The organism is Yersinia kristensenii (assembly GCF_900460525.1).
Classification (GTDB): Bacteria; Pseudomonadota; Gammaproteobacteria; order Enterobacterales; family Enterobacteriaceae; genus Yersinia; species Yersinia kristensenii.
Genome location: NZ_UHIY01000001.1, coordinates 115,344 through 173,014, shown reverse-complemented (window position 1 = coordinate 173,014; position 57,671 = coordinate 115,344). Strand labels below are relative to the sequence as shown.

Genomic DNA, 57,671 nt, shown 5'->3' with positions numbered 1-57,671 from the left:
TGCTTTTCTTTTTAGCAAATGACGTTTTATTCTGCCGTTGGCAGCTTAGGTTGCCAGTCAATGGGTTGCTGACCATGCTGCTGCAATAGTTGGTTAGCTTGTGAAAAGTGTTTACAGCCAAGAAAGCCACGATGTGCGGAGAGGGGGGATGGGTGTGGAGCTTTCAAAATAAAATGGCGCTGGGTATCAATGATTCGACCCTTTTTCTGCGCATGCGCTCCCCACAGCATAAAAATCACACCATCACGATGTTCATTCAGCGCCGCAATGACTTTATCGGTAAAGGTTTCCCAGCCAAGGTTGGCGTGAGAGTGTGCGTTACCTGCTTCGACCGTCAGCACAGTATTGAGTAGCAATACACCTTGCTCAGCCCAGCTTTGTAAAAAACCATGGTTAGGGCGCTGGAAGCCGGGAATATCAGTGGCGAGCTCTTTGTAGATGTTGACCAAAGAGGGCGGTGCGGGTACGCCGGGTAAGACGGAAAATGAGAGTCCATGAGCCTGATTAGGGCCGTGGTATGGGTCTTGGCCCAAAATAACGACTTTGACCTGATTCAATTCAGTCAGGCGAAAGGCATTAAAGACATCTTTTTGTGGCGGGTAGATGATTTTGCCAGCACTGCGTTCTGCTGCTACATAGGCCAGCGTATCTTTAAAGTAAGGTTGCTCTTTTTCGTGGCCGATCACATCGTGCCAGCTAAGGGAGGCGGGCATAATCACTCTCCTTGGTTTCTCTAATATATTGATATGCGCTAGCTTACCGTTTCAAACCTGTGAGTGAAACTGTTAAACCAGCGTCTGTGATGTGATGATGTTTTTTTGACCTTTTTATGCAAAAAATGTTGAAAATTCACAAAAAAAATTGCTGTAAGTCAGATTGATAAAATTGATATAAAACATAAATTTGCCTATGACATGATTGCCACGTGGGTTAAAAGATTGATTTATGTCAAAGAAATGCAGTGGTTTGACTGGTATACAGAACAATAAGACAACAATGGTTTTACCAAATAACCAAGATAGTTTTTTCCCCTTGGAATTTATAGCCGTATTACGGAGGCCCCAAATGATTACTGGTATTCAAATTACTAAAGCTAACAATGAAGCCTTGCTGAACTCTTTCTGGCTGTTAGATGATGAAAAATCTGAATTGCGCTGTGTTTGCGCTAAAGCTGGTTACGCCGAAGATCAAATCGTTCCGGCCAGTGAGTTAGGCCAGATCGAATATCGTGAAGTTCCGCTGGAAGTTCAGCCAACTGTACGTGTTGAAGGTGGTCAGCATTTGAACGTCAACGTTCTGCGCCGCGAAACACTGGAAGATGCAGTCAAACATCCAGAGAAATATCCTCAGTTGACGATTCGTGTATCCGGTTATGCTGTACGTTTCAACGCACTGACACCAGAACAACAGCGTGATGTGATTACTCGTACTTTCACTGAAAGTCTGTAATTCTTGTCATAGCAATTAATTTTCTAAACATTAAGTTTTAGAATGTAAAGGGAGCCTCTCGGCTCCCTTTTTTGTTCCTGTGATTTATTGGTCGGGAAGTTAGACTGTGATCACAATATTCAACTTATATAAATAAATCTTATCAAATCTATTTAAGAACTCATCCGACGTGTCGATAGATAAAGCTATTGAGCCTAACTCAATATTGGAATTATCTATGACAAGGAGTTGGCATGAGCATATCTGTCAGTTTGGCCAGACCTGTTCCATTAGCAGGATTGATGAGCCAAGCAAACCCATTGGAACAGGTCAATATCCCAGAGAAGAGTGGGGGGTTGGTTCAAAGAGAATCCACGATATCCCCCACCACTCAGGCGGGTCATGAGCTGTATTACAGCATGCTCGCTAATCTTAGCTTGCCACGTAGTCACGAAGCCTCTGCCGGGAGTAATAATGTTCCTATCATAAGCGGGCAAGGATCACAGTCAGCTGACTATTCATTAGCATTGCTCGCTAAAGATGTTTACGCTCCTGTTGCTGGAAGTCTGAGCGGATTTACACGTTTGAGTGACAATGCGTTACTCTCCGCAGGTATTGATCCAGCCAGTTTATCTGATAGCGCCTCTGGTTTTCAGGCCGGAATTTACAGTGATAATCAGCAGTATGTTCTCTCTTTCGCCGGGACGAATGATATTCAGGATTGGTTAAGTAATATTCGGCAAGCGACGGGTTATGAGGATATTCAATATAATCAGGCGGTTGCTTTGGGGAAAACAGCCAAAATGGCATTTGGTGATGCATTAGTGATTACCGGGCATTCATTAGGCGGTGGACTGGCAACTACAGCGGCATTAGCCAGCGGGACTTTTGCTGTGACGTTTAATGCCGCAGGTGTTTCCGACCATACATTAAATCGCTTGGGGTTAAATCCTGCTCAGGCGCGACAGTCCGCGGAGAATGGTGGTGTGCGGCGCTATAGTGAGCAATATGACCTACTGACAGATACTCAAGAGTCTACCTCGCTTATTCCTGATGCTATTGGCCATAAAATTACCTTGGTAAATAGCGATAAGCTCTCTGGGGTGAATGATTGGTTGCCCCATAAGCACCTCGAACGTCGCCTTGCGGCACATGGTATTGATAAAGTACTCAGTTCCATGAGTGAACAAAAACCTTGGGAGCGGCAGTATGCCTGAATCGACACTGACAATGAGAGTGAAACGCCATTTGCGTTACGCTATCTACGGTGTTTTGATGCCATTAATCAGTTTTGAGGGGCAGGCAATGACAGAGATTAATATTGCTTTTACTGATCCATCAGTCATACCGATTGCAGATGCGATTGTTCACGGAGATGTGGATCAGATCCATCAGTTAGCCAATAAAACGCTGTTGCAACAGCAAGGTAAACAGAACGTGACGCTAATGCAGTGGGCCATCCTTAATCAACAACCCGAAAGTCTGGCGGCATTAGTGCGAGAGCATGCCGATCCATTTCAGCCGGGAATGCAGGGAAATACCGCATGGCATACTGCTGCCAGTATACAAGGTGCGCATTACATGCAGATTCTACTTGAAAGCAATATTCGGCCTGATGCCCGAAATAGTGTGACACTCGCGACGCCTTTGGCTACAGCAATTATGGCCGGGCGCGAGATCCAAGTGATCCTGTTGTTGGTTGCTGGTGTTGATCCTAATATTGCCGATCGTATGGGGGATACGCCGCTGCATCTGGCGGGTAAAAGTAATGCACCGGATTTAGCATTACGTTTGTTAAAAGCAGGGGCTGATCCTGAAGTGCGTAATAAGCAGGGGGCGACATTTCAACAGTATTTAGCGATGACACCGCTGAATATCCAAAGCGCCGAAATGCAGCAAAAACATCAGCAATTGAATGCCTGGCTTCGAGGTAAAAAACTTGCAGAGGTTTATCAGCAATAGCGTTTAATTTGCTCGTTTGGGTTGAAATACAAAAATGACACTCCAACGAAAAACGTAGTTCTGTAGCGTTCATCTAGTTGATAAACAATAAAAAAGCCGCTGTTGATAAGCGGCTTTTTTGTCAGGGTGCGAGTTAACCCGCACTCTTAGTTTCTGGTTTGTCTTTTGGCTTACGGCGCTTACCCACATTTTTAGCGTCGCGATGACGAACTTTAACTTTTGCTTTCTCTTTACCGGCTTCTTTTAGCTCTTTACGCTTCGCTAAAACCTTTTTAGATGGTTTTCCGGTGCTTTTTTCACTCGGTGCTTTGCTGGTTGGCCGCAGTTCATCAATCACACGTGGCTTCAGTGGCTCTTTCAGATAACGGCCAATTCTGCCTAGCAATAGGTGGTCATGCGCTTCAACCAGTGAAATAGCGACACCTTTACGCCCTGCACGGCCAGTACGACCAATGCGGTGAAGATAGACGTCAGCGGTTAGCGGCAGATCGAAGTTGAATACATGGCTGATATCGTCGATATCCAAGCCGCGTGAAGCAATATCAGTCGCCACCAGAACATTAACCCGGCCATCACTTAAACGAATCACGGCTTCGGTGCGCTTGGCCTGTACCATTTCGCCCTCAAGGAACCAGGCGTTAATTCCGGCTTCACGTAACCAACTGACCAATTGGTGCACTTTTTCACGGGTACGCACGAAAATAATGGATTTCTGTACTTCCGGTTGCTTAAGTAAATGCACCAGCAAGGCCGTTTTGTGTTCAATATCGTCAGCGCGGTAATACCATTGCTGAATTTTTTTACGTTCGCGGCGTGATGGGTCAGCTTCCAGTTCTACCGGCTCAGTCAGGATACGCTCTGCAAACTCACGAATAGCTTCCCCTTCCAATGTGGCCGAGAAGAGTAAGGTTTGCTTGCGCCAGCGGGTTTCTGCCGAGATAGTTTCAATATCTTGGGCGAAGCCCATATCAAGCATACGGTCAGCTTCGTCCAGAATCAGGGTTTCTACTGCCCGACAGTCAAAGTTTTCTTCTTTGATGTATTGCAGCAAGCGGCCAGTTGTCGCTACCACAATATCCTGATTTTCACTAAAGACTTCCGCGTGATTCATATAAGCCACACCACCGGTAATCGTCGCGATATCCAGTTGGGTATGCTTAGCCAGTTCACGGGCTTGATCCGCAACCTGCATCGCCAATTCACGGGTTGGCGTCAGGATCAAAATTCGTGGTGGGCCAGATTTTTTGCGTGGGAAATCCAGCAAATGCTGCAAGGCTGGCAGCAAAAAGGCGGCAGTTTTGCCCGTACCTGTGGGCGCCGAACCCAATACATCACGCCCATCCATAGCGGGGGGAATAGCCGCAGCTTGAATGGCAGTCGGGCGCTCATAGCCTTTGTCGCGCAGTGCGTCAATGAGGCGTTCATCGAGATCGAGTTCGGAAAAAGTGGTTACAGTCATGGTCTTCCTCTACTTGGGGCGCCGATTATAGACGGGTTAGCCGAATTCTTCACCTGTTTAAGCGGTAATGATGTCTTTTCCCTGCAATCATATTGTCCTATGCTACGCCGGTTGTAGATTTAGGTGACTAATATGAGCGAGCAATTGAAAAAAAAACCGGCGTTGCGTGGTGGTGGCTTCACGTTTAAACAATTCTTTGTGGCACATGATCGCTGCGCGATGAAAGTGGGCACAGATGGTGTCCTACTGGGTGCCTGGGTACCGGTAGAAAACGCGCGCAAAGTGCTGGATATTGGCTGCGGCAGCGGGCTTATTGCTTTGATGATAGCCCAGCGCTCGGCATCAGAAGTCATCATTGACGGTGTAGAGCTGGAGCCCGAGGCGGCGCAGCAAGCCATCAGCAACGTGGCGCAATCGCCGTGGGCGGATCGGGTTCGTATTTATGAGCAAGATGTACACCAGTTCGCTGAAAACCATCTTCATCAATATGACCTGATTGTCAGTAATCCACCTTATTTTGCTCCGGCGGTTGCTTGTCGCGATGAAGCTAGAGATACCGCACGTTACACCGGATCTTTAACTCACGATGCTTTACTAAATTGCGCTGAGAAGCTTATCACAGAGGAGGGTATCTTTTGTGTGGTTTTGCCCCACGATTTAGGTGTCGAGCTCAGCCGTCTTGCAGTACAACAAAATTGGTTTATCCGTTGTCAGGTTGATATCAGAGATCGTCCCGGTAAACCATTACATCGCATGTTGTTGATGTTATCACTTCAATCCGGCGAAACTGAATTCCAGCAATTGGATTTGCGTCAATCGGAAGGTGTCTATTCACCGGAGTTCTGCGCGTTAATCAGCGAGTTTTATTTAAACTATTAGCAAGTTGCCAAAGCCGTGGAAATGGTGCTAGAGGGCGCGATATTTTATATTCGCAAAAAATATCGCGCCCTTAAATGCATTACGGATGGAGAATCGTGGGTTTTGGATTGTCAATTTGTTCAGGATAGTCAAGAGTATAGTGCAACCCTCTGCTCTCTTTCCGCTCCATGGCGCAACGCACAATTAACTCGGCAACTTGTACCAGATTGCGTAATTCCAGCAAATTATTCGAGATACGGAAATTGGCGTAATATTCATCAATTTCCTGCTGCAATGTATTAATCCGGCGCAGGGCACGTTCTAAGCGTTTAGTCGTCCGCACAATGCCGACGTAGTCCCACATAAATAAGCGTAATTCATGCCAGTTATGTTGAATGACAACGCGTTCATCGGAGTTATCAACACGACTTTCATCCCAATCAGGTAAATGCGGGGCCAGCTTGGCTGTCGGCAGGCGCAAAAGAATATCTTCAGCAGCTGACCAGCCATAGACCAGGCATTCGAGTAACGAATTGGACGCCATGCGGTTAGCGCCATGTAAGCCGGTATAACTGACTTCGCCAATCGCATATAACCCATCCAAATCGGTGCGCCCGTGTTGATCGACCATCACACCGCCGCAGGTATAATGTGCGGCTGGGACGATTGGAATGGCTTCTTTGGTTAGGTCGATCCCCAAAGACAGCAGTTTTTCGTAGATCATCGGGAAATGTTGTATGACGAAATCAGTGGGTTTATGGCTGATATCGAGGTACATACAATCAGCACCAAGGCGTTTCATTTCGTGGTCAATGGCGCGCGCGACGATATCGCGTGGTGCGAGCTCGCCTCGTGGGTCAAAATCGAGCATGAAACGGCTACCATCAGGGCGTTTAAGGTAAGCGCCCTCACCACGTAAGGCTTCGGTCAGTAAAAAGTTGCGAGCTTGTGGATGAAACAGGCAAGTAGGATGAAATTGGTTAAATTCCAAATTAGCGACCCGACAGCCGGCACGCCATGCCATGGCAATTCCATCGCCAGAGGAAATATCTGGATTAGTGGTGTATTGATAAACTTTAGCGGCGCCACCTGTTGCTAATACAACGGCCTTGGCCCGAAAAGTTTCAACTTTCTCTAACTCGCGGTTCCAGATATAAGCGCCAACGACGCGTTTTGTCCCCGATAAACCAATTTTATTGGACGTGATAAGGTCGACTGCGTTACAGCGCTCTTTGACTAAAATATTCGGATGGGCGCTTGCTTTGCCCACCAGGGTGGTCTCTACTTCTTTACCTGTAGCATCCGCGGTATGTAATATACGCCGATGGCTGTGGCCGCCCTCGCGGGTAAGGTGATAACGTTCTTCGCCGCTGGCATTAGTCTCGGTATCAAAAAGGACACCTTGGTCAATCAGCCATTGCACACAAGAGCGTGCATTGCTGGCGATAAACTCGACGGCTTCTTTGTCGCAAAGCCCCGCGCCGGCAATGAGAGTGTCATCAACATGTGAATCGATGCTGTCAGTTTCATCAAAAACGGCAGCAATGCCTCCCTGAGCATAAAAAGTGGCGCCTTCATTCAGTGGGCCTTTGCTCAGAACTGTGACTTTACAATGTGGTGCAAGACGCAAAGCCAATGACAAACCGGCAGCGCCACTCCCGATGATCAATACATCGCTAACGTGTTCAGATGATGATGGCATATCGTATGATGTGTGCAGAAGAAGAGTGAAATTCATGTTAGCCTATCTGCCAGAGCAAAAGCTATGGCTATAAGATGTCTAAACAATATTCAGACAAATAATCTGGCAACATGGAACTTTGCAAATTTTATAAACTACAAGCGTGTGCTTGCTCAGGAAAATAAATATATGGCTGGCAGTACTACTTTTAGCGTGGGGATAGATTTCGGGAGAGTTCACCTCGGATGAGCGAGCAGTTAACGGATCAAATGCTGGTTGAACGGGTCCAGAAAGGTGATCAGCAATCGTTCAATTTACTGGTAATTCGATACCAGCATAAGGTTGCGAGCCTCGTATCCCGATACGTGCCTCAGGGTGATGTTCCTGATGTAGTTCAAGAATCTTTTATTAAGGCCTATCGCGCCCTAGAGTCGTTTCGTGGCGACAGTGCCTTCTATACTTGGCTTTACCGTATCGCTGTTAATACAGCAAAAAACTATTTAGTCGCTCAGGGGCGGCGCCCGCCATCCAGTGATGTAGATGCAAATGATGCTGAAAATTACGAAAATGCGGGTGCATTGAAAGAAATATCGAACCCTGAGAACTTAATGTTGTCTGAAGAATTGAGGCAGATAGTTTTTAAAACCATAGAGTCACTTCCTGAAGATCTCCGGATGGCGATTACACTCAGGGAGTTAGATGGTCTAAGCTATGAAGAGATAGCCGTCATTATGGACTGTCCGGTGGGTACTGTTCGTTCCCGTATCTTCCGTGCCAGAGAGGCTATCGATAACAAAGTTCAGCCGCTGATTCAGCGATAAGCGGACACACAAAGGGTATTTGGCATGCAGAAAGAAAAGCTTTCCGCTCTGATGGACGGAGAAACTCTTGATAGTGAGCTGATGGGTTCTTTATCGAAAGATAAAGCATTACAGCAAAGCTGGCAGAGCTATCATTTAATCCGTGATACCCTGCGGGGGGACGTTGGTGAAGTCTTGCATCTGGATATCGCCAGTCGTGTCGCAGAGGCGCTCAAAAATGAGCCAGCTCGTTTTGTTCCTATTGCTGTGCCTGAATCTCAGCCACAACCACATGTTTGGCAGAAAATGCCTTTCTGGCAAAAAGTTCGCCCATGGGCCAGCCAGATTACCCAAGTTGGGGTTGCTGCGTGTGTTTCTCTCGCCGTCATTGTAGGCGTTCAGCAATATAACCAACCCGCATCTGGTAATTTACAGCCAGAAGCTCCTGCTTTTAATACGTTACCGATGATGGGTAAAGCTTCGCCTGTCAGTTTTGGTGTGCCTGCTGATGGTTCTTTCGGGACGAGTCAACAGCATCAGGTTCAAGAGCAACGTCGTCGTGTGAATATGATGACGCAGTTGCAAGATTTTGAATTACAGCGCCGTTTGCCACAAACTGAGTTGTCGCAGGTGCCTTCAGCATCAACACAAGCCGCTATTCAGGTCCCTGGAACTCAGTCCTTAGGAATGCAGCAGCAGTAATGAAGCAACTTTGGTTTTCCGTCTGTTTAATGGCGGGCAGCCTGTTCATGCCAACAATTGCTTCGGCGGATACCACGCCGATAGCAATGTTGCAGGACATGAGCGCTGCCAGCCAATCGCTCAATTATGAGCTATCGTACATAAACGTTAACAAGCAAGGGATTGATTCTCTTCGCTATCGTCATGCCATTCTAGATAAAAAAACGTTAGCACAATTGCTGCGTATGGATGGACCGCGTACTGAGATCATACAACGTGGTGATGAAATAAGTTATTTCGAGCCAGGATTTGACTCTTTCACGTTGAGTGGTGAGCATATTATTGATGCTTTGCCTTCTGTTGTATTCCCCGATTTTGAAAAATTATCAAAGCATTATAACTATATTGCACTCGGCCGTGCGCGTGTCGCTGATAGACCATGCCAGGTTATCAGGGTGGTTGCCCGTGACAGTACGAGATACAGTTATATTATTTGGATGGATGAGACAACAAAACTTCCTATGCGGGTAGACTTGTTAGATCGCGATGGTGAAACACTTGAGCAGTTTCGGGTGATTTCTTTTGCTGTTGGCGAGCCTATTCAGGAAATTCTGCGGGGAGTATTAAAACTGTCCTTACCGCCATTGCTTGCTTTACCAGCAAAAACCAAGGTGGATTTTACCTGGGCTCCGCGTTGGTTGCCGGAGGGGGTGACAGAGGTTTCCCATAGTCGCCGCACATTGCCTAATATGGATACACCCACTGAATCACGACTCTATTCCGATGGTCTGTTTAGTTTTTCTGTGAATGTGAACCCTGCGGGTAAAGATGCGCCTTCCGAACAGTCACTGCGCCAAGGGCGACGTACTGTCCATACTGAAACTCGTAATAATGTAGAAATCACCGTAGTGGGTGAGTTACCTCCATCAACGGCAAAACGTATTGCCGATAGTGTGGTTCTGGAGTCGGCTAAATGATGAAAGAATGGGCAACAGTTATCTCATGGAAGAATGGGGTGGCACTTTTACGTTGCGAACCACATTCGGGGTGTGGGAGTTGTAATGCACGTTCAGGGTGTGGTAGTCATTTATTGAATGAATTGGGGCCAGAATCTGAGCATCAATTAAAAATAGCGATTTCACAACCACTCGAGCCTGGGCAAAAAGTTGAGGTTGGTATCAGTGAAGGCAGCTTATTGCGTTCTGCTGCTTTGGTTTATTTGACCCCATTAGTCGGTTTAATAATGGGGGGCACTTTGTTTCAAGCTTTATTTTTCACTGATGCTTTTACGGCGCTTGGTGCTATTTTAGGGGCGGGGTTGGGCTTTTTATTGGCCCGGACAGTGGCTATTAAGATTGAAGGGAAAAATGATTATCAACCTACTGTCTTACAGATTGGTTTACCGCCAACCGCTATGCGTATTCATCAAGAGTAATTCTTCGCTACTTATTAGCCATAATAGGCGGGTATTCTGTTTTGTATCATGTGCTCCAGTAAGGCAATAAAAAGATCTGCACTGATAAGTGATGAGTAATCTATCGAAAATAGTATGTTACCTTTCGCATCAAATAATCTTATCTTGTCATGACGTGCTTCACGTAACGTTTCGATGCGTAATATATCCTCAATGTTAATCGTACCTTTTTTTGTGACTAATGAGTGTGCACTGAGTGACAGAGGGATCGTATCTATCTGAATTTTTTTCATCTTATGGATATTAGATGGGCGTAGTCTTGACCAGCGCTCATTCTTTCGCACTATATCGAATACGATTGTTTTACCTCGTGATAATGTATTTAAGCTTATTAAACCGACCTGCATAATTTGCTGATGAATTATCGTATTTATGAGGGGGTATGCATTGGTTATATTATTATTAATAATATTCCAAGATTTGTTTTTTGATGTGCGGAATGCCATGGTATTAATTTTACCATTAGGATCTATTCCTGTGTGATATTTATAAATATATTCTATTTTGTTAAATGAGATAAAATAAACACTCCCATTGTCATGATTAAAAACACGAATGCCTTTTTCATAAAGAAAGTAGGTGAATATTGGATTATTGTATAAACCCGAATGAATTAATAGACTTAATGATATACCGGCAATAGCAACACATAGCATTGAAAGAATTGAGGGTGTTGAAAAGATAGACGTAGTAATTGATAAGCTAATTATTACAAAGCTCAATCCTAATATAAACACTATTATGCCAATAGTTAATTTTGAGTTTTTACTTCTTAACTCATGGCGGCTAAGTATTTTTCCTTCGTCGATCATAATATACTCCTTTCAGCCGCCAAGTAGATATTTCACTTGGTTATTATTGAATTACATTAATACATTAGGCTTTTTATCAAGAGGGTAAATGAGCATTTTCCTAAAGTGATTTAATAAAGATTTATAGAATAGAAGGGTATGAGTTGTTGAGCCAGTATGGCATCTTGGCTATAACAGCCAATGGAGAGGCGCTGATACATTTTAACAGCATAAATGAGGTAACAAGCTAAGTGTGATGCCTTTCACGAGGCTGACTTACAGTGTAAGATGCGTGCATATTTATGTGGGTAGTTTTGGGTTTGAGTCCATCGCTGTGTCCACCAATAATTAATTAAAGACAACGACTAGAGAAAAATTCATATAAATGAAGCACATAAGAAACTTTTCTATTATTGCCCATATTGACCACGGTAAATCGACACTGTCGGACCGTATTATTCAGATTTGTGGCGGTTTATCTGAGCGAGAAATGGCCGCTCAAGTACTGGATTCTATGGATCTGGAGCGTGAGCGTGGTATTACCATCAAGGCACAGAGTGTGACACTTGATTACCACGCAAAAGATGGTCAAACCTATCAACTTAATTTTATCGATACTCCCGGCCACGTTGACTTCTCTTATGAAGTTTCCCGCTCCTTGGCGGCTTGTGAAGGGGCTTTATTGGTCGTTGACGCAGGGCAGGGTGTTGAAGCGCAAACGCTGGCAAACTGCTATACGGCGATGGAAATGAATCTGGAAGTTGTTCCAGTTCTGAACAAAATTGACTTGCCTGCGGCAGACCCAGAGCGCGTTGCTGAAGAAATTGAAGACATCGTCGGTATTGATGCGACTGATGCAGTGCGTTGCTCAGCAAAAACCGGTGTAGGTGTTCCTGATATTCTTGAGCGACTGGTGCGCGATATTCCGCCGCCTCAGGGCGATCCGGATGGCCCATTACAGGCACTGATTATTGACTCCTGGTTTGATAACTATCTGGGTGTCGTATCATTAATCCGTATCAAGAATGGTTCGTTGCGTAAAGGCGATAAAGTTAAGGTTATGAGTACTGGCCAGAGCTACAACGCTGACCGGTTGGGTATCTTTACACCAAAACGTGTTGATCGTGACGTACTGAACTGTGGCGAAGTAGGTTGGCTGGTCTGTGCGATAAAAGACATTCTGGGTGCGCCGGTCGGTGATACGCTGACATTGGCCCGTAACCCGGCTGAAAAATCATTACCTGGTTTTAAGAAAGTCAAACCACAGGTTTATGCGGGTCTGTTCCCGATTAGCTCTGATGACTATGAAGCTTTCCGCGATGCATTAGGCAAGTTGAGCCTTAATGATGCCTCTTTGTTCTATGAGCCAGAAAGTTCTACAGCACTGGGTTTTGGTTTCCGCTGTGGTTTCCTGGGCTTACTGCATATGGAAATCATTCAGGAACGTTTGGAGCGTGAGTACGATCTGGAACTTATCACTACAGCACCCACGGTGGTGTATGAAGTGATTACAACTGCTCAGGAAACGGTTTATGTCGATAGCCCTTCCAAGCTGCCAGCCTTGAATAACATTGAGGAACTACGCGAACCTATTGCTGAATGTCATATGCTGTTGCCACAGGAATACTTGGGTAACGTCATTACATTGTGTATTGAAAAGCGCGGTATGCAGACCAACATGGTTTACCACGGTAACCAAGTGGCGCTGACGTACGAAATACCGATGGCTGAAGTGGTGCTCGATTTCTTTGACCGCCTGAAATCCACATCTCGCGGTTATGCATCATTAGATTACAATTTTAAACGCTTCCAGACTTCCGACATGGTGCGTGTTGATGTATTAATCAACAATGAGCGAGTCGATGCGCTGGCACTCATTACTCACCGTGATAATGCGCAGTACCGCGGCCGTGATCTGGTTGAGAAAATGAAGGAACTGATTCCGCGTCAGCAATTTGATATTGCGATTCAGGCGGCTATAGGCAACCACATCATTGCTCGCTCGACTGTGAAACAGTTACGGAAAAACGTATTGGCGAAGTGTTATGGCGGCGATGTGAGTCGTAAGAAGAAACTTCTGCAGAAACAGAAAGATGGTAAAAAACGTATGAAGCAGGTCGGTAACGTTGAATTACCGCAAGAAGCTTTCCTGGCTATTCTGCATGTCGGAAAAGACAGTAAATAAGGAGTTTTGATGGCTAACATGTTTGCCTTGATTTTAGCGATAGCTACGTTGGTAACCGGGGTTATTTGGTGCTTCGAGCGGTTTAAATGGGGGCCGGCCCGTCAGGCAAAAGTTGCGGCTGTTAACGCCCAAACTGCGGCTATCAAGGCGCAAACCGGGAGTGCGGTAGATAACAAGACTCTCGCACCGGCTGCACGACAGCCTGGTTGGATTGAGACTTGTGCTTCAGTCTTCCCGGTGTTAGCTCTGGTATTTATCGTGCGCTCGTTTATTTACGAGCCCTTCCAGATCCCCTCTGGCTCGATGATGCCCACATTACTGATCGGTGATTTCATTCTGGTAGAGAAGTTTGCTTACGGAATTAAAGACCCTATTACGCAAACTACGCTAATCCCTACAGGGCACCCGAAACGTGGCGATGTCGCCGTGTTTAAATATCCGCTAGACCCTCGTTTGGATTATATCAAGCGGGTGGTGGGTTTGCCGGGAGATCGGGTCAGTTATAATCCAATCAGTAAAGAAGTAACGGTTCAACCTGCTTGTAATACCGGGACTTCTTGTGACAGTGCGTTGCCAATTACTTACAGTGCATCAGAACCAAGCGATTTCGTACAAACATTCCGTTATAGCGGTAATGGTGAGGCCTCTGCTGGATTCTTCCAAATTCCATTAAATCAGGCGGTGCCGGATGGTGGTGTACGCCTGCGTGAGCGGACTGAAACCCTCGGCCCGGTTGCCCACCAGATCCTCACTGTGCCTGGCCGCCAAGAGCAAGTTGGGGCTTATTATCAGCAACCTAATCAGCCGTTAGGCGTGTGGGTTGTGCCGGAAGGTCACTACTTTATGATGGGTGATAACCGGGATAATAGTGCCGATAGCCGCTATTGGGGTTTTGTGCCAGAACGTAATCTGGTAGGTAAAGCCACGGCTATTTGGATGAGTTTTGAAAAGCAAGAAGGTGAATGGCCAACGGGTGTGCGTTTAAGTCGTATTGGTGGAATACATTAATCTATATTGAGTCATTGAAGTGACGGCGGGGGATAAACACGCTGTCACTTCAAGTTCGCAGGGCATTTAAACGCAGCATTATATTTCCACTCGTTGTAGAATAACCTTTCGAGCGCTAACAGTTGGCTCTTTTATGGGAGCCACTGCAAACGAAACAGTTTTGTTTTGGTAATATTGGCTGATCAGACCTGTTCCGTATGCTGTAGTTTTTGACGCATTCTTGATCTATTGGTAACTCATGAACCCCATCGTAATAAATAGGCTACAGCGGAAGCTGGGCTACACTTTTCAACAGCAGGAGCTCTTGCTGCAAGCACTGACTCATCGTAGCGCCAGTAGCAAACATAATGAGCGTTTGGAGTTCCTGGGTGACTCTATATTAAGTTTCGTTATTGCCAATGAGCTGTATCACCGTTTTCCCCGTGTTGATGAAGGGGATATGAGTCGGATGCGAGCGACATTGGTCAGAGGCAATACGCTAGCCGAAATGGCCCGTGAGTTTGACCTTGGTGAATGTTTACGCCTTGGCCCGGGTGAATTGAAAAGTGGCGGTTTCCGCCGTGAATCAATTTTGGCAGATACGGTCGAAGCTTTAATCGGCGGTATATTCTTAGACAGCGATATTCATACGGTTGGACGGCTGATTCTCGACTGGTATCGCAGTCGGTTAGACGAAATCAGCCCTGGTGATAAGCAGAAAGATCCAAAAACGCGCTTGCAAGAATATTTGCAGGGCCGTCATCTGCCATTACCCTCTTATCTGGTTGTGCAGGTTCGCGGTGAAGCACATGACCAGGAATTTACTATCCACTGTCAGGTGAGTGGCTTGAATGAACCGGTAATAGGCACCGGCTCAAGTCGCCGTAAAGCTGAGCAGGCGGCAGCGGAAGCAGCGCTGATAAAGTTGGAGCTTGAATGAGCGAAGTAGAAAAAACGTATTGTGGTTTTATTGCAATTGTAGGCCGCCCGAATGTGGGTAAATCTACCTTGCTGAATGAATTGCTGGGGCAGAAAATCTCCATCACTTCACGTAAACCGCAAACTACACGTCACCGTATTATGGGGATCCATACTGAAGGGCCTTATCAGGCCATTTATGTTGATACCCCAGGGCTGCATATTGAAGAAAAACGTGCGATTAACCGTTTAATGAATCGTGCGGCAAGCAGCTCTCTCGGTGATGTGGAATTAGTGATTTTTGTCGTTGAAGGCACTAACTGGACTGCCGACGATGAAATGGTGGTGAACAAACTGCGCAGTTTGCAGTGTCCAGTATTATTGGCCATCAACAAAGTCGATAACGTTACAGATAAAACTAAACTGTTACCGCATATCCAGTTCTTAAGCCAGCAGATGAATTTCCTGGACGTTGTTCCTATCTCTGCTGAGAAAGGGATGAATGTGGACACCATCGCCAGTATTGTGCGCAAGCATATGCCAGAAGCGGTGCATCACTTCCCGGAAGATTACATCACTGACCGTTCCCAGCGTTTTATGGCGTCAGAAATTATTCGTGAAAAGCTGATGCGCTTCTTAGGCGAGGAATTACCTTACTCGGTGACAGTTGAAATTGAACAGTTTGTACCAAATGAACGTGGTGGCTATAACATCCATGGGCTAATTTTAGTCGAGCGCGAAGGCCAGAAGAAAATGGTCATCGGTAATAAAGGCTCAAAAATCAAGACCATCGGTATCGAAGCCCGCCAGGACATGGAACAAATGTTCGAAGCTAAAGTCCATCTTGAGCTGTGGGTGAAAGTGAAATCAGGCTGGGCAGATGACGAACGTGCATTGCGCAGCTTAGGCTATACCGACGACCTGAAATAAGGCTCGCCGATGGAAGGTTGGCAACGCGCATTTGTCCTGCATGGGCGACCTTACAGTGAAACCAGTTTAATGCTGGATTTATTCACTGAAGGGGAGGGTCGCATGCGGGTGTTGGCTAAAGGTGCGCGGGGTCGCCGTTCCAATCTAAAGGGCTGCTTGCAGCCCTTTACGCCATTACTGGTTCGTTGGACTGGCCGTGGTGAAGTCAAAACATTGCGCAGTGCCGAGCCGGTTTCGCTGGCTCTTCCATTGACCGGTTCAATGTTGTACAGCGGCTTATATGTCAATGAGCTGCTCGCGCGCGTCCTTGAACACCAAACCAATTACTCCGCTCTATTCTTCGACTATCTGCATTGTTTACAATCATTGGCTGGTAGCGATGGCTCCCCTGAATATGCTTTACGCCAGTTTGAATTGGCAATATTGGCCCATCTTGGTTATGGCGTTGATTTCCTTCATTGCGCGGGCAGTGGCCAGCCGGTGTCTGACAGCATGACTTACCGCTACCGTGAGGAAAAAGGATTTATTGCCAGTTTAGTGGTTGATCACTACAGTTTTACTGGCCGCCAATTATTGGCTTTGGCTAACCGTGAGTTTCCTGATGCTGATACGTTACGCGCAGCCAAGCGTTTTACCCGCATTGCTCTGAAACCTTACTTGGGGGGTAAGCCGTTAAAAAGTCGCGAACTGTTCCGCCAATTTGTGATTAAACCGCCAGCAGAACCCTTGCCTTAGTCCCTGCAACCCACTGTTTACACTGCCGTTCATCAACTTTCCTTTACTGTGCCTATCCGCTGCCCGCTGACTCGGTGTAAACTGCCAGACACTTATGCGTTTATTGGCAAGCATTCTTACATGCTTATTAATCTATCAAAGATGCATCCATATCTGGAGGGCTGTCATGGCTGATTTGTTGCTGGGCGTTAATATTGATCACATCGCGACATTACGAAATGCACGTGGAACTATTTACCCCGACCCTGTTCAGGCAGCGTTTATTGCAGAACAAGCCGGTGCTGACGGTATTACTGTCCATTTACGCGAAGATCGTCGCCATATCACGGATCGGGACGTGCGTATTTTGCGCCAAACCATCCAGACTCGTATGAATTTGGAAATGGCCGTTACTGATGAAATGGTTGACATCGCTTGTGAGATAAAACCCCACTTTTGCTGTTTGGTACCGGAAAAACGGCAAGAAGTCACCACCGAAGGTGGGTTGGATGTCGCTGGTCAGGTTGATAAAATGACCATCGCAGTGAGTCGTTTATCCGACGCAGGGATTTTGATTTCACTGTTTATTGATGCTGATATGCGCCAGATTGATGCTGCTGTGGCTGTCGGGGCACCTTACATTGAAATTCATACTGGTGCTTATGCTGATGCTTCTTCAGATTTGGCCCGTCAGGCTGAATTAATGCGGATCGCCAAAGCGGCGACCTATGCCGCCAGTAAAGGATTGAAAGTTAACGCGGGTCACGGCCTGACTTATCATAACGTTCAACCTATCGCCGCCTTGCCAGAGATGCATGAGCTAAATATTGGTCATGCAATCATTGGCCAGGCCGTTATGTCAGGGCTTGCTGCTGCTGTTACCGATATGAAAGTATTAATGCGAGAAGCGCGTCGGTAATGGCTATTCTTGGATTAGGTACTGATATTGTTGAAATTTCTCGGATAGAAGCCGTAGTTGAACGCAGTGGTGATAAGCTGGCACTGCGTATTCTCAGCCCATCGGAATGGCAACATTATCAGCAGCACCAACAGCCAATCCGTTTTTTGGCCAAACGCTTCGCCGTTAAAGAAGCTGCCGCTAAAGCATTTGGCACCGGTATCCGTAATGGTTTGGCATTTAACCAGTTCGAAGTCGTTAACGATGCATTGGGTAAACCAACGCTACGTTTGCATCAACGTGCAGCAGAGTTAGCGGCTGAACTTGGGGTCAAGTCTTTGCATGTGACCTTGGCAGATGAGCGGCGTTATGCCTGTGCAACTGTGATTATCGAAAGCTAAAACTCGTTATTGCCACCAAGACGCAATGAGTGGGAATGAAAGGGCGTGTATGAAAATACCGCCCTTTTTTGTTTTGATTTTATCCAATTGTCACTCCTCATTCCCATACTTCTCTCTTATTCCCCATCTGAAATCTGTGTACTTTTTTCCCCTCCGCCGGGTGAAAACTCACCGAAATAAATCTTAATTTTGCGATCTGCACAACAAGTTGGTTAACCAATACTTCATTTGGTCGCCCAATTAGTGGTACTTGTAATACCAAATTGTTGGGCCTTATAGACAATTTACTCAAATGAGTACGAAATTAAAACAGAAATGGCAGTATGACAGCGATTTTCGATCAACAAAAAATCACTAGATTTGGCCTGACCAATATAAAAATCGTGATACTAGAAAAAATTTGATGTTTCATAACTGGGGAAAATAAAAGATGGAATGGATTAATATCCTATGGGTGGTATTGGGTATTGGCTTAATGCTAGTGCTGAATATACGCTATCAGATCAACTCAATGATTGCATTGCTGTTGGCGGCTCTGTTAGTGGGTACTCTCGCTGGGATGGATCTGCTCAAACTTCTGCATACTATTAAAGCGGGGTTTGGTGGGACACTCGGTGAACTGGCAATAATTGTCGTATTTGGTGCAGTGATCGGCAAGTTGATGGTCGACTCCGGTGCTGCCCATCAGATAGCTCAAACACTATTACGCCGATTTGGGCTGAAGTATGTTGAGTTTGCGGTCATCATCATTGGCCTAATCTTTGGTTTGGCGATGTTCTATGAAGTTGCCTTTATCATTTTGGCACCACTGATCATTGCTATTGCTGTTGAAGCTAAGATCCCATTCCTCAAGCTAGCCATCCCGGCTGTAGCTGCCGCGACCACTGCGCATTCCCTTTTCCCACCACAGCCAGGACCAGTTGCACTGGTGAGTGCCTATGGTGCTGATATGGGGATGGTTTATATCTATGGGATTTTGGTTGCCATTCCTTCTGTTATTTGTGCGGGTCTGATTTTACCGAAGTTTCTCGGTAACTTGGAACGCCCAATTCCAACTTTCCTGAAAGCAGAAAATCCACTGGATGAGAATAACCTGCCGTCGTTCAGTACCTCGATTCTGGTGCCGTTAATCCCTGCTTTCATTATGATTTTTACCACCATTGCCAACATCTGGCTGGTGAAAGGGACGACGACGTACACCATCTTGAACTTCCTGGGTTCATCACCTATTGCCATGTTTATCGCCATGCTGGTTGCTTTTGTTTTATTCGGCACCGGGCGTGGTCATAAAATGGAATGGGTCATGCACTCATTTGAAGGGGCAGTAAAAGGCATTGCCATGGTCATCTTGATCATCGGTGCGGGCGGGGCGTTAAAGCAGGTCATCATTGATACCGGCATTGGCGATACCATTGGTATGTTGATGTCCGCGGGCGGTGTGTCGCCTTACATCATGGCCTGGCTGATTACTGTGCTTATCCGCTTGTCAACCGGGCAGGGGGTGGTGTCGGCGATGACTGCCGCAGGTATTATTGGTGCCGCAGTTATGGACCCAGTAACGCATACTATTACCTCAGTCGATCCGGCACTGTTGGTACTGGCAACGGCGGCAGGTTCTAATACCTTCACTCATATTAATGATGCTTCATTCTGGCTGTTTAAAGGGTATTTTGATCTATCGATTAAAGACACTTTGAAAACTTGGGGCTTGCTGGAGCTAACCAACTCAGTGGTTGGCTTGGCGATGGTGCTGCTGATCAGCCTGTTTATTTAATGCGGATTTGAATTGATTTTATTATCAGTGCTTCAATGGAGGCACTGATAATTTACTTCATAAGAAAGTCATATATCCTATAAACGATCGGCGTGATGCAATTGGACAAACTTGTCCCACAGCTGTTCGTTAGTTTCTACCCAAGCGGGATCGATAGAAATCGTATTATCGATAGGGCAGACCAACTGACACGTTGGCGTTTCGTAATGACCGACGCATTCTGTACAGCGCATCGGGTCAATTTGATAAATGTCTACACCCATGGAAATTGCCTCGTTAGGGCATTCCGGCTCGCACATGTCGCAATTTATACATTTACGAGTGATCAACAGGGCCATGATTCCTCTTACCTTAGGTCGGGGATGCTTAACAGCGGGGATTATACCCCTCTGGTATCCTTAGACCAGTTTTTTCACCAGTGCCGCACTGTGCTTAATATGCTCTTGAGCACTTTCAAGGTCTTGCTGGATCATCGCCATAAATAGCAGGTCGGTCAGCGCGTATTGGGCAGTGCTCGATGAAATAGCTGCGCTGCGAATGGCCGGCTCTTCCGAGATAGTATACAAACAATGGTCAGCCCGCTGCTGCAAGCTATTAGGGGTAAAACTGGTCAGTGCCAGCACTTTAGCACCACAACGTTGTGCTTCTTCTGCCGCCAGATTAAGCTCACGACGCTCGCCGCTAAAGGAGATAGCCAGCAGTAAATCTCGAGTATCCAAGGTTTGCACCGCAGCCAGTTGTGCATGCATATCAGTTTCAGATACCGCCATAACACCTATTTTCAATAGCTTATGTGCAAGGTCTTTCGCCACTAAGCCAGAGGCCCCCAGACCGGTCAAAATAATCCTTCGCGCCGCCCGTAGCATCGCCAGTGCCTCTGCTAAGCGCTGTTCACTATTGATATCCAAAGTCGCGCGTAGCGCGGCAACTTTTTCGGCCAATAACTTTTCGCCCACCGTTTTTAAACTGTCAGTGCTCAAAATTTGGTTGTGAAGAGTGACGGCCAGCGCGGGAGTGGCCACAATCTCACTCAATGCGAGTTTAAGTGCTGGGAAACCTTTATAGCCTAATTTTTGTGCGAATTTAACCACCGCAGATTGGCTAACGCCAGTTTGTTGTGCCAGCTTTTGTGAACTGAGGTGGCGTGCCAACTCGGGATTAGTCAGCAGGAAATCGGCTAACTTACGATCATTTTGTGCCAGCGTTGGATAGAGCTGACGAATGCGAAGAAGACTACTCATAAATCAGTTCCTGAATATGGGAAGTTATTCTGCCAAGTTGGTTAATAATACCCATAAATAATAAAATCAAAGGTTAAGTGCTGGAGCATAACACCCTTTTTTTGTGAAAGTCGGGTGAATGGGACAAGAAAACACGCACTTTCATCTATTTTCAATTACAACTAAGTCATTATGAATAAAAAATCCAATGAGGAAAAAATCATGAATTTGGGTGCTTTGATTTCTGAAAGTCGCAATCCGGCCACGATGGATTTGGATAAGCTCTCCACTTTGGAGATGCTCACTCGCATTAATGATGAAGACCGTAAAGTGCCGCAGGCGATTCGTTTGGTGATACCCAACATTGCTCACGCGGTAGATTTAGCAGCGAAAGCTTTACAGGCCGGAGGGCGCTTGATCTATCTGGGGGCCGGTACCAGCGGGCGGCTTGGCGTTTTAGATGCCTCGGAATGCCCGCCGACCTTTGGTGTGCCGCATGGTATGGTCATCGGTTTAATTGCTGGTGGCCCCGGCGCGTTACTCAAAGCGGTAGAGGGGGCTGAGGATGATATGTCACTCGGCGAGCGCGATTTGCAAAATTTACAGTTGACCGCGGTGGATATGGTGGTCGGGCTGGCCGCCTCGGGCCGCACTCCCTATGTCATTGGCGCGCTACGTTATGCCCGCCAGCTTGGCTGCCCCACTGCGGCTATTTCCTGTAATCCCGATTCCCCTATCGCGCAAGAAGCGCTGGTCGCTATTTCGCCCGTCGTCGGGCCAGAAGCCCTGACCGGCTCTACTCGCATGAAATCGGGTACGGCGCAAAAACTGGTGCTAAATATGTTATCTACTGGCGCGATGGTGAAGCTTGGCAAGGTCTATCAAAATCTGATGGTGGATGTAAAAGCGACCAATGTGAAATTAGTCGATCGCGCGTGCCGCATTGTGGTTGAAGCTACCGGAGCCAGCCGCGCTGAGGCGGAAAGTGCCTTGTCGCAAACTGAATTCGAAGTCAAACCGGCCATTTTGATGATTTTAAAAGGTGTCAGTGCGGAGCAAGCTCATCAGGATTTACAGCGACATAATGGATATTTACGTGCCGCATTGTAAGGCTGGCTGTCACTGGCCCGCAGCGGTCAGTACAATGATACTGTATTGAACTGCACGAGTAGATTTCTATTGACTGGATTTATGGGATTTCAATGACAAATGTTTTTAGCGCCGAGCAAAATGACACAATGGCCGAGCCGCCCGCGGAAAATGTCAAACGGGTTGTCTTCTTTGATTTAGATGGCACGTTGCATCAACAGGATATGTTTGGCAGCTTTTTGCGTTTTCTGCTGCGCCATTTGCCACTGAATATATTGTTGGTGATTCCATTACTGCCGGTTATTGGATTGGGGTTATTGGTTGGCGGGCGTTGTGCTCGTTGGCCAATCAGTTTATTGCTGTGGGCGCTCACTTTTGGCCGGCCGGAAGCGCAGTTGAAGGATCTGGAACTGCGCTTTGTGAAGGAATTCCGCCAAAAAGTGACTGAATTTCCGGTGGTGATGATGCGCTTGCGCCAATATCTGCAGAGCACCGATGCCCAGGTGTGGCTGATTACCGGCTCACCGCAACGGCTGGTCGAGCAGGTTTATCACGATTCAGACTTTATTCACCATTTACGGCTGGTGGGGAGCCGTATGGCACGACGCAATGGCGGGTGGGTGTTGCCACTGCGCTGTTTAGGGCCAGAAAAAGTGGTGCAATTAGAACAGCGCTTGGGGTCGCCACTGAAACTCTACAGCGGTTACAGTGACAGTAAGCAAGATAACCCGCTGTTGCATTTTTGCGAACACCGCTGGCGGGTCAGTAAAACTGGCGAATTACAACAGTTAGAATGAGTCGTAGTTGAAATAACATACAGTTGTAATAGGCTTCAGTGGGGGTAAAAGCCCACTGAAGTTATTCGCCACATTGCTCTAATGAGTCACATCATTTTCATGATGGCCTAGCCGCCAGATCCGCTCAGCATGCCGGCCTAGCAGCCACAAACTGATGCCGAGCAACAGGAAGAAAATAGTTTTCGGCATGGTATCCCAGAAAAACTCAAAGAAACGGGTATACAAGTTGATGGCCAAAAATGTCAGGCCAAAGCCGCGTAGCATGGCATCATCGCGCTTTAACCCCAGCCAGATTGCCGCAGCGGCTGCGAGAGCAAATAAGATACTCCAATGGAGCAGTTCAATCTGGCGTAGTTGATACCAATGATCGATATCGCCGTAATTGCCAAAAATAGACAATAACCACAGGGCAATAAACAGATAAAGCAGCCCCATGGCCTGCGAAACCCGATCCAGCCGACGTGCCGCCAACTGCGGTTGTAATGTCAATGCACTGGCGCACAGCAGCAAACCAAAGGCAATAAAGCGGGTTGGATAGTTCATTCCCAGCCAGTAAGCGCCCCAACCGGACATATAGCCGGTTTCTGCACCAAACGCATTGCCCAGTGACAGCAAGGCAAACAGCCACACCAGTGGTGAGCGGCCAAACCAGCCGACCGCAGCGTAAATCAGGGTGCCGAGCAACAATAATACCGAGATGCGGCCACTGCCGTTATCCAGCCATTCGCCAAGCTGGCCGATAGCCGCAGCAGTAAAAATGACACCGAGGAACAGCACGGCCTCATTACTATAGATTTTGCTGGCATCTTGTCGGCGGCGGTAAAACCCCCAGCCATAAAAGGCCGCGGCTAAGACGCCAGTGACCGCGACTCGCACTGGAGGATCAAAGCGGAAAAATTGGCTAATCCAGGCTAATAGAAAAGTATCAGCCATCAGACTGCCAATCGCGATGACCAGTGAGGCCAGTGCGGCAAGGAAGGCGTAACCTGCCAACCTGCGCCAGTCAAAAGGTTGAACATCAATGTTTGCCAACAAACGCTGATGTTCTTCTTCAGGAATAACTCCTTCTTTGGCCCATCCATCAAGGGTTTTACGCACAATTACCGCGCTCTTCTTGTTGAGCTTCATGTTTCTGGCTTCCATATAGTTGCATATCATTTATATCAGGAATGATTCTTACCTTATCGGAACATTAACTGATCATGATGTATTGAGCTATTTTATAGTGAATTTAGTGGCGATAGTGATTGCTGTGTATAATGCACGCCGCAAAAAGTGCCAAAGGGGTTAATGTGTCTACTGATAATAATTCGCATTCTGAATGTGATTCGCCAATTGAATACAGTGATGAGTATTGGATGCAGCGGGCATTAGTATTGGCGCTACGCGCGCAAGCAGAAGGCGAAGTGCCGGTGGGCGCAATACTGGTGCTGGATAATCAGGTGATTGGTGAGGGCTGGAACCGCTCTATTGGTGATAACGACCCAACAGCACATGCTGAAATTATGGCGCTGCGCCAAGGCGGGCAAGCGGTGCAGAATTATCGTCTAATAGACGCGACTTTGTATGTCACTCTGGAGCCATGCGTGATGTGTGCGGGTGCTATGGTACACAGCCGGATTCGCCGGCTGGTCTATGGCGCTAATGATCTGAAAACCGGTGCGGCGGGATCTCTGGTAGATATTTTACGCCATCCTGGAATGAATCATCAGATTGAGATAACCGCGGGTGTGCTGGCTGATGCTTGCTCCCACCAATTGAGCGCGTTTTTCCGCCTGCGGCGCGAACAGCAAAAAGCACTGAAACTCGCGCAGCGGGAAAATCCTGAACCGCGCGAGATGTAAGTAAAAATAAGTAAGATTAATGATAGCTCAGCGAGTGAAAGGGCGACCGTACCTAGGGGCGCTCCGGCGACTTCGTCGCTACGACCCCAACGACACGTTTCCCCTCCATGATTGGCAATCTAAAAGAGTTGGCAACAATGGCGTCGGGAATCTGAAAGAAGTGCTAATTATTGATTGACCAGCCGGGCCCGACGACTGGATAAGCTTTACCTAATTCGGCTTCAATCGCGGCGTGCTGCGCGGCTTTTTTCTCTCTTTCCTGCAAGTATCCCTCCAGACTGACCTGATAGCGGCGGATGTTTTCGACGTAGTTATAGGCCTCGTGACCCCGCGCATAGCCATAAGTGGTGCTCGGGTAGTAGCGTTTTTGGCTCAACATGGGTAGCCGCATTTTTACGTCTACCCAACTGTCTGGGTTACCATTTTGTTTTTTGGTCAGTTTGCGGGCATCAAGCATATGACCATAACCCATATTATATGAAGCCAACGCAAACCAAATTCGCTCATCTTCTGGAATGGTCTCTGGCACTTTTTGCATCAGCCGTTGCAAGTAAACCGAACCACCTTTGATACTCTCTTCGGGATCAACCCGGTCTTTTACTCCCAAGCTACTGGCGGTGGCCCGCGTGAGCATCATTAGGCCGCGCACCCCGGTGGGGGAGGTCGCTTGTGGATTCCAATGGGATTCTTGATAGGCGATCGCTGCCAGTAATTTCCAGTCAATTTCACCGGCATGCTTTTCAAATAAGGGCTGGAAAGAGGGCAGCACATTATCAATGGAGGAGAGGAATGTTTTGGTATCGACATAATCAAAACTGCCGACATGGCCGAGATATTTTTCCTCCAGACGCGCCAAACTGCCGTCTTCTACCATCTCACTGTAGAAATCGAGCATTGCCGCATACAGGCTATCATCACGACTCTGTTGGAAATACCAAGTCACTGGCTCTTCATCCGTAACGTCAAAAGCCACTGCCAATTGTGGGTGAATGCGTTGCAGCAGCGCAATAGTGACAGAATCGCCGAGAGTATAGTCGAGCTTGCCCTCTGCGACTTGCTCCAGTAATTCTTTGCCGGAGCGATCAACTGACGACCCCCAGTTAAGATCCGGATATTTAGTCTGTTTAAGTTGTTTCAAGGTGGTCATATGGGCTGAGCCGGAGGCCACAATCAGTTGGCCTTTCAGGTCGCTGAATGATTTTGGGCGCGGAGCACCCAACCGGTAGACTAATTGTTGCGACACGGAATAATAGGCAGGGCCAGTGCGCGCCCGGTTAAGACGTTCGCGGTTATAAATTAGCCCGGCAGCAATGAGGTCGGCATCGTCACTATCTAAAGCATCAAACAGATCATTGATATTATGATGCGGGGTCATCACCAGCTTAACCCCCAGATAGTCAGCAAAACGTTGTGTCAGCTCATAGTCGAGACCGGAAGGGCCATCTTTTCCGGTTGAGTAGATCAAGGGTGAACTTATAGTGCTAACTCGCAGTTCACCACGGGCTTTTATTCGGTCCAGTTGCCCTTCTTGTCCATTGCGCCACGGAATATTGGGCCACAGCGCGAGGGCCAGAAGTAAGGCAATGATACCGATGACAAAGTAATTTAATTTTATGCGCGTCAAATAGTTATCTCTCGGCAGCGCTCTTTATATGTGTATTTTGAAGCGTAAATCGACATGGTTAAATCCCCAGTAGAGCGGCATTTTGCGCAATAATTCGTCAGTGTGCAACTTTATTGCGAGCTTATTGATCCGGTATTCAATGTATATCTCTAACAAAAATTTCTGACGCAATTATGAATAATAGCGACGCAAACGGTTTCGTCGGCGGCTCAGATTCACTATAATGGCGCGCGTTTTCCCCTGTTTTGCGCCAATGCATGCTGCGCCCAATGAAGTGCTGTCCCAGTCGCTTCGAAGAGAGAGAAACTTAGATTATGGAAATACTGCGTGGTTCGCCCGCTTTGTCGGCTTTTCGAATTACCAAACTGCTGTCCCGTTGCCAGGATGCTCATCTGCCGGTAGATGATATCTATGCCGAATACGTTCACTTTGCCGATGTCAGCGCTCCCTTGAGTGCTGACGAACACGCCAGACTCCAGCGGCTGCTTAAATATGGGCCATCTCTCCCCGAACATGCGCCAGAAGGGCGTTTATTATTAGTGACACCAAGGCCGGGGACAATTTCTCCGTGGTCTTCCAAAGCAACTGATATTGCACATAATTGTGCACTGCCACAGGTTCTGCGCCTGGAGCGCGGTCTGGCTTTCTATATACAAGGCCCGAACCTGACTGAAAGCCAATGGCAGCAATTGTCAGCATTGCTGCATGACCGCATGATGGAAACGGTTTTCACCGATTTGCAGCAAGCCGAGCAACTGTTCTCTCATCATCAGCCCGCTCCGGTACAACGGGTGGATATTTTGACGCAGGGCCGTAGTGCACTGGATCAGGCCAATATTAAATTGGGTCTGGCACTGGCTCCGGATGAAATTGATTATCTGTTGGCCGCGTTTACTGGCCTTGGGCGCAACCCGACAGATATCGAGCTGTATATGTTTGCTCAGGCCAACTCTGAGCATTGCCGCCATAAGATTTTTAATGCGGATTGGAAAATTGACGGTGTTGATCAGCCTAAATCGTTGTTTAAGATGATCAAAAACACCTTTGAGCATACCCCGGATTACGTGTTGTCGGCCTATAAAGACAATGCTGCGGTGATGGAAGGTTCTTCGGTCGGGCGCTTCTTTGCCGCGCCAGAAAATGGCGTTTATGGCTACCATCAGGAAGAGGCGCATATCCTGATGAAAGTTGAAACTCACAACCACCCGACGGCAATTTCACCATGGCCGGGCGCGGCGACTGGCTCGGGTGGAGAAATCCGTGATGAGGGGGCCACCGGGCGCGGCGCTAAACCGAAAGCGGGTTTGGTGGGTTTCTCTGTTTCTAACTTGCGTATCCCCGGTTTTGAACAGCCGTGGGAAGAGAATTTCGGTAAACCCGATCGCATTGTGACCGCGCTGGATATCATGACCGAAGGCCCATTGGGCGGTGCGGCGTTTAACAATGAATTTGGTCGCCCAGCGCTGTTGGGCTACTTCCGTACCTATGAAGAGCGCGTAAACAGCCATAACGGCACCGAGCTACGTGGCTATCATAAGCCGATCATGCTGGCGGGCGGGATTGGCAATATCCGTGCGAATCACGTGCAGAAAGGCGAAATCACCGTGGGTGCTAAGCTGGTGGTGCTCGGTGGCCCAGCAATGAATATCGGTTTGGGCGGCGGTGCGGCGTCTTCCATGGCCTCTGGCCAATCTGATGCGGATCTGGATTTTGCTTCGGTACAGCGCGATAACCCGGAGATGGAACGCCGTTGTCAGGAGGTGATCGACCGCTGCTGGCAGTTGGGCGACCACAACCCCATCCTGTTTATTCATGACGTCGGTGCCGGTGGTTTGTCCAACGCGATGCCAGAATTGGTCAGTGACGGTGGCCGTGGCGGCCGTTTTGAGTTGCGTGACATTCTAAACGACGAGCCGGGTATGAGCCCGCTGGAAGTGTGGTGTAACGAATCTCAGGAGCGCTATGTCATGGCCATTGCCCCAGCGCAGATGGCACAATTTGATGAGATTTGCCGTCGTGAACGTGCGCCATATGCGGTTATCGGTGAAGCGACCGAAGAAAAGCATCTGACCCTGAATGACCGTCATTTCGATAATCAACCCATTGATATGCCGTTGGATGTGCTGTTAGGTAAAACGCCGAAAATGTTGCGTGATGTTACCCGCCTGCAAGCGCAGGGAGAGGCTCTGCAGCGGGCTGAAATCAGCATTGCTGATGCAGTAAAACGCGTGATGCATTTACCGGCGGTAGCAGAGAAAACCTTCCTGATCACCATTGGCGACCGCACCGTAACCGGCATGGTCACCCGTGACCAGATGGTCGGCCCGTGGCAGATCCCGGTGGCTGACTGTGCCGTTACCAGCGCCAGTCTGGACAGCTACTATGGCGAGGCAATGTCACTGGGCGAACGTGCGCCAGTGGCCTTGTTGGATTTTGCCGCTTCAGCCCGTTTGGCGGTTGGCGAAGCATTGACCAATATCGCCGCGACCCAAATTGGTGAACTCAAGCGCATTAAACTGTCGGCGAACTGGATGTCCGCCGCCGGTCACCCCGGTGAAGACGCCGGTTTGTATGAAGCGGTGCGCGCGGTGGGTGAAGAATTATGTCCGGCGCTGGAAATTACCATCCCGGTGGGCAAAGACTCTATGTCGATGAAAACCCGCTGGCAGGAAGGGGATGAACAGCGCGAAATGACCTCGCCGCTGTCATTGGTGATTACCGCTTTTGCCCGTATCGAAGATGTTCGTCACACCGTAACCCCGCAGTTGCGTACTGACAAAGGTGACAATGCGCTGTTGCTGATTGATTTGGGCGCGGGCCACAATGCACTGGGGGCGACGGCGTTGACCCAGGTTTATCGTCAGTTAGGGGATAAACCGGCGGATGTGCGCGATGTGCAACAACTGGCGGGCTTCTTCAATGCCATGCAGCGTTTAGTGGCAGATCAAGCCTTGTTGGCCTATCACGACCGCTCAGACGGCGGTTTGTTGGTCACACTGGCTGAAATGGCCTTTGCTGGTCATTGCGGTGTGCAAGTTGATATTCAATCCTTGGGTGACGATGCGCTGGCCGCCTTGTTTAATGAGGAGTTAGGGGCGGTGATTCAGGTGCGCGCTGAGCAGCGAGCCGCAGTGGAAAAAGTGCTGGCTGACCATGGTTTGGCAAACTGTGTCCATTATCTGGGCCGCGCTGTTGAGGGGGATGTTTTTGACATCCGCAGTGGTACCGAGGCGGTATACAGCGAAAAACGCAGCACCCTGCGCTTGTGGTGGGCTGAAACCACTTGGCAGATGCAGCGCCTGCGCGATAATCCAGATTGCGCTGATCAAGAGCATCAAGCGAAACAGGATGAGCGCGACCCTGGCCTGAATGTGAAACTGACCTTTGATCCCGCTGAAGATATCGCCGCACCTTATATTATCAAACAGGCGCGACCAAAAGTTGCCGTGCTGCGTGAGCAGGGGGTTAACTCCCACGTTGAAATGGCCGCCGCTTTCCATCGCGCCGGTTTTGATGCCGTTGACGTGCATATGAGTGACTTGCTGGCAGGGCGCACTGATTTGCAATCTTTCCAGACCTTAGTGGCTTGTGGTGGTTTCTCTTACGGCGATGTATTGGGCGCAGGCGAAGGTTGGGCGAAGTCCATTCTGTTCAATGACCGCGTGCGTGATGAGTTCGAAGCTTTCTTCCACCGCCCAGAAACACTGGCGTTGGGGGTGTGTAATGGCTGCCAGATGATGTCTAATCTGCGCGAACTTATTCCGGGTGCTGAACACTGGCCACGGTTTGTCCGCAATTTATCGGACCGTTTTGAAGCGCGTTTCAGTCTGGTCGAAGTGGCAAACAGCCCATCCCTGTTTATGCAGGATATGGCGGGTTCCCGCATGCCAATTGCGGTTTCACACGGTGAGGGCCGGGTTGAAGTGCGTGATGCGGCGCATCTGGCAATATTGGAACAGAGCAACTTGGTGGCATTACGCTTTGTGAACAACCAAGGTGCGGTCACCGAGCAGTATCCGGCGAACCCGAATGGTTCAGCGCATGGTATTACGGCGGTAACCAGTGTCAGCGGGCGGGCCACCGTCATGATGCCGCATCCAGAGCGTGTCTTCCGTACTGTCAGTAACTCATGGCATCCGGAAGAGTGGGGTGAAGATAGCCCATGGATGCGTATGTTCCGTAATGCTCGTAAGCAATTGGGCTAATTAAACTTATTGATAAGGGGGAACGGATTAGCTCCCCCTTTTTTATCTTTAATTTTCAGCGAAATTGGCTAAAGCAATATTAAAATTTTTAATGGCACTTTGATGTTCAGTGTTCAATGCTTTAATCACTAACTTATAATTCCCCGCTGCTATACCTTCCAAAGGTAATGAAAAATCTTTCGTTCGATTATTAATTAATGTTTCGGCTCGCGCTTTTTCATGCCCCTCCACATCATAGAGATAGCCGGTGATCAGTAAGTGGTCATGGGTTGCTATTGTCATTTCAATTTGTCCTTGGCCGTCTTTAAGCCAATAACTCGGTTGAACTCCGTGCACAGAAAAGTCATTTGAAACAGTAAGACTGCTGGCTAACGATATCTGTTTTATCAATAAGCCACTGGCAATCAATGGCTGAGCTGCGGTGGATAAACAGAACAACATGGCGCTGGTGAAAGTGATATAGCCGATTTTCATATGGACACCTTTCTAATGATAGATCAGTAAAACTGTGTAGTTAGTGTCTGTAAGCCACTCATATAGGGATGAGCAGCTACCGATATTTTGTTTTCTGTGCTTTGGCGATTTTTTCATCAGACACCAGAGCCAGAGCATTAGCGTTACTCATTCAGCGCAGTGATGAAATCTCATAATTTATAACGCTATGGTGATTTATGTTGCAGTTTGCAGAGCCGTGGTAAAAGGCTGAGATTGAAGGGAGAAATAAGGAATATAATAGGGTACCCAATATAATTAACTTATTGATTAATAATGATTTAATAAATAATGTCGGTAAATCGAGACAATGGCTATTGAGATTGTCTCAAAAAGGAGACATTTATCTGATTGATTTATATTGTTTTTATTTATATGGGGCTTGGCTGTCGGGTAATAGCGACAAAACGGGATTGAATCACTCGACTTCATGAGAAAGAGTAGGGTAAGAAGTTGACGACTAAATTTATTTATATTTAATATCAATAGCTTAATTGTGTTTTTTAAAACTTGGCACGCAAGATGCATTATCTATATCAGTTGCTCATTCACCTATTTATGATAGTCCCGCCGTAAAGCGGAATATGCACTTCATAAGCCACCGAATGATGCCAAAGACTGGTGCCTATCGTCCATCTAAACCGATATTGTGTGAATGCACATATCAAACATCGGACGACACGTTGAGTGAGGCGCCGCCTATGTCCTACTGTGATGAGTAGTTCATCAATATTGGACATGTCTGGATGCTATTCGTCTCATCCTCCCGATGATTGCCTCGGCTTCATCAAACTGGAGACGATGTTTAAGGGCATCCACATATTCTGCGACGGGGCATTTATTGCCCCGTTGTCACATCTATACCCGTCATACTTCAGCTGCATGCGTATTGGCCGTCTTCCTGCAACTCGAATTATTTAGGGCATATTAAGGTCAAAGATAAGGTAAAGCTTTCCGTTTTCACGGCAAATGACAATAAAAGCAGGTCTGATGATGATTCTGACGATAATGGACAAGCAACCTTAATTAAAAGCACTTTGCTCAACGCTAAGTGCTTTTTTTTTTACTTCAATCAACCGGACAAGTTGCGGACATGCCCGCATAAATTGGGTCACAGGCATTGTAATCCTGGCTGAGTCAGTTAGCATCACAACAGAATGATAGGTAATGAGATGATTTCGTTGAAAAGATGGCGTTTGTTCCCCCGTTCTTTACGGCAATTGGTGCTCATGGCATTCCTGTTGGTGCTGCTCCCTTTATTGGTGCTAGCCTATCAGGCTTATCAAAGTCTTGATCATCTGAGTACCCAGGCGGCCGACATTAATCGTACTACGTTGGCTGATGCCCGGCGCAGCGAGGCAATGACCAGCGTGGCACTCGAAATGGAGCGCAGCTATCGTCAATACTGTGTGTTAGATGATGCAACGCTGGCAAAGCTCTATCAGCATCAGCGTAAACAGTACGCTCAAATGCTGGATACCCATGCCCCGATCCTGCCCGATGCCCGCTATTACCAGACGTTGAGTGGATTGCTAACTCAACTTTCTGATATCCAATGTAAAAATAGCGGCCCGGAGCAAAACGCTTCCACTTTATTAGAGCAATTTTCCCGCTCAAATGCCGAAATGGTACAGGCGACCCGGGATGTGATTTTCTCCCGTGGGCAACAATTACAAAAAGATATTGCCGAACGTGGTCAATTTTTTGGCTGGCAATCCCTGTTACTGTTTTTGGTCAGTGTGCTGTTGGTGGTGTTATTCACCCGTATGATTATCGGGCCGGTTAAGGGCATTGAGCGAATGATTAATCGGCTGGGGGAAGGGCGGCCACTGGGTGATATCGCATTGTTTAAAGGGCCGCGCGAGTTGCGCTCTCTGGCCCAGCGCATTATTTGGCTCAGTGAACGTTTAGCCTGGCTTGAATCACAGCGCCATGAGTTTTTACGCCATATCTCCCATGAGTTGAAAACGCCGCTGGCCAGTATGCGCGAAGGCACCGAATTGTTAGCTGATGAGGTTGCAGGCCCACTGACTCAAGATCAGAAAGAAGTGGTGGCTATCCTTGATAATAGTAGCCGTCATTTACAATTATTAATTGAACAATTATTGGACTATAACCGTAAACTGGCAGATGGCCCCGGTGAGCTTGAAAATGTTGAATTGATAGAAATGGTCGAGGATGTTATTTCGGCCCATAGCTTACCGGCGCGAGCCAAGATGATTCGTACTGAGACGGAGCTGAAAGCGGATATTTGTTGGGCAGATCCAACACTATTGATGCGGGTATTGGATAATCTCTACTCCAATGCGGTGCACTATGGCGAGGAATCCGGTACCATTTGGATTCGCAGCCGTCAGGTGAATAACCGCGTGCAAATTGATATTGCCAATACCGGGGCTTCGATCCCAGTATCTGAAGAAACAATGATATTTGAGCCTTTTTTCCAGGGAAGCCATCAGCGAAAAGGCGCTGTCAAAGGCAGCGGGTTGGGGTTGAGTATTGCTCAGGACTGTATCAAACGTATGCAGGGTGACTTGCAATTGGTGTCAGTGGATTACGCCGCAGTCTGCTTCCGTGTTGAATTGCCATTAACCGCCGAGAATGAATAAATAATGTACAAATGGTCTATGCGCAACATAATGAAAAAGACCGTCTTTTTGTCATGCCAGACATCAACTACTGCCAATAAGCTGGTGGGTAAATCTGGCTCGGGTATTTTTTGGCGAGCTTTGTTGCTGGCCCCGCTATTACTCACGGGGTGTACTGATAATCCGACCGTTGGCCGTTTTTCCCAGGCAGTTCAGATGGTGATACCGGAAACGAAAATTATTGATTATCGAACTCTACCCTGCGATGTGCTGTGGAGTCTTGATGACAAAGAGACCCTTGAAAACTCCCTTTATTGGCTGAGGGCGATGGATTGCGCTGAGCGCTTGGGTTCAACTCAAGCACGGGCATTAGCCGCGTCTTTACCGGTCGTCACGTGGTCAGCCGCCTTCAAGCAAGGCATTTTGGTGAGCAGCTCTGAGCCTTCAATTGCTGAACGCCGTCAGGTGGTTGAGCGCTTAAACAGTTATACCCAAAGCTTCCCCGGCGCTGTGCGCCCACTCATTCAACTGTGGCGGGAGCAGCAGGTGCTGCGCATCTCTCTGGCTGAAGAGCGCACGCGTTATCAGCGCTTGCAAGAAGAGTCCGATGCGCAAATTGACCGTCTGAGAGAAAGCCAGGTTCGGTTGCAATATAATTTATTGGATACTACCCGCAAGCTGGAAAACCTAACCGATATTGAACGGCAGCTTTCATCACGTAAGCAAATGCAAAATGAGATTCCGGAAACTGATGCGGATAGCAAAGATGCAGCCGCAGCGGCACTCAAGCCAGCCGAGGCTGATTCTCAGCCAAAAGTAGAGCCAGTCAAACCGGTTGAAACTAAGCCTGCGGACGTGAAACCGGCCGAAACCAAGCCAGTTGAAACCAAGCCGACGGAAGTGAAACCGGCTGAAACTAAGCCGGCTGAGGCTAAACCCGCCGCGCCTGCTCCGGTTGAAAATAAGCCAACAGAGTCGCCAGTAGACAATAAACCTGCGCCGCAACCGGGAGAAAAACCGGCTGATACTTATACACCGCCAGTTGTTCCCCCAACTGACGTTCCACCTGCGACGAATAAGGAATCTCATGACGCCACGCAAACCGGCCAATCTACTGCTGGTTGATGACGACCCCAGCTTACTGAAGTTGCTGGGGATGCGTTTAACCAGTGAAGGTTTTAATGTCACCACCGCAGAAAGCGGGCAGGAAGCATTGCGTTTGTTAATGCGTGAAAAAATTGATTTGGTTATCAGTGACTTGCGTATGGATGAAATGGATGGCATGGCGTTATTTGCTGAAATTCAGAAGCATCAACCGGGTATGCCGGTAATTATTCTGACCGCCCACGGTTCTATTCCTGATGCTGTAGCCGCCACTCAGCAGGGGGTGTTTAGCTTCCTGACTAAGCCAGTTGATCGCGATGCTTTATATAAAGCAATTGATGCAGCGCTAGAACTTTCTATTCCTGCCGGTGATGATACCTGGCGTGAAGAGATAGTCACCCGCAGCCCAGTGATGTTGCGCTTGCTGGAGCAAGCCAAAATGGTGGCGCAATCGGATGTCAGCGTACTGATCAACGGGCAAAGCGGCACAGGTAAAGAAGTCTTGGCACAAGCGATTCATGCTGCCAGCCCACGGGCGAAAAAGGCTTTTATCGCCATCAACTGTGGTGCATTGCCAGAACAGTTATTGGAATCCGAGTTATTTGGCCATGCCAAGGGCGCGTTTACCGGTGCAGTCAGTAGCCGCGAAGGGCTATTTCAGGCCGCCGAAGGTGGGACACTGTTCTTAGATGAAATCGGCGATATGCCTCTGTCTTTGCAGGTGAAGTTGCTGAGAGTCTTGCAGGAGCGCAAAGTGCGCCCATTGGGCAGTAACCGTGATTTAAGTATTGATGTGCGGATCATTTCAGCGACTCACCGTGATTTGCCCAAAGCAATGGCAAAAAATGAATTTCGTGAAGATCTCTACTATCGTTTGAATGTAGTGAATCTCAAGATCCCCGCGCTGCATGAGCGCTCAGAAGATATTCCGCTGCTCGCTAACCATTTGTTACGTGAATCAGCGAAACGGCATAAGCCCTTTGTTCGTAGCTTCTCAACCGATGCGATGAAACGGCTCATGACCGCCAGTTGGCCGGGTAATGTGCGCCAGTTGGTCAACGTTATTGAGCAATGTGTGGCATTAACCTCTGCGCCGGTTATCAGTGAGGCCCTGGTTGAACAGGCATTAGAAGGGGAAAATACGGCATTACCAACCTTTGTTGAGGCTCGTAATCAATTCGAATTGAATTATTTGCGTAAACTGTTACAAATCACCAAAGGTAATGTGACTCAGGCGGCAAGGATGGCGGGGCGTAACCGTACCGAGTTTTACAAGTTGTTGTCACGCCATGAGTTAGATGCCAACGATTTCAAAGAATAACTGTTGTTAATCAATGACAACACTGACAACCGAGTTTAAATCCCAATGAGCAGATCACTTTCCATTGCATTAGCCCAGTTAAATTGGCTGGTCGGCGATATCGAAGGCAACACTGAACGTATGTTGCAGACCTTACACGAGCAGCAGAAAGCGGGAGCTGATTTAGTTATGTTCTCCGAGCTGGCTTTGTCCGGTTATCCGCCAGAAGATCTGCTGTATCGTGATGACTTCTACCAACGCTGCGAAGCGCAATTAAATCGCTTGCAGGCGGCAACGCAGCAGACTGCGGTGTTGGTCGGGCACCCATGGCGCGAACAGGGCGAGTTGTATAACGCGTTATCACTGTTTGCTGATGGTAAATTGCAGGGGCGCTATTTCAAACAGCAATTACCCAACTACGGTGTCTTCGACGAAAAACGCTATTTTTCCGCCGGCCATCAAAGCTGTGTCGTCGAGCTGAAGGGCTATCGTCTTGGTCTGTTGATTTGTGAAGACTTATGGTTTGATGGCCCGGTTGATGCAGTGAAAGCCGCTGGTGCGGAAATTGTGTTGTCTATCAATGCCTCTCCGTATAACCGAGAAAAACCGTATATCCGCAAAACGCTGATGGCGGCTCATTGCCAGCGCACTGGATTGCCACTGGTGTACCTCAACCAAATCGGTGGTCAGGATGAGCTAATTTTTGATGGTTGCTCTAAAGTGTTCGATGCCGCCGGTAATATGACCCACCGTTTGGCGGCATTTGCCGAGCAAACCACTTTATTGCAATTCAATGAATGTGACGTGGTGCCGATGACCGCACCGGCTGCAGAGCTGCCGCCATTGGCCCAGGTCTACGAGGCCTTGGTTTTGGCGGTGCGCGATTACGTGACTAAAAATGGTTTCAATGGCGCGGTTCTCGGCTTATCGGGCGGGATTGACTCAGCATTAACACTGGCGATTGCCGTGGATGCGCTGGGTAAAGATAAGGTTCAGGCATTGATGATGCCGTTCCGTTACACCGCCGATATCAGTATTGCTGATGCCAAAGAAGAAGCTGAAATTTTGGGTATTGAATTTGATGTGCTCTCTATTGAGCCGATGTTCGATGCCTTTATGGGCCAATTGTCGCCGATGTTTGCTGGCAGCAAGCGCGATACAACTGAAGAGAACCTTCAGGCGCGCTGCCGTGGGGTGGTGCTCATGGCCTTGTCAAACAAGCGCCGCAGTATCGTATTAACTACCGGCAACAAAAGCGAAATGGCAGTCGGTTACGCCACCCTATACGGTGATATGGCCGGCGGTTTTGATGTGCTGAAAGATGTGCCCAAAACGCTGGTATTTAAATTATCCGAATATCGTAATACCGTTTCATACGTGATTCCGCAGCGAGTGATTACTCGGCCGCCGTCAGCGGAGCTGGCGCCTGATCAGAAAGATGAGGATAGCCTGCCACCTTATGATATTTTGGACGCCATTCTCGAAGGGTATGTCGAGCAAGATAAGTCAGTTGCCGATCTGGTTGCTGACGGTTTTGATGAAACTATCGTGCGTAAAGTCATCCGCCTGGTAGATATCAATGAATATAAACGGCGTCAGTCTGCTGTCGGGCCGCGTATTACTGCCCGCAATTTTGGTAAAGATAGACGCTATCCGATTACATCAGGCTTTGGCCGCAAGAATTGGTAAAACAGGAATTCACCATGAAAAAAATTGACGCGATTATTAAGCCATTCAAACTCGATGATGTCCGTGAGGCACTGGCTGAAGTCGGTATTACCGGGATGACGGTGACAGAAGTAAAAGGTTTTGGCCGCCAGAAAGGGCATACCGAGCTGTACCGTGGCGCTGAATATATGGTGGATTTCTTACCAAAAGTAAAAATCGAAATTGTTGTTGCTGACGATATCGTGGATACCTGCGTAGAAGCCATTATGCAAACTGCTCAGACCGGTAAGATTGGCGACGGCAAAATTTTTGTCTTTGATGTCTCCCGCGTGGTGCGTATTCGTACCGGTGAACAAGACGAAGAAGCTATTTAACTTCTTTCTTTGACCTAATAAGAAAGCCCGTTCGTCACCAAACGATACGGGCTTTTTTATTTCTAACACCAAAGTTATTGGCTTCAGTTTGTTCTACCTTAATAACATCACTATGGGGCTGAAATTTTCCCTGGTGCAGAACGAAACAGTCCCATTAATGAGTTTAATGTCTTATTTTAATAGGTTTTTTAAAACGTTTTCTCTCCTGGCCGCCTTGGGCAGAAAGATAGCTATTAAATTATTATTATTTTGAATATTTATGATGAAAAAGGCCCTGATGTTGTATTTCCACAATCATCCCCCACCAAAATGCTTTAACGCAGCAGGGGGGTGTCACTAGAAAGGTATAGACCGTAAAGGTTGGTGAGTAAATATCCGATTTCATTTTCTGCCGGTTTTAGTGAAAAATAGGCCAACAAATCCTGATTTATTTCACGGATATAGTGAATCTCTTCACTTTGAACAATTTCCGCTAATATTGCTGGGTCCAGCGCGTGGATCTCTTCACCATAACGAGTACGCATCAATGCATTCGCCATATGGGTGATGGTCATAACACCTTGTTCACTCTGCACTGGCAATTGCCAAAAATTCTCTAAGCGGTTGATAACCTGGTCTAATCCTTGACCAATATCGTGATCAATAACCCCTGACTGACACAAAATATTAAGACGTGCATCAATACAAATCTTCAAAGAGTGTCCTCCTGAAAATAGCTTGGCTTGCTGCCAGATTGATATGATTAGTAGCGAGGTTCTATCTCGCCGTGCTGTACAGCTCGCTGGTGGTTAAGCAGCAATGTTTCATTAATCCCTTTTTCCAACAGTAATTTGATGGGATGATTATCGGGCCGGATAAGAATAACGGCTTGCGAGGCTTGAATATAACGCTCATCGCCTTGCAGCTTTATTGCCTGTAAATCCTCATGGGGAATATTATCTGTCAAATTCCAAATGGCGGCATCAATATCACCACGGTTTATATGTGCGATACAATCGCTATAAGGTAATTCGACTAATTCGATAGATTGCCCGGCAAATTTAATTTCAGTCAGCAGACATTGGTCGGGTGAGCGCGGATCTAACCCAACTCTACGAATTTTATGCTGTTCGCCACGGCGGCAAATAAGTTGGTGACCATCCACGTAAGAGCCATTACCCAAATTCAACGCCAGTGTGACTTTCCCTTGATCGAGATAACTTTTAGCCGCCAGATGCGAAACTACCGCCATGTCATAAATGCCGTCTATTAGGCATTCAATCCGCACTTCTGCCCCACGCATATGGGCAAAATAAAGGGGAAGTAAGGTAAATTGTTCTCTTAAACCACTGGCCAAACCCTCATAAAGTTTAGTGTAAGGCAGTGGCATGGCACACACCATATTGCCCAGATCCGCTTGTTGCAGTAACAGCGGCATATTCAGATCAACCAGTAAGGTTCCATTACGGCCACGGCGTTCAACAATAATAGCGCCATCCGCCTCCAACACTTTTAAGGCATGTTGTACCACGCCGACTGAGATACCGAAATTATCGGATAACTCATCAATGGTTTTAAGCCGATTGCCAGGGCACTCACCAATTAAATAGCGCGCCATGGATACCAATGCCAATCCTTCTTTTTTTATGAATTTCTTGCTCATGGTAGATCAATTCAGCCTTAATTCACCCCGAGTGACAGGGTAATGAATAGTGAGGGACAAAGTTAGCCACACTATTAATTTTCAGTTATATGAATATTTAGACATTCATCCGAATATCTCATCGTGGCAATATTAAATTAGGATATATGAGATCTAAATCACGTTCTACTACATTTAAAAGCAATAAGTAGACGGATTTTTTATAACGGATATACAGGGGTGCGCGGATGGCATCCCCTGAGAAATTAAATAAAATTCAATATTTAAATGACTTTATGTGGGCCAAAACACTCATAATGAATGCGCTCAGACGCCACCCCTTGTGCTAATAGCTGGCGACCGGCAAATTGCATAAAAGCGAGTGGGCCGCAGAAGTAATAATGTCGATTGGGATCGGCTGCCAGCCATTGATGTGAACTGAGGTCCATCAAACCTTCACTGTGATAATCCTCCCCGCGCTTATCCTGCTCTGTTGGTTCGCGATACCACACATGGCGGCTGATATTGGGCATAGTGTTTGCTATCGCGGCAACTTCCTCGGCAAATGCATGAACTCGCCCATTTTCAGCCGCATGTAACCAATGTATTGGCGCGGAATGCTGCTGTTTATGCAGGGTATTGAGCATACTTAACATTGGGGTTTGGCCTACACCGGCAGAAATTAGCGCCACGGGTGTTTCTGGGGGTATATCCAGGAAAAAATCACCCCGAGGGGGCGCGATGCGAACACTGTCCCCCTCGTTCAATTCACGGTGCAAATAGTTTGAAACCGTTCCTTGTTCTTCGCGTTTCACCGCAATACGGTAGGTTTTTCCGTTAGGGGCCGCAGTCAGGGAATATTGGCGGATTTCCTGATATTCAAGCCGCTCATCTTCGATATATATGCCCAAATATTGGCCCGGTTTGAAATCCAACACCTGACCACCGTCTTCTGGCGCTAATACAAAGCTGCTAATCACTTCGCTCTGTCTCTCTTTTTTGATGATGCGGAAACGGCGCAAGGTTCGCCATCCACCGGTTGCAGACTCACCCTGTTGATAAATCTGACTTTCTCGCGTAATAAACACATCAGCCAGCACCCCATAAGCTTTACCCCAGGCATCTAATACTTCTTGGCCCGGAGAGAGCAGCTCATCCAGTGTGTTTATCAGATGATGGCCGACTATTGAATAATGCTCGGGCTGAATGTTTAGGCTGGTGTGTTTCTGGGCAATACGTTCAACTGCGGGCAATAAAGCGGCCAGATTTTCAAGATTTGCCGCATAAGCGCAAATGGCGTTGAACAGGGCTTCGCGTTGATCGCCATTAAACTGATTGCTCATATTGAAAATGTGTTTGAGTTCAGGATTATGCTCGAACATACGGTCATAGAAATGTGCCGTGAGCTTGGGGCCGGTGGCGGCCAGTAATGGAATAGTGGATTTAACAGTAGCGATGGTGTGGTTATCCAGCATGCGGTGCTCCTTAAAGATTTATCCCCTGCGTCCTGACTGAAATGCCGATGACTTGGGTGTTATTAGTGTGCAAATTAATACATGTATTTTAAATGCATCTTATAGTGTGCCCTTTAATTTGTAAATGCACATTTCCCTTACCAGAGATGACTCCGCAGTGTCAGTTCACAGAATGTGAAAAAATCACATAATGAATATGAGGATAATTCCGTTGCATTGAATGAAGTCTGAACAGGTCAAAGCCTTACGCAGTCTGGAGCCAATCGTTTGCGTAAAAACCTCTGTCAAGACCTATCTTAACGGGGGGGAAACAGTTTACACTGTGTCATAAAGCCCAGAAGGGCAGTCCACCAGATCTATTTTGTTAGCTAAGTCAGGAGAGCCGGATGTTAAAGCGTGAAATGAACATTGCCGATTATGATGCAGATCTATGGCGTGCAATGGAGCAAGAAGTGGTGCGCCAGGAAGAGCACATTGAGCTGATTGCCTCTGAGAACTACACCAGCCCGCGTGTTATGCAAGCACAAGGTTCTCAGTTGACCAACAAATATGCTGAAGGCTATCCGGGCAAGCGTTACTACGGTGGCTGTGAGTATGTTGATATTGTTGAGCAACTGGCAATTGATCGTGCAAAAGAGTTGTTTGGCGCTGATTACGCCAACGTCCAGCCGCATTCCGGTTCTCAGGCGAACGTGGCGGTTTACTCTGCATTGCTGCAACCGGGCGACACTGTTCTGGGGATGAATCTGGCACACGGCGGCCACTTGACCCACGGTTCACCGGTTAACTTTTCCGGTAAATTGTACAATATCGTTCCTTACGGTATCGACGAGTCGGGCAAAATTGATTATGAAGATATGGCGCGTCAGGCCGAAATTCATAAACCAAAAATGATCATCGGGGGCTTCTCTGCCTATTCCGGTATTGTTGACTGGGCAAAAATGCGCGAAATCGCCGACAGCATCGGCGCATGGTTCTTTGTGGATATGGCACACGTCGCCGGTCTGGTGGCTGCGGGCGTTTATCCTAACCCAGTTCCACATGCACACGTTGTGACCACCACTACGCACAAAACATTGGCTGGCCCACGCGGCGGTTTGATTTTGGCGAAAGGTGGCGACGAAGATCTGTATAAAAAACTGAACTCTTCTGTGTTCCCAGCGAACCAGGGCGGCCCACTGATGCACGTTATCGCGGGCAAAGCGGTAGCGCTGAAAGAAGCTATGGAACCTGAGTTCAAGGTTTACCAGCAACAAGTGGCTAAGAACGCCAAAGCCATGGTGGCGGTTTTCCTGGAGCGCGGCTATAAAGTGGTTTCCGGCGGTACAGATAACCACCTGTTCCTGCTTGATTTGGTTGATAAAAACATCACCGGTAAAGATGCCGATGCTGCTTTGGGCCGTGCCAATATCACCGTGAACAAAAATAGTGTGCCAAATGATCCGAAAAGCCCATTTGTCACTTCAGGTGTGCGTATCGGCAGCCCGGCTATTACTCGCCGTGGCTTCAAAGAAGAAGAATCTCGCGAACTGGCTGGCTGGATGTGTGATGTGTTGGATAACATCACCGATGAAGCGACTATCGAACGTATCAAACAGAAAGTTCTGGCTATCTGCGCCCGTTTCCCGGTTTACGCATAATTTCGGCCGATTGAATTTTTCTAATAAAACCCGCGCAATGCGGGTTTTTTGTTATTAACGTTATGTAAATGTGAAGCTAATCTCAAATTACATGTTTACCTAATGACAAAGTTGCTAGCAGGCGGGGCCTCTGTCACAGTGACCGGCTGACCTCGGAGGGATTCATGGTATTGCAATCAACACGTTGGCTGTCGCTCAGCTATTTCACCTATTTCTTTTCTTATGGGATTTTCCTGCCTTTCTGGGGCATTTGGTTACAAGGGGAAGGGATACCGCCTGAAACCATTGGTATTTTGTTGGGCGCTGGATTAATTTCCCGCTTTCTCGGTAGCTTGATTATTGCTCCCAGTGTTAAAGATCCTTCCCATCTGGTGACGGCAATCCGCATTCTGGCGCTCCTGACATTGGCCTTCGCCGTGGGTTTTTGGTTTGGTAATGGTTGGGCTTGGCTAATGGTGATTATTGCCGGTTTTAACCTGTTTTTTGGCCCCTTAGTGCCACTGACCGATGCGCTGGCGGCGACCTGGCAAAAACAGATAACCATGGATTACGGCAAAGTCCGGCTCTGGGGATCGCTGGCGTTTGTTATTGGTTCTGCATTGACCGGTAAACTGGTCTCTGTTTGGGGCCATCCGGCGATTCTTTACAGCTTGCTGTTCGGCGTTTCAGCCATGTTACTGGGAGCATTGCTGAAACCGAGTGTGATGCCGCAGGGCGAGGTTAAACACCGCAATGTCGCCGCCACTGACTGGAAAGTGCTGCTTTCTGAGCCGCAGGTATGGCGTTTTTTGCTGTGTGTGACTCTCTTGCAAGGCGCACATGCCGGATATTACAGTTTCAGTTCTATTTACTGGAAAGAGGCCGGTTATTCTGCCGCCACCATTGGCTATTTATGGTCTTTGGGGGTGGTGGCTGAGATCCTGGTATTTGCATTCAGCAATGTCCTTTTCCGCCGCTGGACTGCCCGCAGCCTGTTATTGCTTTCCGCTGTGAGTGGCATTATCCGTTGGAGCTTGATGGCTTCCACCACGGATCTGTCGTGGCTTATTCTGATTCAAATCCTGCATTGTGGCTCATTTACTGTTTGCCATTTGGCTGCGATGCGCTTTATTGCCGCCCGACGCGGGGCTGATGTGATTCGTTTGCAGTCGGTTTATTCTGCACTGGCGATGGGCGGAGGAATCGCGGTGATGACTATTATCTCGGGTTTCCTGTTCGAACATTATCAGGGCGGTGTTTTCTGGGTGATGGCATTGATAGTGATTCCGGTGCTGTTTATTCGTCCTCGGGTGGTTGCAAACCCGGAAGATCTTGCCCGTTAGGGCAAACCTAATAGGCGGCATAACTGCTGATTTTGTTGCGCGCTCATGGGTAATAATACCTGAATCAGCGGAGGGGTTGATTCAGGTTGCTCCACGGCATAAGGGGTCAGCACCACCGCAGTTCCGGCGGGAGCACCGGACCGCAAGTACACATCATGGGGCAAATACTTAATATGCAACGGCAACAGAGTTAACTCGCGAATGTGCTTTTCAACATGTTGTTCTAACTCTGAATTATTCCGTGTCAGTAACAAAATCTGCTTTTCCTGTAATGCATTTCCCTGCATCAACCAGGCACCAAAACTAATGGCTATCAGGGCTACCTCGTCGGCAGAGAATTGAATCTGATATTCTTGCTCGAACGCCGCCAAGGCTTGCTGAGTGGTACGTAACAGCCGGGGATATTGGCGGTTAACTTCTTCCAGTGATGAATTATCAATACCAATATTGAAATAACAGCGCTCAATAGCTGGGGCGAGATGGGCAAAAAGTTGGTTCATCAACAGCTCATTGCTGCTCAGTGTCATACCGGAAAGTTGTTGAAAATGCATGACTAACTGGTTGATGGCTTTGTTCAGACGTGAATCTTCCGCAGATTGAATACTGTGATAACTGTGCGCTTTAATCATGGTCAGCATTAGGATGAGCACGTCGCGTTCAACTTTATCGAGTGGGTCGCCCAGCAGCGGATTAAATGAATCAAATAAGCTGTCAGCTGCTGCCCGCGCGGGTTTACGTGTGAGCCATTGTTGCTGGATGAGAGATAACTCTGGCAGCGCATGTTGCCGATTTTCCCAAGCACAATAAGCCAAATACAGTTGTAAAAACTGGCGATCTTTTTCATTGAGTTGGCGGTTAAGATAGGGTTCACATTGGGCAATTATGTGAGGTAAATCCTCTGAAATCAGCCGATTATCCCATGAGAGTGCATGATATAAACCAGGAGCAAAATAGTGCTTAATAAACTCAGGGCAATAGCGAATCCCTCGGCGCAACCAATGGATTAAACATAGCCTTTTGTCGAGCCGACTGCCCTGAAGCAAACAACTGTCATCGGCATTGGCTCTCAATTGCAAATGGTAGAAACACTGGATTTCATGGGTAACCTCGGCTATATCTTGCCGGGTAGTGGGCTGCTCGACGCCGTTGAATTGGCTGATAGCCTCCAGTTGTACCGTGCTTGCGGGCATGAAGAGCATCAGTAACATATGGCAGCGGCGTTGTTGCCCGGACAGTGGTTGACTGGATAACAGCGGCACAGAAGACGTGTCCAAGTGCATATAACCTTCCGTGATGGATGTGTTGTTATTCATCATGCTTAAGCATAGCAAAAGAGATTCATTCAGTGGGTTAGGGCTGGGAGCTTTTACATCGACTTACAACTTACATCACAATTATCGTGGAATTCCCAAGGATTGATGAATGCACTATATGTTACATTATAACAAATCGGGCGTAATTAACCGACTGATGACCTTGTTGTTAACGGGGGGCGCTCTTATTTACAGTCAGCTGGCACAGGCTCACCCTCATAGTTTTATCGATATGGATGCCAGCTTTGTCAGTGAAAAACAGACGCTGGTGGGAATAAAAATGGTGTGGACTATGGATGAAATAACTTCCGCGGATCTGCTATATGATGCAGAAAATGCCAAAAGTGACTCTGAAATTTGGAAGAAATTGGCAGCCGAAGTCATGGCCAATGTGCTGGGGCAGCACTATTTCACAGATATATATCGTGATGGTAAGCCGGTGAAATATAAAAACTTACCGACAGAATATCATTTGTCGCGTAAGGGCCATCAGGCGGTTTTAGAGTTTATTTTACCCTTGGCTGAACCGCAGCCGCTGGCCGGAAAGCCTTTTATTATCTCGACTTACGACCCTACCTATTTTGTGGATATGACCTATGACGGCAATAAGGCGATAAGATTGTCGGCTGAAATGGCAAAAAGCTGCAAATTGACCTTATTCACGCCCAACCCAAATGCATCATTACAAGCTTACGCGCTGTCCTTGGATAAAAGTGATTCACCAGGAGAAGATATGGAACTTGGCAAACAATTCGCCCAACGGGTCACAGTACAATGTCAGTAGGTCTCACCTCCGCTTCACGGCGAAAGCATTGGCTAATAAATTTATGGCCACTGTTGTTGTTTTTAGTCTTGCTGGCCACTGCCGCACAGGTAGCATGGTTTTATTGGCCGGAACTGCTGTTTAAAACAGTGGTTTGGCAAAAAAATATGCATCAGCAGATGGCCCAGTTACTGCAACAGGTGAAAGCTAATCCGCATCAAGCCGGCTTGGCGCTGATGATATTCAGCCTGATTTACGGCGTGCTCCATGCAGTGGGGCCGGGACATGGCAAAGTGGTGATAGTGACTTATCTCGCCACCCACCCGGCACAACTCAAAAATAGTTTGAAACTGACGTTTGCGGCGTCGATATTACAAGGCGGTGTCGCTATCTTGCTGGTGACAGTGTTACTGGGCATATTGCAACTCTCCTCCCGCTATTTGCACCAAAGCAGCTTTTGGCTGGAAAAAGGCAGTTTTTTGCTGGTTATCGCGCTCGGGGTTTTATTGTGTTACCGCGCAATAGCGCGGCTTTACCATCAAGTGAAATTATTAAAGCCGCAGAAAATCAGTATTCAGCGTATACAGCCATTGAGTGCTGACCATGTTCACAGTGGGAGCTGCGGGTGTGGGCATCGCCATATGCCGAGTTCGCAAGAACTGCAAGCGGGCAACGACTGGCGCACCCGTCTGGCCATTGTGTTGGCGATGGGGATGCGGCCTTGCTCTGGCGCGATTATGGTGCTGCTGTTTGCTAAAGTAATTGGGGTTTATTGGTGGGGTATTTTTTCGGCTATTGCCATGGCCATCGGCACGTCATTGACTATTTCATTGCTGGCATTGTTTGTTCACTATGCGCGACGGTTAGCGGTGCATTTAAGCCGTAAGCGGGCACCCGCAGCATGGGGAGGGATAGCTTGGGCGACATTGGCATTAACCGGCGGAATTATTCTGCTGTTTGCCGGTACTCTGCTTTATCTTTCCAGCCAACCGGACTTTATCGGCGGAGTCCGGCCATTCGGGCGTTAAATGAACAATAAAAAAGCCAGTCAGGGTTAGCCGACTGGCTTTTTTGTATCAAACCGTCATTCATATATACTCTAAATAATTCGAGTTGCAGGAAGGCAGCAAGAGAGAAAATCCCGATGAGCTTACATCAGTAAGTGATTCGGGTTATTGAACGCAGCCAACGCACATGCAGCTTGAAGTATGACGAGTATAGAATTAACGCTTCAGGGCGTCACTCACTTCGGCCTGAACTATGGACTGAAGAATACCTTTCACCACACGTGGATTACCGGCCACGATATTGCCAGAACTGAAGTGGTTATGGCCGCCTGCAAAGTCAGTTACTACACCACCGGACTCACGAACTAACAGCTCGCCACCGGCAAAATCCCAAGGCTTCAAGCCAATTTCAAAGAAACCATCAACACGGCCTGCGGCAACATAAGCCAGATCCAGCGCCGCGGAACCGGTGCGACGAAAATCAGCACACTGTTCAAACAGTTTGCCCACAACACGCAGATAAGCGGGAGCATGTTGTTTCACTTTGAATGGGAAGCCGGTTGCCAGAATAGTGCCGTCTAAATCTTTGGCATTGGTGCCACGCAAACGGTAGCCGTTTAACTGAGCGCCTTGACCACGGGTAGCGGTAAACAGTTCGTTACGCATTGGGTCATAAACCACAGCAACTTCGGTACGGCCTTTGATGCGCACGGCGATAGAGACTGCGAAATGAGGGAGACGTTTGATGAAGTTGGTAGTGCCATCCAGCGGATCAATAACCCATTGCACATCATAGTCTTCGCCGAGTAACTCACCACATTCTTCACCAATAATGGTGTGTTTTGGGTAAGATTTACGGATAACGTCAACAATTAGACTCTCTGAGTCGCGGTCAACATTGGTAACAAAGTCATTACTGCCTTTCTGGCTCGCTTCGACAGCGTCCGGAGTTTCATAATTTTTGGCAATCAGGTTACCGGCCTTACGCGCAGCGCGTATGGCGATAGTCAGCATCGGATGCATGGGTATCTTCCACTAGGATGTTAAAGAACGAGAAACGGCGCGTAGTATAGCAGGGGTTCGGATAAATTCCTATGTCTGTGTTAAGATATGCCGATTCCCCGTTACCCTCAGAGTTTGTATGTTACACAATATTCGTATCGTTTTGGTTGAAACCTCACACACTGGCAATATGGGTTCGACAGCCAGGGCCATGAAAACAATGGGATTAACCAATTTGTATCTGGTCAATCCTTTGGTCAAACCGGATTCTCAGGCAATTGCATTGTCTGCTGGTGCCAGTGATGTGATTGGCAACGCCACCATCGTGGATACCCTGGATGAAGCGCTGGCGGGATGCAGTTTGGTAGTCGGAACTAGCGCCCGTTCGCGTACTTTGCCTTGGCCAATGCTAGAGCCGCGTGAATGTGGCGTGCGCAGCGCACGTGAAGCTGAACATGCGCCGGTAGCACTGGTGTTTGGTCGTGAGCGGGTCGGCTTGACGAATGATGAGCTACAAAAGTGCCATTATCATGTGGCAATCCCAGCCAACCCGGAATACAGTTCTCTGAATCTGGCCATGGCGGTGCAAATTTTAGCCTATGAAGTGCGAGTGGCTTTTCTTGATAGACAGCAAGCGGCTGCCCCAATAGTAGAAGAAGAGGAAGCCCCTTATCCATTAGTGGATGATCTAGAGCGTTTCTATCTGCATCTGGAACAGGTTTTGTCTCATACGGGCTTTATTCGCCAAGCCCATCCGGGGCAGATTATGAGCAAGTTGCGCCGCCTTTTTACCCGTGCGCGTCCGGAAGCTCAAGAGCTGAATATTCTGCGTGGAATGCTGACATCCATTGAGAAACAAGATAAATACCCACAACGTGGTGCTGATGTCAGCGAGCATAACAACAAAAATTAATGCCTTATATCAATTGGTTATTATAGAAACTGGTCCATATTATTGAAAATGTAATTGTTAAATAATACTTGAGCGATTTACTAGGTTAAATAGTTGACTGAAACACTCGGGTATGTCAAAGTTCTGGCTTGTTCTCACCAACAGGTAATTTTAGCTATGAGACTGACATCCAAAGGCCGTTATGCCGTGACCGCTATGCTTGATGTAGCATTACATTCCCATGACGGGCCAGTTCCTCTGGCCGATATTTCTGAACGTCAGGGGATTTCATTATCCTACTTGGAACAGCTTTTTTCACGGTTACGCAAAAATGGCTTAGTAGCCAGCGTTCGTGGTCCAGGTGGCGGTTACCTGCTGGGTAAAGATGCATCAGCAATCGCGGTCGGTGCGGTTATCACTGCCGTTGATGAATCTGTCGATGCTACCCGTTGCCAGGGTAAAGAAGGTTGTCAGGGTGGCGATCGTTGCCTGACTCATACTTTGTGGCGTGATTTGAGCGAGCGCATTAGCAGCTTCCTCAACAACATCACATTGGCGGAACTGGTTAATAACCAAGATATTCTTGAGGTTGCGGATCGTCAAAATAACGATACGCGCCGTACGGCCAATGGCCGACCGCAAGAGACGATTAACGTCAATCTGCGCGCATAAGCAGAGTCTGCGGAATTTTACGTTTTGGAAGTGATGTACGGAGCATAAGAGCAATGACCGAATCAAAAATAAAGACACCGATCTATCTGGATTATGCAGCAACGACCCCGGTAGACCCTCGTGTCGCTGAAAAAATGATGCAGTACCTGACTCTGGACGGTATTTTTGGTAACCCCGCCTCTCGTTCTCATAAGTTTGGCTGGCAAGCAGAAGAAGCTGTTGATATTGCACGTAATGATATTGCTGCATTGGTAGGTGCCGACCCTCGCGAGATAGTCTTCACCTCCGGTGCAACGGAGTCCGATAACCTTGCGATTAAAGGTGCTGCTAACTTCTACCAGAAGAAAGGCAAGCACATCATCACCTGTAAGACCGAACATAAAGCCGTGTTGGATACTTGTCGCCAGTTGGAGCGTGAAGGCTTCGAAGTGACTTATCTGGCACCGCAGTCTAACGGTATTATCGACCTGAAACAGCTTGAAGCCGCCATGCGTGAAGACACCATTCTGGTTTCTATCATGCACGTGAACAATGAAATCGGTGTGGTGCAGGATATCGCGGCCATCGGCGAAATGTGCCGTAGTCGCGGGATCATTTTCCATGTTGATGCGACACAAAGCGTCGGTAAATTACCTATTGATTTGAGCAAACTGAAAGTCGATTTGATGTCTTTCTCTGCACATAAAGTTTATGGCCCGATGGGCATTGGTGCACTGTTTGTTCGTCGTAAACCCCGTATTCGCATTGAAGCACAGCAGCACGGTGGTGGTCATGAGCGCGGTATGCGTTCAGGGACTTTACCGGTTCATCAGATAGCGGGCATGGGTGAAGCTTACCGCATCGCCAAAGAAGAGATGGAAAGCGAAGCAGCGCGTCTGCGTTCGCTGCGCCTGCGGTTGTGGAATGGCCTCAAAGATATTGAAGAAGTTTACCTGAATGGCGATTTAGAGAATGGCGCACCTGGCATTCTGAACATCAGTTTCAACTATGTTGAAGGTGAGTCGCTCATCATGGCACTGAAAGATTTGGCTGTTTCATCGGGTTCAGCCTGTACTTCCGCGAGTCTGGAACCTTCTTATGTGTTGCGTGCGTTGGGGATGAACGACGAACTGGCCCACAGTTCAATTCGTTTCTCTCTGGGGCGTTTCACCACTGAAGAAGAGATCGACTACGCCATTGCGCTGGTACGCAAATCCATTGGGCGTCTGCGTGACTTGTCTCCGTTGTGGGATATGTTCAAGCAGGGCGTGGATATCAGCAGCATTGAATGGTCTCACCATTAATTCCAGACTTTAAGACTCAGGAGTAATCACATGGCTTACAGCGAAAAAGTAATCGATCACTACGAAAACCCACGTAACGTCGGGTCATTCGACAACGCAGATCCTACCATTGGTAGCGGCATGGTTGGCGCACCCGCTTGTGGTGATGTCATGAAGTTGCAGATTAAAGTTAACGACGCTGGCATCATTGAAGATGCGCGTTTCAAAACTTATGGCTGCGGCTCTGCTATTGCTTCCAGCTCTCTGGTAACTGAATGGATGAAAGGTAAGTCTCTCGAGCAGGCTGAAGCGATCAAGAATACTCAGATCGCAGAAGAGCTGGAGTTACCGCCAGTCAAAATTCACTGCTCAATTTTGGCTGAAGATGCCATTAAAGCAGCTATCGCCGACTACAAAAGCAAACATACTGCCAAGTAGTTGTAACATAGGTTCTTTAGAGTTGAGGTTGTTGTATGTCGATATCAATCAGCGACAGTGCTGCACAACGGGTCAGCGCCTTTTTAAATCACCGTGGTAAGGGCTTAGGTCTGCGCTTAGGCGTGCGGACGTCGGGCTGCTCCGGTATGGCATATGTCCTGGAATTTGTTGATGAAATGAACGATGACGATATCGTTTTTGAAGACAAAGGCGTGAAAGTGATCATCGACGGCAAAAGCATGGTCTATCTTGACGGCACCGAGCTGGATTTCGTCAAAGAAGGTCTGAACGAAGGCTTTAAATTCAACAATCCGAATGTCTCTAATGAGTGCGGATGTGGTGAAAGCTTTAACGTCTGACCCCTGTTTTTGTTCCTGCCTCAGGAACTTGATGCCTATATACCCAAAGTCATTGGAGTTGCAGGTAGATAGCCAGCACAAATCCTGATGAGCTTATTTAAGTAGGTCAACTACAAATAAGTTATTCGGGTGAGTGAGCGCAGCTAACGGCCATGCAATTTCAAGGACTAAGGGGATAACCCCAGAGCATGCTATGGATTACTTCACATTATTTGGGCTGCCGGCTCGGTACCTGATTGACGGCAACCAACTCACGACCCGCTATCAAGAATTGCAACGCCAATTCCACCCTGACCGTTTTGCAAATCAGCCTGAACGCGAGCGTCTGGCCTCATTGCAACAAGCCGCGACCATTAATGATGCCTACCAAACCCTCAAGCACCCGTTAAAACGGGCTGAGTATATGCTATCTTTGCAGGGTTTTGATTTAGGCAACGAACAGCATACTATGCGCGATACCGCGTTTCTGATGGAGCAATTGGAGTTGCGGGAAGAGCTTGATGCTATCGAACGCAACCCAGATGCTGAGACGGAACTCGCTGCATTCAGCCACCGTTTGGCACTGATGACGAAAACACGCAGCCAGTTGATGGTTGAGCAATTGGGTAGGCAACAGTGGGAACAAGCCGCTGATACGGTTCGAAAATTACGTTTTCTGGATAAATTAAGACAGCAGGTTGAACAGTTAGAAGAACGCCTGTTTGATGACTTTGCTTAAGAACGTAATGAAGCAAACGAAATTGTATCTAATTGATAAAAATAAATAAAAAACAATTTATTGATGACTGCAATGCCCAGCTACTTCTTATCAGGGCGCGTCACTAACGTTTTATATACTCTACATCATTCGAGTTGCAGGAAAGCGGCCTCAACGAGGCGGGGCCCATGAATCGGCCGAGTAACGAAAACAGCCAACGCATATGTAGCTTGAAGTATGACGAGTATAGATTGATGGAAGCTCAATATGGCCTTATTACAAATTAGTGAGCCTGGTTTAACTGCTGCGCCGCATCAACGTCGGTTGGCAGCAGGGATAGATTTAGGTACCACCAATTCATTGGTCGCCACAGTGCGCAGCGGTAAAGCGCAAACGCTGGCGGATGAACAGCTGCGGGATCTTTTGCCCTCAGTGGTTCACTATCAACAAAATGGTATTGATGTTGGCTGGAATGCGCGCCATTTAGCGGCATTGGATCCGGTCAATACGATCAGTTCAGTTAAACGCATGATGGGCCGCTCTTTGGCTGATATTGTGCAGCGCTACCCTAATCTGCCATACCAATTCCAATCCAGTGAAAATGGTTTGCCGATGATCCAGACTGCGAGCGGGTTGGTTAATCCGGTGCAAGTATCTGCAGATATTCTTAAAGCATTGGCGCAACGGGCACAGGTGGCCTTGGAAGGGGAATTGGACGGCGTAGTCATTACTGTCCCAGCTTATTTTGATGATGCTCAGCGCCAGGGGACTAAAGATGCAGCCCGTCTGTCGGGGTTGCATGTGCTGCGTTTGCTTAATGAGCCGACCGCTGCAGCTATCGCCTATGGTCTGGATTCAGGTCAGGAAGGGGTGATCGCCGTTTACGATTTGGGCGGCGGGACATTTGATATCTCTATATTGCGCTTGAGCCGTGGTGTATTTGAAGTGCTGGCCACTGGCGGCGACTCCGCGCTGGGGGGGGATGACTTTGATCACCTATTAGCGGATTGGCTGCGTGAGCAAGCTGGTATTGATTCCCGTGATGACCATGGTGTCCAGCGGCAATTATTAGATGCAGCCATCGCGGCTAAGATTGCCTTGAGTGATGCGGAAGTTGCTGATGTCTCCGTGGCGGGTTGGCAAGGGCAAATTACCCGTCAGCAGTTTGAATCCCTGATAGCATCATTAGTTAAACGTACATTAATGGCCTGTCGCCGTGCGTTAAAAGATGCGGGCGTCACGGCTGATGAAGTGCTGGAAGTGGTGATGGTCGGTGGTTCGACCCGTGTGCCCTTGGTGCGCGAGCAGGTTGGGCAATTCTTTGGCCGCACGCCACTGACCTCGATTGATCCCGATAAAGTGGTCGCCATTGGCGCGGCGATTCAAGCAGATATTCTGGTGGGGAATAAACCCGACAGTGACATGCTGCTGCTTGATGTTATTCCGCTGTCATTAGGGTTGGAAACCATGGGCGGTTTAGTGGAGAAAATCATTCCGCGCAATACCACCATTCCGGTCGCCCGCGCGCAAGAGTTCACCACCTTTAAAGATGGTCAGAGCGGGATGATGATTCACGTGCTGCAAGGTGAACGCGAACTGGTACAAGATTGCCGCTCACTAGCCCGTTTCACTTTACGTGGCTTACCTCCGCTGCCAGCGGGGGGCGCGCATATTCGTGTGACTTTCCAGGTTGATGCGGATGGGTTATTGAGCGTCACGGCGATGGAGAAATCCACCGGCGTGGAGGCCTCGATTCAGGTGAAGCCCTCTTATGGGCTGTCCGATGATGAAATTGCCAATATGATTAAAGATTCGATGGCGAACGCGCACAGCGATATTGGCGCACGTCAGCTGGCGGAACAACAGGTCGAAGCCTCCCGTGTGCTGGAAAGTCTACAAGGCGCATTGGCACAAGACGCAGCGCTACTCAGTGAGCAAGAAAGTACTGCTATCGCTCAGGCGATGGCGGCATTACAGCAGCAGATGCAGGGCACTGACCCACACGCAATCGAAGCTGCGATAAAAGCGTTAGATGCACAAACGCAAGATTTTGCCGCGCGCCGGATGGATGCTTCTATTCGCCGTGCTTTGGCTGGCCATTCAGTGGATGAGGTTTAATCATGCCCAAAATAGTATTTCTGCCCCATAAAGACCTTTGCCCGGATGGTGCAGTACTGGAAGCAATCCAAGGTGAGACCATACTGGATGTCGCCTTACGCAATGGAATCGACATCGAGCATGCCTGTGAGAAATCCTGCGCGTGCACCACTTGTCACTGTATCGTGCGCGAAGGGTTTGATTCGCTGCCGGAAAGCAGTGAGCTGGAAGATGATATGTTGGATAAAGCTTGGGGCCTGGAGCCGGAAAGCCGTCTGAGCTGTCAGGCGACAGTGACGGATGAAGATCTGGTGGTCGAGATCCCGCGTTATACCATTAACCATGCGCGTGAACATTAATCATAAGCGAGAACATTGATATGAGTTTAACGTGGCAAGATACTCGCGCGATAGGCGAAGCGCTTTACGACCAATTCCCGGATACAGATCCGAAAACAGTGCGTTTTACCGATATGCACCAATGGATCTGTGACTTAGAGGATTTCGATGACGATCCGCAGGGATCAAACGAAAAAGTGCTGGAAGCCATCCTGCTGGTCTGGTTAGATGAGTTTGAATAAATACCTGAGGGTCGCACGAGCGGCCCTTTTTTCTATCTGTTACTGTATAGCAGACAGTATTTTTTAGAGTAGAACGTTTTGATCCGCCGTGGCTAACACAGGGCCGCGTATAAGCAGCTGAATAACAGCAAAAAATAATAATGAAGAGGTAGTTCATGACAACAGAAATGATGCAAGTAACCTTATCAAATCACCCAGCCGACGCCCGTTGGGGAGAGAAAGCCCAGTTGAGTACCGATGCCGAGGGGATGACTATCCACCTGACGGGAAAAAATGAATTGGGTACCATTCAACGTGCCGCTCGCAAAATAGATGGGCAAGGTATCAAACAGGTAAAACTGGCCGGTGAGGGCTGGGGTCTGGAACAAAGCTGGGCATTCTGGCAAGGTTTCCGTGGGCCAAAAGGTCAGCGCAGTGTGGAGTGGGCAGAGCTGCCAGAGAACGAAAAAACCGAGCTGAAACAACGGTTAAAAATTATTGACTGGGTGCGCGATACTATTAATGCACCAGCAGAAGATTTAGGGCCAGAACAACTGGCTAAAAACGCGATTGATTTGCTGTGCGCAGTATCATGTGATGCTGTCAGCTACCGTATTACCAAAGGTGAAGATCTGCGCGAGCAGGGTTATGCCGGGATTTACACCGTGGGCCGTGGCTCTGATCGTGCGCCGGTATTGCTGGCTTTGGACTATAACCCAACCGGTAACCCAGATGCGCCAGTTATGGCGTGTTTGGTTGGCAAAGGTATTACTTTTGATTCAGGTGGTTACAGCCTGAAACAGAGCGCATTTATGGATTCTATGAAGTCCGATATGGGCGGTGCGGCGACAGTCACGGGCGCATTGGCATTAGCAGCAGCTCGTGGCTTGAAAGAACGAGTAAAACTGTATTTGTGTTGCGCGGATAATATGGTTAGCGGTAATGCCTTTAAGCTGGGTGATATCATTCGCTATCGCAATGGCAAAACCGTCGAAATCATGAACACTGATGCTGAAGGGCGCTTAGTATTGGCTGATGGTCTGATTGATGCTTCTGAGCAGAATGCACCGCTGATTATTGATGCTGCCACTTTGACCGGTGCGGCAAAAACCGCGTTGGGTAATGATTACCACGCGCTATTTAGTTTTGATGATGAATTGGCACAAGAGTTGTTGAGCAGCGCGCAAAGTGAGCACGAGCCTTTCTGGCGCTTGCCGTTAGCTGAATTCCATCGCAGCCAACTGCCATCCAACTTTGCTGAATTGAATAATGTCGCGGGGGCAGCCTACAGTGCGGGTGCCAGCACCGCCGCAGCATTTTTATCGCATTTCGTGAAAGACTATCAGCAAGGTTGGCTGCACATTGACTGCTCCGCGACTTACCGTAAAGGTGCGGTTGAGCAATGGTCGGCTGGTGCTACAGGTCTGGGAGTTCGTACTATTGCTAACTTACTGTTGGCGAAAGCAAAACAGTAAGTTAGGTGAATTAAGGGGCTAGCACACCTACGGGCACTCCGGCGGCTCACGCCGCTACGACCCGAATGGTGCACTTCCCCTTTATTTGGCTTTGTAAGCTACCAATGGGGCGCATTTACGTCCCTTTGTTCGATCTGCTTGACGTTTTTCGGAGTACAAGATGAGTTTGCCACAACCCCCTGCTGCTGATAGCCACGTAAGTCACCATCATGATGAAGACCAAAATCTGGAGTCTTTGCTAAAACTGGCGGCGACGGAATCAATTCATCGCACTGCCTTTTTCCGCACACTGTTGGATGCCACGGTTTTGGTGCTGGTGGACGGGGCAGAGCAGGGCGATGAAGAGGGTGAGATGACCTTCACAACAGGCGATGGGGTGAATATTCTTCATTGGGAAAAGCAGGATGGTGAATCAGTCATTCCTTTCTTTACCTCGGTAGAGGTGCTCCAGCAGGCGCTAGATATTGCCGAAGATCAACCGAGTGACAGTGAAAAACTGTCAGTTAATCACCCAAAACAACCTTTTATCGCCATGCCAGTGCGGGTGTTATTCGAAATGACCCAGGGCGCACATCTGTTTTTGAACCCAAAATCAGAGCACGGTAAAGAGTTTTGGCCGCAAGAAGTGGCGATGCTACTGGAAAATGGCGGTTTAGCCCAACCAGCTGAAATGGTGGTGGATAAAGAGAGCCAAATCCTGTTGGGGCAGCCGGAAGAATATCCTGCGGCGATGGTGGATGCCCTGATCCAGCTGTTTAGCCAGCGCAAACCCGTGCGGCGTGCTTTCTTGGCACTGATGCATGATAAGAGTGTGGATGATAAACCTAACTT

The 57,671-nt window shown here is 48.0% G+C and carries 53 protein-coding genes and 1 pseudogene (1 of these 54 only partly in view); 40 read left to right on the top strand and 14 right to left on the bottom strand.

From position 1 onward, the window contains the following. Window positions 1–26 precede the first annotated feature (26 nt). Complete coding sequence (ung, locus tag DX162_RS00735; RefSeq protein ID WP_032819818.1) at window positions 27–713, bottom strand: uracil-DNA glycosylase; 687 nt, start codon at window positions 711–713, stop codon at window positions 27–29. A 352-nt stretch (window positions 714–1,065) separates the two neighbouring features. On the opposite strand from ung, the gene grcA reads away from it, so the two are divergent. The 3 genes from grcA to DX162_RS00720 all read left to right on the top strand — a co-directional run bounded on the left by grcA (window position 1,066) and on the right by DX162_RS00720 (window position 3,390). Further along, window positions 1,066–1,449, top strand: coding sequence for an autonomous glycyl radical cofactor GrcA (gene grcA, locus DX162_RS00730; protein ID WP_004390501.1), 384 nt, complete (start codon window positions 1,066–1,068; stop codon window positions 1,447–1,449). Between the two features lie 233 nt (window positions 1,450–1,682). After that, entirely contained in the window at window positions 1,683–2,645 is a 963-nt protein-coding gene (locus tag DX162_RS00725; RefSeq protein ID WP_032819819.1) for a Tle-like phospholipase domain-containing protein, read from the top strand. 88 nt (window positions 2,646–2,733) lie between these two features. Further along, window positions 2,734–3,390 carry an ankyrin repeat domain-containing protein gene (locus DX162_RS00720; RefSeq protein ID WP_032819842.1) on the top strand — a complete coding sequence of 219 codons (657 nt, stop codon included), beginning with the start codon at window positions 2,734–2,736 and terminating at the stop codon, window positions 3,388–3,390. Between the two features lie 133 nt (window positions 3,391–3,523). Here the strand turns inward: DX162_RS00720 and srmB are convergent, their stop codons facing one another. Continuing rightward, the gene (srmB, locus tag DX162_RS00715) at window positions 3,524–4,849 is read right to left on the bottom strand and encodes an ATP-dependent RNA helicase SrmB (protein ID WP_004390505.1); all 1,326 of its coding nucleotides are present in this window, start codon (window positions 4,847–4,849) and stop codon (window positions 3,524–3,526) included. Between the two features lie 132 nt (window positions 4,850–4,981). Between srmB and trmN the strand changes: the two genes are divergently transcribed. After that, window positions 4,982–5,728 carry a tRNA(1)(Val) (adenine(37)-N(6))-methyltransferase TrmN gene (gene trmN, locus DX162_RS00710; RefSeq protein WP_004390506.1) on the top strand — a complete coding sequence of 249 codons (747 nt, stop codon included), beginning with the start codon at window positions 4,982–4,984 and terminating at the stop codon, window positions 5,726–5,728. A 79-nt stretch (window positions 5,729–5,807) separates the two neighbouring features. Here trmN and nadB read toward each other — a convergent pair whose 3' ends face one another. Further along, a complete protein-coding gene (gene nadB / locus DX162_RS00705) occupies window positions 5,808–7,409 on the bottom strand; it encodes an L-aspartate oxidase (protein ID WP_004390507.1) in 1,602 nt (533 codons plus the stop codon). 224 nt (window positions 7,410–7,633) lie between these two features. On the opposite strand from nadB, the gene rpoE reads away from it, so the two are divergent. The 4 genes from rpoE to rseC are packed head-to-tail and all read left to right on the top strand — an operon-like array spanning window position 7,634 to window position 10,304. Beyond that, on the top strand, window positions 7,634–8,209 hold the full coding sequence (gene rpoE / locus DX162_RS00700) for an RNA polymerase sigma factor RpoE (protein ID WP_005159396.1): 576 nt from the start codon (window positions 7,634–7,636) through the stop codon (window positions 8,207–8,209). A 24-nt stretch (window positions 8,210–8,233) separates the two neighbouring features. Continuing rightward, window positions 8,234–8,890, top strand: coding sequence for an anti-sigma-E factor RseA (gene rseA, locus DX162_RS00695; protein WP_032819821.1), 657 nt, complete (start codon window positions 8,234–8,236; stop codon window positions 8,888–8,890). Next, window positions 8,890–9,846 (top strand): sigma-E factor regulatory protein RseB, encoded by a 957-nt coding sequence (rseB, locus tag DX162_RS00690; RefSeq protein WP_004390509.1) that lies wholly within the window; start codon window positions 8,890–8,892, stop codon window positions 9,844–9,846. Before rseA ends, rseB begins: the two co-directional genes overlap by 1 nt. After that, window positions 9,843–10,304 carry a SoxR-reducing system protein RseC gene (gene rseC, locus DX162_RS00685; RefSeq protein ID WP_032819822.1) on the top strand — a complete coding sequence of 154 codons (462 nt, stop codon included), beginning with the start codon at window positions 9,843–9,845 and terminating at the stop codon, window positions 10,302–10,304. Before rseB ends, rseC begins: the two co-directional genes overlap by 4 nt. A gap of 14 nt (window positions 10,305–10,318) precedes the next feature. On the opposite strand, the gene DX162_RS00680 is transcribed toward rseC, so the two are convergent. Further along, window positions 10,319–11,155, bottom strand: a complete 837-nt coding sequence (locus tag DX162_RS00680) for a hypothetical protein (RefSeq protein WP_004390511.1) — start codon at window positions 11,153–11,155, stop codon at window positions 10,319–10,321. A 364-nt stretch (window positions 11,156–11,519) separates the two neighbouring features. On the opposite strand from DX162_RS00680, the gene lepA reads away from it, so the two are divergent. The 8 genes from lepA (at window position 11,520) to gntP (ending at window position 19,941) form a co-directional block, all read left to right on the top strand. Then, complete coding sequence (gene lepA, locus DX162_RS00675; protein ID WP_004390512.1) at window positions 11,520–13,319, top strand: translation elongation factor 4; 1,800 nt, start codon at window positions 11,520–11,522, stop codon at window positions 13,317–13,319. 9 nt (window positions 13,320–13,328) lie between these two features. Beyond that, complete coding sequence (gene lepB, locus DX162_RS00670) at window positions 13,329–14,327, top strand: signal peptidase I (RefSeq protein ID WP_032819823.1); 999 nt, start codon at window positions 13,329–13,331, stop codon at window positions 14,325–14,327. A gap of 238 nt (window positions 14,328–14,565) precedes the next feature. Continuing rightward, window positions 14,566–15,246, top strand: a complete 681-nt coding sequence (gene rnc, locus DX162_RS00665; RefSeq protein ID WP_004390515.1) for a ribonuclease III — start codon at window positions 14,566–14,568, stop codon at window positions 15,244–15,246. Further along, window positions 15,243–16,154 (top strand): GTPase Era, encoded by a 912-nt coding sequence (era, locus tag DX162_RS00660; protein WP_032819824.1) that lies wholly within the window; start codon window positions 15,243–15,245, stop codon window positions 16,152–16,154. The genes rnc and era overlap by 4 nt, the downstream gene beginning before the upstream one ends. Window positions 16,155–16,163: 9 nt before the next feature. After that, a complete protein-coding gene (recO, locus tag DX162_RS00655) occupies window positions 16,164–16,889 on the top strand; it encodes a DNA repair protein RecO (RefSeq protein WP_004390518.1) in 726 nt (241 codons plus the stop codon). A 166-nt stretch (window positions 16,890–17,055) separates the two neighbouring features. Beyond that, window positions 17,056–17,787 carry a pyridoxine 5'-phosphate synthase gene (gene pdxJ / locus DX162_RS00650; RefSeq protein ID WP_004390519.1) on the top strand — a complete coding sequence of 244 codons (732 nt, stop codon included), beginning with the start codon at window positions 17,056–17,058 and terminating at the stop codon, window positions 17,785–17,787. Then, complete coding sequence (gene acpS, locus DX162_RS00645) at window positions 17,787–18,167, top strand: holo-ACP synthase (RefSeq protein ID WP_032819825.1); 381 nt, start codon at window positions 17,787–17,789, stop codon at window positions 18,165–18,167. Before pdxJ ends, acpS begins: the two co-directional genes overlap by 1 nt. A 430-nt stretch (window positions 18,168–18,597) precedes the next feature. Continuing rightward, the gene (gene gntP / locus DX162_RS00640) at window positions 18,598–19,941 is read left to right on the top strand and encodes a gluconate permease GntP (protein WP_004390520.1); all 1,344 of its coding nucleotides are present in this window, start codon (window positions 18,598–18,600) and stop codon (window positions 19,939–19,941) included. A gap of 77 nt (window positions 19,942–20,018) precedes the next feature. On the opposite strand, the gene DX162_RS00635 is transcribed toward gntP, so the two are convergent. Both DX162_RS00635 and DX162_RS00630 read right to left on the bottom strand, forming a co-directional pair. Then, entirely contained in the window at window positions 20,019–20,279 is a 261-nt protein-coding gene (locus DX162_RS00635) for a YfhL family 4Fe-4S dicluster ferredoxin (protein ID WP_032819826.1), read from the bottom strand. A 60-nt stretch (window positions 20,280–20,339) separates the two neighbouring features. Further along, window positions 20,340–21,182, bottom strand: coding sequence for a MurR/RpiR family transcriptional regulator (locus DX162_RS00630; RefSeq protein WP_004390521.1), 843 nt, complete (start codon window positions 21,180–21,182; stop codon window positions 20,340–20,342). A 171-nt stretch (window positions 21,183–21,353) separates the two neighbouring features. Between DX162_RS00630 and murQ the strand changes: the two genes are divergently transcribed. Continuing rightward, window positions 21,354–22,271 carry an N-acetylmuramic acid 6-phosphate etherase gene (gene murQ, locus DX162_RS00625; protein WP_004390522.1) on the top strand — a complete coding sequence of 306 codons (918 nt, stop codon included), beginning with the start codon at window positions 21,354–21,356 and terminating at the stop codon, window positions 22,269–22,271. A 128-nt stretch (window positions 22,272–22,399) separates the two neighbouring features. Continuing rightward, window positions 22,400–23,047 carry a phosphatidylglycerophosphatase C gene (yfhb, locus tag DX162_RS00620; RefSeq protein ID WP_080548281.1) on the top strand — a complete coding sequence of 216 codons (648 nt, stop codon included), beginning with the start codon at window positions 22,400–22,402 and terminating at the stop codon, window positions 23,045–23,047. A 78-nt stretch (window positions 23,048–23,125) separates the two neighbouring features. Here the strand turns inward: yfhb and DX162_RS00615 are convergent, their stop codons facing one another. Then, window positions 23,126–24,175, bottom strand: coding sequence for a hypothetical protein (locus tag DX162_RS00615; protein WP_032819828.1), 1,050 nt, complete (start codon window positions 24,173–24,175; stop codon window positions 23,126–23,128). Between the two features lie 124 nt (window positions 24,176–24,299). On the opposite strand from DX162_RS00615, the pseudogene tadA reads away from it, so the two are divergent. After that, a pseudogene (gene tadA, locus DX162_RS00610) lies at window positions 24,300–24,891 on the top strand (tRNA adenosine(34) deaminase TadA). 163 nt (window positions 24,892–25,054) lie between these two features. Here the strand turns inward: tadA and mltF are convergent. Continuing rightward, on the bottom strand, window positions 25,055–26,515 hold the full coding sequence (gene mltF, locus DX162_RS00605; RefSeq protein WP_004390526.1) for a membrane-bound lytic murein transglycosylase MltF: 1,461 nt from the start codon (window positions 26,513–26,515) through the stop codon (window positions 25,055–25,057). Window positions 26,516–26,829: 314 nt separating this feature from the next. Between mltF and purL the strand changes: the two genes are divergently transcribed. Next, window positions 26,830–30,720: a phosphoribosylformylglycinamidine synthase gene (gene purL, locus DX162_RS00600; protein WP_004390527.1), complete on the top strand. Its 3,891-nt coding sequence runs from the start codon at window positions 26,830–26,832 to the stop codon at window positions 30,718–30,720. A gap of 48 nt (window positions 30,721–30,768) precedes the next feature. Here the strand turns inward: purL and DX162_RS00595 are convergent, their stop codons facing one another. Next, window positions 30,769–31,194 carry a hypothetical protein gene (locus DX162_RS00595; protein ID WP_004390528.1) on the bottom strand — a complete coding sequence of 142 codons (426 nt, stop codon included), beginning with the start codon at window positions 31,192–31,194 and terminating at the stop codon, window positions 30,769–30,771. Between the two features lie 1,190 nt (window positions 31,195–32,384). Between DX162_RS00595 and DX162_RS00590 the strand changes: the two genes are divergently transcribed. Genes DX162_RS00590 through glnB form a run of 5 tightly spaced genes read left to right on the top strand, consistent with a single transcriptional unit; the run spans window position 32,385 to window position 38,246 of the window. Beyond that, on the top strand, window positions 32,385–33,821 hold the full coding sequence (locus tag DX162_RS00590; protein ID WP_049561091.1) for a sensor histidine kinase: 1,437 nt from the start codon (window positions 32,385–32,387) through the stop codon (window positions 33,819–33,821). Window positions 33,822–33,851: 30 nt separating this feature from the next. Then, window positions 33,852–34,925 (top strand): two-component system QseEF-associated lipoprotein QseG, encoded by a 1,074-nt coding sequence (gene qseG, locus DX162_RS00585; protein ID WP_080548278.1) that lies wholly within the window; start codon window positions 33,852–33,854, stop codon window positions 34,923–34,925. Further along, entirely contained in the window at window positions 34,888–36,225 is a 1,338-nt protein-coding gene (gene glrR / locus DX162_RS00580; protein ID WP_005159455.1) for a two-component system response regulator GlrR, read from the top strand. The genes qseG and glrR overlap by 38 nt, the downstream gene beginning before the upstream one ends. 45 nt (window positions 36,226–36,270) lie before the next feature. Next, entirely contained in the window at window positions 36,271–37,893 is a 1,623-nt protein-coding gene (locus DX162_RS00575; RefSeq protein WP_004390534.1) for an NAD+ synthase, read from the top strand. A 14-nt stretch (window positions 37,894–37,907) separates the two neighbouring features. Then, window positions 37,908–38,246 (top strand): nitrogen regulatory protein P-II, encoded by a 339-nt coding sequence (gene glnB, locus DX162_RS00570; RefSeq protein ID WP_002231018.1) that lies wholly within the window; start codon window positions 37,908–37,910, stop codon window positions 38,244–38,246. Between the two features lie 314 nt (window positions 38,247–38,560). On the opposite strand, the gene DX162_RS00565 is transcribed toward glnB, so the two are convergent. The 3 genes from DX162_RS00565 to hmpA form a co-directional block, all read right to left on the bottom strand. Continuing rightward, a complete protein-coding gene (locus DX162_RS00565; protein ID WP_004390536.1) occupies window positions 38,561–38,941 on the bottom strand; it encodes a PRD domain-containing protein in 381 nt (126 codons plus the stop codon). A gap of 47 nt (window positions 38,942–38,988) precedes the next feature. Continuing rightward, window positions 38,989–39,888 (bottom strand): GntR family transcriptional regulator YhfZ, encoded by a 900-nt coding sequence (gene yhfZ, locus DX162_RS00560; RefSeq protein ID WP_098080963.1) that lies wholly within the window; start codon window positions 39,886–39,888, stop codon window positions 38,989–38,991. 263 nt (window positions 39,889–40,151) lie between these two features. Then, on the bottom strand, window positions 40,152–41,342 hold the full coding sequence (gene hmpA / locus DX162_RS00555) for an NO-inducible flavohemoprotein (RefSeq protein WP_004390538.1): 1,191 nt from the start codon (window positions 41,340–41,342) through the stop codon (window positions 40,152–40,154). A 386-nt stretch (window positions 41,343–41,728) separates the two neighbouring features. Between hmpA and glyA the strand changes: the two genes are divergently transcribed. Continuing rightward, window positions 41,729–42,982: a serine hydroxymethyltransferase gene (gene glyA, locus DX162_RS00550; protein ID WP_004390539.1), complete on the top strand. Its 1,254-nt coding sequence runs from the start codon at window positions 41,729–41,731 to the stop codon at window positions 42,980–42,982. A gap of 164 nt (window positions 42,983–43,146) precedes the next feature. Next, window positions 43,147–44,304, top strand: a complete 1,158-nt coding sequence (locus tag DX162_RS00545) for a 3-phenylpropionate MFS transporter (RefSeq protein WP_004390541.1) — start codon at window positions 43,147–43,149, stop codon at window positions 44,302–44,304. Here DX162_RS00545 and csiE read toward each other — a convergent pair. Next, on the bottom strand, window positions 44,301–45,584 hold the full coding sequence (gene csiE / locus DX162_RS00540) for a stationary phase inducible protein CsiE (protein WP_032819830.1): 1,284 nt from the start codon (window positions 45,582–45,584) through the stop codon (window positions 44,301–44,303). The genes DX162_RS00545 and csiE overlap by 4 nt on opposite strands. Before the next feature lie 151 nt (window positions 45,585–45,735). Between csiE and DX162_RS00535 the strand changes: the two genes are divergently transcribed. Together DX162_RS00535 and DX162_RS00530 are read left to right on the top strand one after the other, a co-directional pair. Continuing rightward, window positions 45,736–46,401 (top strand): DUF1007 family protein, encoded by a 666-nt coding sequence (locus DX162_RS00535; RefSeq protein WP_169311110.1) that lies wholly within the window; start codon window positions 45,736–45,738, stop codon window positions 46,399–46,401. Further along, window positions 46,392–47,408, top strand: a complete 1,017-nt coding sequence (locus tag DX162_RS00530; RefSeq protein ID WP_032819832.1) for a nickel/cobalt transporter — start codon at window positions 46,392–46,394, stop codon at window positions 47,406–47,408. The genes DX162_RS00535 and DX162_RS00530 overlap by 10 nt, the downstream gene beginning before the upstream one ends. A 195-nt stretch (window positions 47,409–47,603) precedes the next feature. On the opposite strand, the gene suhB is transcribed toward DX162_RS00530, so the two are convergent. Continuing rightward, window positions 47,604–48,410, bottom strand: a complete 807-nt coding sequence (gene suhB, locus DX162_RS00525) for an inositol-1-monophosphatase (RefSeq protein WP_004393585.1) — start codon at window positions 48,408–48,410, stop codon at window positions 47,604–47,606. 118 nt (window positions 48,411–48,528) lie between these two features. On the opposite strand from suhB, the gene trmJ reads away from it, so the two are divergent. The 11 genes from trmJ to sseB form a co-directional block, all read left to right on the top strand. Further along, on the top strand, window positions 48,529–49,302 hold the full coding sequence (gene trmJ, locus DX162_RS00520; RefSeq protein WP_004393584.1) for a tRNA (cytosine(32)/uridine(32)-2'-O)-methyltransferase TrmJ: 774 nt from the start codon (window positions 48,529–48,531) through the stop codon (window positions 49,300–49,302). A 156-nt stretch (window positions 49,303–49,458) separates the two neighbouring features. Then, window positions 49,459–49,953: a Fe-S cluster assembly transcriptional regulator IscR gene (gene iscR / locus DX162_RS00515; RefSeq protein WP_004393583.1), complete on the top strand. Its 495-nt coding sequence runs from the start codon at window positions 49,459–49,461 to the stop codon at window positions 49,951–49,953. A gap of 68 nt (window positions 49,954–50,021) precedes the next feature. Continuing rightward, window positions 50,022–51,236 carry an IscS subfamily cysteine desulfurase gene (locus DX162_RS00510; RefSeq protein ID WP_032821291.1) on the top strand — a complete coding sequence of 405 codons (1,215 nt, stop codon included), beginning with the start codon at window positions 50,022–50,024 and terminating at the stop codon, window positions 51,234–51,236. A 30-nt stretch (window positions 51,237–51,266) separates the two neighbouring features. After that, a complete protein-coding gene (iscU, locus tag DX162_RS00505) occupies window positions 51,267–51,653 on the top strand; it encodes a Fe-S cluster assembly scaffold IscU (protein WP_004393581.1) in 387 nt (128 codons plus the stop codon). Window positions 51,654–51,688: 35 nt separating this feature from the next. Continuing rightward, window positions 51,689–52,012, top strand: coding sequence for an iron-sulfur cluster assembly protein IscA (iscA, locus tag DX162_RS00500; protein ID WP_004393580.1), 324 nt, complete (start codon window positions 51,689–51,691; stop codon window positions 52,010–52,012). Window positions 52,013–52,205: 193 nt separating this feature from the next. Next, entirely contained in the window at window positions 52,206–52,730 is a 525-nt protein-coding gene (gene hscB, locus DX162_RS00495) for a co-chaperone HscB (RefSeq protein ID WP_032821290.1), read from the top strand. Window positions 52,731–52,976: 246 nt separating this feature from the next. After that, entirely contained in the window at window positions 52,977–54,827 is a 1,851-nt protein-coding gene (gene hscA, locus DX162_RS00490) for a Fe-S protein assembly chaperone HscA (RefSeq protein ID WP_004393578.1), read from the top strand. Window positions 54,828–54,829: 2 nt separating this feature from the next. After that, the gene (gene fdx, locus DX162_RS00485; RefSeq protein WP_032821288.1) at window positions 54,830–55,165 is read left to right on the top strand and encodes an ISC system 2Fe-2S type ferredoxin; all 336 of its coding nucleotides are present in this window, start codon (window positions 54,830–54,832) and stop codon (window positions 55,163–55,165) included. 20 nt (window positions 55,166–55,185) lie between these two features. Further along, complete coding sequence (iscX, locus tag DX162_RS00480; protein WP_004393576.1) at window positions 55,186–55,386, top strand: Fe-S cluster assembly protein IscX; 201 nt, start codon at window positions 55,186–55,188, stop codon at window positions 55,384–55,386. A 155-nt stretch (window positions 55,387–55,541) separates the two neighbouring features. Beyond that, window positions 55,542–56,840, top strand: coding sequence for an aminopeptidase PepB (gene pepB / locus DX162_RS00475; RefSeq protein WP_004393575.1), 1,299 nt, complete (start codon window positions 55,542–55,544; stop codon window positions 56,838–56,840). A gap of 160 nt (window positions 56,841–57,000) precedes the next feature. After that, a protein-coding gene (gene sseB / locus DX162_RS00470; RefSeq protein ID WP_004393574.1) for an enhanced serine sensitivity protein SseB crosses the window boundary here: on the top strand, window positions 57,001–57,671 show its 5' portion. It continues 229 nt past the right edge of the window; 671 of the gene's 900 nt are visible here — the first part of the coding sequence; its start codon is at window positions 57,001–57,003; its stop codon lies beyond the right edge, outside the window.

Coding starts and splice junctions, on each gene's coding strand:
- rnc (WP_004390515.1), top strand. CDS start 14,566: ATGAACCCCATCGTAATAAATAGGCTACAGCGGAAGCTGGGCTACACT.
- glnB (WP_002231018.1), top strand. CDS start 37,908: ATGAAAAAAATTGACGCGATTATTAAGCCATTCAAACTCGATGATGTC.
- DX162_RS00575 (WP_004390534.1), top strand. CDS start 36,271: ATGAGCAGATCACTTTCCATTGCATTAGCCCAGTTAAATTGGCTGGTC.
- srmB (WP_004390505.1), bottom strand. CDS start 4,849: ATGACTGTAACCACTTTTTCCGAACTCGATCTCGATGAACGCCTCATT.
- glrR (WP_005159455.1), top strand. CDS start 34,888: ATGACGCCACGCAAACCGGCCAATCTACTGCTGGTTGATGACGACCCC.
- iscX (WP_004393576.1), top strand. CDS start 55,186: ATGAGTTTAACGTGGCAAGATACTCGCGCGATAGGCGAAGCGCTTTAC.
- DX162_RS00680 (WP_004390511.1), bottom strand. CDS start 11,155: ATGATCGACGAAGGAAAAATACTTAGCCGCCATGAGTTAAGAAGTAAA.
- DX162_RS00725 (WP_032819819.1), top strand. CDS start 1,683: ATGAGCATATCTGTCAGTTTGGCCAGACCTGTTCCATTAGCAGGATTG.
- lepB (WP_032819823.1), top strand. CDS start 13,329: ATGGCTAACATGTTTGCCTTGATTTTAGCGATAGCTACGTTGGTAACC.
- DX162_RS00630 (WP_004390521.1), bottom strand. CDS start 21,182: ATGAGTAGTCTTCTTCGCATTCGTCAGCTCTATCCAACGCTGGCACAA.
- murQ (WP_004390522.1), top strand. CDS start 21,354: ATGAATAAAAAATCCAATGAGGAAAAAATCATGAATTTGGGTGCTTTG.
- csiE (WP_032819830.1), bottom strand. CDS start 45,584: ATGCACTTGGACACGTCTTCTGTGCCGCTGTTATCCAGTCAACCACTG.
- hscB (WP_032821290.1), top strand. CDS start 52,206: ATGGATTACTTCACATTATTTGGGCTGCCGGCTCGGTACCTGATTGAC.
- era (WP_032819824.1), top strand. CDS start 15,243: ATGAGCGAAGTAGAAAAAACGTATTGTGGTTTTATTGCAATTGTAGGC.
- qseG (WP_080548278.1), top strand. CDS start 33,852: ATGAAAAAGACCGTCTTTTTGTCATGCCAGACATCAACTACTGCCAAT.
- rseB (WP_004390509.1), top strand. CDS start 8,890: ATGAAGCAACTTTGGTTTTCCGTCTGTTTAATGGCGGGCAGCCTGTTC.
- trmJ (WP_004393584.1), top strand. CDS start 48,529: ATGTTACACAATATTCGTATCGTTTTGGTTGAAACCTCACACACTGGC.
- yfhb (WP_080548281.1), top strand. CDS start 22,400: ATGGCCGAGCCGCCCGCGGAAAATGTCAAACGGGTTGTCTTCTTTGAT.
- gntP (WP_004390520.1), top strand. CDS start 18,598: ATGGAATGGATTAATATCCTATGGGTGGTATTGGGTATTGGCTTAATG.
- lepA (WP_004390512.1), top strand. CDS start 11,520: ATGAAGCACATAAGAAACTTTTCTATTATTGCCCATATTGACCACGGT.
- nadB (WP_004390507.1), bottom strand. CDS start 7,409: ATGCCATCATCATCTGAACACGTTAGCGATGTATTGATCATCGGGAGT.
- rseC (WP_032819822.1), top strand. CDS start 9,843: ATGATGAAAGAATGGGCAACAGTTATCTCATGGAAGAATGGGGTGGCA.
- iscR (WP_004393583.1), top strand. CDS start 49,459: ATGAGACTGACATCCAAAGGCCGTTATGCCGTGACCGCTATGCTTGAT.
- glyA (WP_004390539.1), top strand. CDS start 41,729: ATGTTAAAGCGTGAAATGAACATTGCCGATTATGATGCAGATCTATGG.
- pdxJ (WP_004390519.1), top strand. CDS start 17,056: ATGGCTGATTTGTTGCTGGGCGTTAATATTGATCACATCGCGACATTA.
- recO (WP_004390518.1), top strand. CDS start 16,164: ATGGAAGGTTGGCAACGCGCATTTGTCCTGCATGGGCGACCTTACAGT.
- fdx (WP_032821288.1), top strand. CDS start 54,830: ATGCCCAAAATAGTATTTCTGCCCCATAAAGACCTTTGCCCGGATGGT.
- yhfZ (WP_098080963.1), bottom strand. CDS start 39,888: ATGAGCAAGAAATTCATAAAAAAAGAAGGATTGGCATTGGTATCCATG.
- DX162_RS00535 (WP_169311110.1), top strand. CDS start 45,736: ATGTTACATTATAACAAATCGGGCGTAATTAACCGACTGATGACCTTG.
- DX162_RS00545 (WP_004390541.1), top strand. CDS start 43,147: ATGGTATTGCAATCAACACGTTGGCTGTCGCTCAGCTATTTCACCTAT.
- DX162_RS00595 (WP_004390528.1), bottom strand. CDS start 31,194: ATGAAAATCGGCTATATCACTTTCACCAGCGCCATGTTGTTCTGTTTA.
- DX162_RS00635 (WP_032819826.1), bottom strand. CDS start 20,279: ATGGCCCTGTTGATCACTCGTAAATGTATAAATTGCGACATGTGCGAG.
- rpoE (WP_005159396.1), top strand. CDS start 7,634: ATGAGCGAGCAGTTAACGGATCAAATGCTGGTTGAACGGGTCCAGAAA.
- DX162_RS00720 (WP_032819842.1), top strand. CDS start 2,734: ATGACAGAGATTAATATTGCTTTTACTGATCCATCAGTCATACCGATT.
- DX162_RS00615 (WP_032819828.1), bottom strand. CDS start 24,175: ATGAAGCTCAACAAGAAGAGCGCGGTAATTGTGCGTAAAACCCTTGAT.
- pepB (WP_004393575.1), top strand. CDS start 55,542: ATGACAACAGAAATGATGCAAGTAACCTTATCAAATCACCCAGCCGAC.
- purL (WP_004390527.1), top strand. CDS start 26,830: ATGGAAATACTGCGTGGTTCGCCCGCTTTGTCGGCTTTTCGAATTACC.
- rseA (WP_032819821.1), top strand. CDS start 8,234: ATGCAGAAAGAAAAGCTTTCCGCTCTGATGGACGGAGAAACTCTTGAT.
- trmN (WP_004390506.1), top strand. CDS start 4,982: ATGAGCGAGCAATTGAAAAAAAAACCGGCGTTGCGTGGTGGTGGCTTC.
- ung (WP_032819818.1), bottom strand. CDS start 713: ATGCCCGCCTCCCTTAGCTGGCACGATGTGATCGGCCACGAAAAAGAG.
- acpS (WP_032819825.1), top strand. CDS start 17,787: ATGGCTATTCTTGGATTAGGTACTGATATTGTTGAAATTTCTCGGATA.
- DX162_RS00590 (WP_049561091.1), top strand. CDS start 32,385: ATGATTTCGTTGAAAAGATGGCGTTTGTTCCCCCGTTCTTTACGGCAA.
- hscA (WP_004393578.1), top strand. CDS start 52,977: ATGGCCTTATTACAAATTAGTGAGCCTGGTTTAACTGCTGCGCCGCAT.
- hmpA (WP_004390538.1), bottom strand. CDS start 41,342: ATGCTGGATAACCACACCATCGCTACTGTTAAATCCACTATTCCATTA.
- iscA (WP_004393580.1), top strand. CDS start 51,689: ATGTCGATATCAATCAGCGACAGTGCTGCACAACGGGTCAGCGCCTTT.
- DX162_RS00530 (WP_032819832.1), top strand. CDS start 46,392: ATGTCAGTAGGTCTCACCTCCGCTTCACGGCGAAAGCATTGGCTAATA.
- suhB (WP_004393585.1), bottom strand. CDS start 48,410: ATGCATCCGATGCTGACTATCGCCATACGCGCTGCGCGTAAGGCCGGT.
- grcA (WP_004390501.1), top strand. CDS start 1,066: ATGATTACTGGTATTCAAATTACTAAAGCTAACAATGAAGCCTTGCTG.
- iscU (WP_004393581.1), top strand. CDS start 51,267: ATGGCTTACAGCGAAAAAGTAATCGATCACTACGAAAACCCACGTAAC.